Annotated in this window: 54 protein-coding genes and 1 tRNA gene (2 of these 55 only partly in view); 40 read left to right on the forward strand and 15 right to left on the reverse strand. The window is 59.5% G+C overall.

Annotation, left to right across the window (positions count from 1 at the left end):
- The 6 genes from DKK67_RS01440 to DKK67_RS01465 all read left to right on the forward strand — a co-directional run.
- Positions 1 to 92, forward strand: the 3' end of a protein-coding gene (locus DKK67_RS01440) for a ParD-like family protein (protein ID WP_111493692.1). Its footprint begins 175 nt before the window's first position; the window shows 92 of its 267 coding nt (coding positions 176-267); its start codon lies beyond the left edge, outside the window; its stop codon occupies positions 90 to 92.
- A complete protein-coding gene (gene map, locus DKK67_RS01445; protein ID WP_111493694.1) occupies positions 89 to 880 on the forward strand; it encodes a type I methionyl aminopeptidase in 792 nt (263 codons plus the stop codon). The genes DKK67_RS01440 and map overlap by 4 nt, the downstream gene beginning before the upstream one ends.
- Before the next feature lie 128 nt (positions 881 to 1,008).
- Positions 1,009 to 2,022 (forward strand): zinc-dependent alcohol dehydrogenase family protein, encoded by a 1,014-nt coding sequence (locus DKK67_RS01450; protein ID WP_111493696.1) that lies wholly within the window; start codon positions 1,009 to 1,011, stop codon positions 2,020 to 2,022.
- 214 nt (positions 2,023 to 2,236) lie between these two features.
- Positions 2,237 to 3,463 (forward strand): MFS transporter, encoded by a 1,227-nt coding sequence (locus DKK67_RS01455; protein WP_111493698.1) that lies wholly within the window; start codon positions 2,237 to 2,239, stop codon positions 3,461 to 3,463.
- A gap of 71 nt (positions 3,464 to 3,534) precedes the next feature.
- A complete protein-coding gene (locus DKK67_RS01460) occupies positions 3,535 to 4,704 on the forward strand; it encodes a type IV toxin-antitoxin system AbiEi family antitoxin (RefSeq protein ID WP_228160484.1) in 1,170 nt (389 codons plus the stop codon).
- On the forward strand, positions 4,670 to 5,494 hold the full coding sequence (locus DKK67_RS01465) for a nucleotidyl transferase AbiEii/AbiGii toxin family protein (protein WP_111493700.1): 825 nt from the start codon (positions 4,670 to 4,672) through the stop codon (positions 5,492 to 5,494). The genes DKK67_RS01460 and DKK67_RS01465 overlap by 35 nt, the downstream gene beginning before the upstream one ends.
- Before the next feature lie 455 nt (positions 5,495 to 5,949).
- Here DKK67_RS01465 and DKK67_RS01470 read toward each other — a convergent pair whose 3' ends face one another.
- Positions 5,950 to 6,855, reverse strand: a complete 906-nt coding sequence (locus DKK67_RS01470; RefSeq protein ID WP_111493702.1) for a LysR family transcriptional regulator — start codon at positions 6,853 to 6,855, stop codon at positions 5,950 to 5,952.
- Positions 6,856 to 7,017: 162 nt separating this feature from the next.
- Here DKK67_RS01470 and DKK67_RS01475 point away from each other — a divergent pair, with 162 nt between their 5' ends.
- Complete coding sequence (locus DKK67_RS01475; protein WP_111493704.1) at positions 7,018 to 7,461, forward strand: DoxX family protein; 444 nt, start codon at positions 7,018 to 7,020, stop codon at positions 7,459 to 7,461.
- Between the two features lie 95 nt (positions 7,462 to 7,556).
- Positions 7,557 to 8,372 carry a DODA-type extradiol aromatic ring-opening family dioxygenase gene (locus DKK67_RS01480; protein ID WP_111493706.1) on the forward strand — a complete coding sequence of 272 codons (816 nt, stop codon included), beginning with the start codon at positions 7,557 to 7,559 and terminating at the stop codon, positions 8,370 to 8,372.
- Positions 8,373 to 8,395: 23 nt separating this feature from the next.
- Here the strand turns inward: DKK67_RS01480 and DKK67_RS01485 are convergent, their stop codons facing one another.
- Positions 8,396 to 9,616, reverse strand: coding sequence for a GAK system CofD-like protein (locus DKK67_RS01485; RefSeq protein ID WP_204355702.1), 1,221 nt, complete (start codon positions 9,614 to 9,616; stop codon positions 8,396 to 8,398).
- Between the two features lie 230 nt (positions 9,617 to 9,846).
- On the opposite strand from DKK67_RS01485, the gene DKK67_RS01490 reads away from it, so the two are divergent.
- The 12 genes from DKK67_RS01490 (at position 9,847) to DKK67_RS01545 (ending at position 22,831) form a co-directional block, all read left to right on the forward strand.
- Positions 9,847 to 11,331 carry an aminoglycoside phosphotransferase family protein gene (locus DKK67_RS01490; RefSeq protein WP_111493708.1) on the forward strand — a complete coding sequence of 495 codons (1,485 nt, stop codon included), beginning with the start codon at positions 9,847 to 9,849 and terminating at the stop codon, positions 11,329 to 11,331.
- Positions 11,324 to 12,220 carry a GAK system ATP-grasp enzyme gene (locus DKK67_RS01495; protein ID WP_111493710.1) on the forward strand — a complete coding sequence of 299 codons (897 nt, stop codon included), beginning with the start codon at positions 11,324 to 11,326 and terminating at the stop codon, positions 12,218 to 12,220. The genes DKK67_RS01490 and DKK67_RS01495 overlap by 8 nt, the downstream gene beginning before the upstream one ends.
- Positions 12,217 to 13,302: an HprK-related kinase B gene (locus DKK67_RS01500; RefSeq protein ID WP_111493712.1), complete on the forward strand. Its 1,086-nt coding sequence runs from the start codon at positions 12,217 to 12,219 to the stop codon at positions 13,300 to 13,302. Before DKK67_RS01495 ends, DKK67_RS01500 begins: the two co-directional genes overlap by 4 nt.
- Positions 13,302 to 13,982 (forward strand): histidine phosphatase family protein, encoded by a 681-nt coding sequence (locus DKK67_RS01505; RefSeq protein WP_111493714.1) that lies wholly within the window; start codon positions 13,302 to 13,304, stop codon positions 13,980 to 13,982. The genes DKK67_RS01500 and DKK67_RS01505 overlap by 1 nt, the downstream gene beginning before the upstream one ends.
- Before the next feature lie 12 nt (positions 13,983 to 13,994).
- Positions 13,995 to 15,323, forward strand: a complete 1,329-nt coding sequence (locus tag DKK67_RS01510; protein WP_111493716.1) for a metallophosphoesterase family protein — start codon at positions 13,995 to 13,997, stop codon at positions 15,321 to 15,323.
- 3 nt (positions 15,324 to 15,326) lie between these two features.
- Positions 15,327 to 15,590: an amphi-Trp domain-containing protein gene (locus DKK67_RS01515; RefSeq protein ID WP_111493718.1), complete on the forward strand. Its 264-nt coding sequence runs from the start codon at positions 15,327 to 15,329 to the stop codon at positions 15,588 to 15,590.
- A gap of 450 nt (positions 15,591 to 16,040) precedes the next feature.
- Positions 16,041 to 16,406, forward strand: coding sequence for a cupin domain-containing protein (locus tag DKK67_RS01520; RefSeq protein ID WP_162628712.1), 366 nt, complete (start codon positions 16,041 to 16,043; stop codon positions 16,404 to 16,406).
- 45 nt (positions 16,407 to 16,451) lie between these two features.
- A complete protein-coding gene (locus DKK67_RS01525; RefSeq protein WP_162628713.1) occupies positions 16,452 to 17,861 on the forward strand; it encodes an NAD(P)/FAD-dependent oxidoreductase in 1,410 nt (469 codons plus the stop codon).
- Positions 17,862 to 18,026: 165 nt separating this feature from the next.
- Positions 18,027 to 19,517 carry a CoA-acylating methylmalonate-semialdehyde dehydrogenase gene (locus DKK67_RS01530; RefSeq protein ID WP_111493724.1) on the forward strand — a complete coding sequence of 497 codons (1,491 nt, stop codon included), beginning with the start codon at positions 18,027 to 18,029 and terminating at the stop codon, positions 19,515 to 19,517.
- Between the two features lie 379 nt (positions 19,518 to 19,896).
- On the forward strand, positions 19,897 to 20,913 hold the full coding sequence (gene dctP, locus DKK67_RS01535) for a TRAP transporter substrate-binding protein DctP (protein WP_204355703.1): 1,017 nt from the start codon (positions 19,897 to 19,899) through the stop codon (positions 20,911 to 20,913).
- Positions 20,914 to 20,980: 67 nt separating this feature from the next.
- Positions 20,981 to 21,484: a TRAP transporter small permease gene (locus tag DKK67_RS01540; RefSeq protein ID WP_111493728.1), complete on the forward strand. Its 504-nt coding sequence runs from the start codon at positions 20,981 to 20,983 to the stop codon at positions 21,482 to 21,484.
- A 48-nt stretch (positions 21,485 to 21,532) separates the two neighbouring features.
- Entirely contained in the window at positions 21,533 to 22,831 is a 1,299-nt protein-coding gene (locus DKK67_RS01545) for a TRAP transporter large permease (RefSeq protein WP_111493730.1), read from the forward strand.
- A 93-nt stretch (positions 22,832 to 22,924) separates the two neighbouring features.
- Here the strand turns inward: DKK67_RS01545 and DKK67_RS01550 are convergent, their stop codons facing one another.
- Positions 22,925 to 23,878 carry a LysR family transcriptional regulator gene (locus DKK67_RS01550; protein ID WP_162628714.1) on the reverse strand — a complete coding sequence of 318 codons (954 nt, stop codon included), beginning with the start codon at positions 23,876 to 23,878 and terminating at the stop codon, positions 22,925 to 22,927.
- A 100-nt stretch (positions 23,879 to 23,978) separates the two neighbouring features.
- Here DKK67_RS01550 and DKK67_RS01555 point away from each other — a divergent pair, with 100 nt between their 5' ends.
- The 6 genes from DKK67_RS01555 (at position 23,979) to DKK67_RS01580 (ending at position 30,846) form a co-directional block, all read left to right on the forward strand.
- A complete protein-coding gene (locus DKK67_RS01555) occupies positions 23,979 to 25,313 on the forward strand; it encodes an NAD(P)/FAD-dependent oxidoreductase (protein WP_204355704.1) in 1,335 nt (444 codons plus the stop codon).
- A 36-nt stretch (positions 25,314 to 25,349) separates the two neighbouring features.
- Positions 25,350 to 26,222: a dihydrodipicolinate synthase family protein gene (locus tag DKK67_RS01560; RefSeq protein WP_111493734.1), complete on the forward strand. Its 873-nt coding sequence runs from the start codon at positions 25,350 to 25,352 to the stop codon at positions 26,220 to 26,222.
- 155 nt (positions 26,223 to 26,377) lie between these two features.
- The gene (locus DKK67_RS01565; RefSeq protein WP_111493736.1) at positions 26,378 to 27,865 is read left to right on the forward strand and encodes an aldehyde dehydrogenase; all 1,488 of its coding nucleotides are present in this window, start codon (positions 26,378 to 26,380) and stop codon (positions 27,863 to 27,865) included.
- A 65-nt stretch (positions 27,866 to 27,930) separates the two neighbouring features.
- Positions 27,931 to 28,530 (forward strand): short chain dehydrogenase, encoded by a 600-nt coding sequence (locus DKK67_RS01570; RefSeq protein WP_111493738.1) that lies wholly within the window; start codon positions 27,931 to 27,933, stop codon positions 28,528 to 28,530.
- A gap of 230 nt (positions 28,531 to 28,760) precedes the next feature.
- Positions 28,761 to 29,702: a LysR family transcriptional regulator gene (locus DKK67_RS01575; RefSeq protein ID WP_111493740.1), complete on the forward strand. Its 942-nt coding sequence runs from the start codon at positions 28,761 to 28,763 to the stop codon at positions 29,700 to 29,702.
- A 247-nt stretch (positions 29,703 to 29,949) separates the two neighbouring features.
- Positions 29,950 to 30,846: a DMT family transporter gene (locus DKK67_RS01580; protein WP_111493742.1), complete on the forward strand. Its 897-nt coding sequence runs from the start codon at positions 29,950 to 29,952 to the stop codon at positions 30,844 to 30,846.
- Positions 30,847 to 31,498: 652 nt separating this feature from the next.
- On the opposite strand, the gene DKK67_RS01585 is transcribed toward DKK67_RS01580, so the two are convergent.
- Positions 31,499 to 31,575: transfer RNA gene (locus DKK67_RS01585), tRNA-Arg, on the reverse strand.
- Positions 31,576 to 31,808: 233 nt separating this feature from the next.
- On the opposite strand from DKK67_RS01585, the gene DKK67_RS01590 reads away from it, so the two are divergent.
- From DKK67_RS01590 to DKK67_RS01605, 4 genes are all read left to right on the forward strand, one after another.
- Positions 31,809 to 32,015, forward strand: a complete 207-nt coding sequence (locus tag DKK67_RS01590; RefSeq protein WP_111493744.1) for a bacterioferritin-associated ferredoxin — start codon at positions 31,809 to 31,811, stop codon at positions 32,013 to 32,015.
- A gap of 155 nt (positions 32,016 to 32,170) precedes the next feature.
- Positions 32,171 to 32,650 (forward strand): bacterioferritin, encoded by a 480-nt coding sequence (gene bfr, locus DKK67_RS01595; protein WP_111493746.1) that lies wholly within the window; start codon positions 32,171 to 32,173, stop codon positions 32,648 to 32,650.
- A gap of 353 nt (positions 32,651 to 33,003) precedes the next feature.
- A complete protein-coding gene (locus tag DKK67_RS01600; protein WP_111493748.1) occupies positions 33,004 to 34,461 on the forward strand; it encodes a mannose-1-phosphate guanylyltransferase/mannose-6-phosphate isomerase in 1,458 nt (485 codons plus the stop codon).
- A gap of 43 nt (positions 34,462 to 34,504) precedes the next feature.
- Positions 34,505 to 35,860: a phosphohexomutase domain-containing protein gene (locus DKK67_RS01605; protein WP_111493750.1), complete on the forward strand. Its 1,356-nt coding sequence runs from the start codon at positions 34,505 to 34,507 to the stop codon at positions 35,858 to 35,860.
- A 223-nt stretch (positions 35,861 to 36,083) separates the two neighbouring features.
- Here the strand turns inward: DKK67_RS01605 and DKK67_RS01610 are convergent, their stop codons facing one another.
- The gene (locus DKK67_RS01610) at positions 36,084 to 37,193 is read right to left on the reverse strand and encodes a phospholipase A (protein WP_111493752.1); all 1,110 of its coding nucleotides are present in this window, start codon (positions 37,191 to 37,193) and stop codon (positions 36,084 to 36,086) included.
- A gap of 36 nt (positions 37,194 to 37,229) precedes the next feature.
- Entirely contained in the window at positions 37,230 to 37,556 is a 327-nt protein-coding gene (locus DKK67_RS01615; RefSeq protein WP_111493754.1) for a hypothetical protein, read from the reverse strand.
- Between the two features lie 200 nt (positions 37,557 to 37,756).
- Here DKK67_RS01615 and DKK67_RS01620 point away from each other — a divergent pair, with 200 nt between their 5' ends.
- The gene (locus DKK67_RS01620; protein WP_111493756.1) at positions 37,757 to 38,182 is read left to right on the forward strand and encodes a c-type cytochrome; all 426 of its coding nucleotides are present in this window, start codon (positions 37,757 to 37,759) and stop codon (positions 38,180 to 38,182) included.
- Positions 38,183 to 38,263: 81 nt separating this feature from the next.
- Here DKK67_RS01620 and rep read toward each other — a convergent pair whose 3' ends face one another.
- Entirely contained in the window at positions 38,264 to 40,282 is a 2,019-nt protein-coding gene (rep, locus tag DKK67_RS01625; protein WP_111493758.1) for a DNA helicase Rep, read from the reverse strand.
- Positions 40,283 to 40,660: 378 nt separating this feature from the next.
- Here rep and DKK67_RS01630 point away from each other — a divergent pair, with 378 nt between their 5' ends.
- The 4 genes from DKK67_RS01630 to rmf all read left to right on the forward strand — a co-directional run bounded on the left by DKK67_RS01630 (position 40,661) and on the right by rmf (position 46,873).
- A complete protein-coding gene (locus DKK67_RS01630) occupies positions 40,661 to 42,409 on the forward strand; it encodes a putative bifunctional diguanylate cyclase/phosphodiesterase (protein WP_111493760.1) in 1,749 nt (582 codons plus the stop codon).
- A 209-nt stretch (positions 42,410 to 42,618) separates the two neighbouring features.
- Positions 42,619 to 44,952, forward strand: a complete 2,334-nt coding sequence (locus DKK67_RS01635; protein WP_111493762.1) for a Tex family protein — start codon at positions 42,619 to 42,621, stop codon at positions 44,950 to 44,952.
- 57 nt (positions 44,953 to 45,009) lie between these two features.
- A complete protein-coding gene (gshA, locus tag DKK67_RS01640) occupies positions 45,010 to 46,566 on the forward strand; it encodes a glutamate--cysteine ligase (RefSeq protein ID WP_111493764.1) in 1,557 nt (518 codons plus the stop codon).
- A 97-nt stretch (positions 46,567 to 46,663) separates the two neighbouring features.
- A complete protein-coding gene (gene rmf / locus DKK67_RS01645; protein ID WP_111493766.1) occupies positions 46,664 to 46,873 on the forward strand; it encodes a ribosome modulation factor in 210 nt (69 codons plus the stop codon).
- Here rmf and DKK67_RS01650 read toward each other — a convergent pair whose 3' ends face one another.
- Positions 46,874 to 47,320 (reverse strand): flagellar basal body-associated FliL family protein, encoded by a 447-nt coding sequence (locus DKK67_RS01650; RefSeq protein ID WP_111493768.1) that lies wholly within the window; start codon positions 47,318 to 47,320, stop codon positions 46,874 to 46,876.
- A 153-nt stretch (positions 47,321 to 47,473) separates the two neighbouring features.
- Here DKK67_RS01650 and DKK67_RS01655 point away from each other — a divergent pair, with 153 nt between their 5' ends.
- The gene (locus DKK67_RS01655; RefSeq protein WP_111493770.1) at positions 47,474 to 47,977 is read left to right on the forward strand and encodes a disulfide bond formation protein B; all 504 of its coding nucleotides are present in this window, start codon (positions 47,474 to 47,476) and stop codon (positions 47,975 to 47,977) included.
- A gap of 102 nt (positions 47,978 to 48,079) precedes the next feature.
- The gene (gene rsd, locus DKK67_RS01660; RefSeq protein WP_111493772.1) at positions 48,080 to 48,568 is read left to right on the forward strand and encodes a sigma D regulator; all 489 of its coding nucleotides are present in this window, start codon (positions 48,080 to 48,082) and stop codon (positions 48,566 to 48,568) included.
- An 83-nt stretch (positions 48,569 to 48,651) separates the two neighbouring features.
- Here rsd and DKK67_RS01665 read toward each other — a convergent pair whose 3' ends face one another.
- The 3 genes from DKK67_RS01665 to DKK67_RS01675 form a co-directional block, all read right to left on the reverse strand.
- Positions 48,652 to 49,371, reverse strand: a complete 720-nt coding sequence (locus tag DKK67_RS01665; RefSeq protein WP_111493774.1) for an FKBP-type peptidyl-prolyl cis-trans isomerase — start codon at positions 49,369 to 49,371, stop codon at positions 48,652 to 48,654.
- A 193-nt stretch (positions 49,372 to 49,564) separates the two neighbouring features.
- Complete coding sequence (locus tag DKK67_RS01670) at positions 49,565 to 49,963, reverse strand: DUF4124 domain-containing protein (protein ID WP_322873898.1); 399 nt, start codon at positions 49,961 to 49,963, stop codon at positions 49,565 to 49,567.
- A complete protein-coding gene (locus DKK67_RS01675; protein ID WP_162628715.1) occupies positions 49,960 to 50,514 on the reverse strand; it encodes a DUF2390 domain-containing protein in 555 nt (184 codons plus the stop codon). Before DKK67_RS01675 ends, DKK67_RS01670 begins: the two co-directional genes overlap by 4 nt.
- A 123-nt stretch (positions 50,515 to 50,637) precedes the next feature.
- Here DKK67_RS01675 and DKK67_RS01680 point away from each other — a divergent pair, with 123 nt between their 5' ends.
- Positions 50,638 to 52,569 carry an ATP-binding cassette domain-containing protein gene (locus DKK67_RS01680; RefSeq protein ID WP_111493778.1) on the forward strand — a complete coding sequence of 644 codons (1,932 nt, stop codon included), beginning with the start codon at positions 50,638 to 50,640 and terminating at the stop codon, positions 52,567 to 52,569.
- Positions 52,570 to 52,585: 16 nt separating this feature from the next.
- On the opposite strand, the gene ppx is transcribed toward DKK67_RS01680, so the two are convergent.
- Positions 52,586 to 54,112 (reverse strand): exopolyphosphatase, encoded by a 1,527-nt coding sequence (gene ppx, locus DKK67_RS01685; protein ID WP_407657824.1) that lies wholly within the window; start codon positions 54,110 to 54,112, stop codon positions 52,586 to 52,588.
- 404 nt (positions 54,113 to 54,516) lie between these two features.
- Between ppx and trxA the strand changes: the two genes are divergently transcribed.
- Both trxA and mobA read left to right on the forward strand, forming a co-directional pair.
- The gene (gene trxA, locus DKK67_RS01690; RefSeq protein WP_111493780.1) at positions 54,517 to 54,843 is read left to right on the forward strand and encodes a thioredoxin TrxA; all 327 of its coding nucleotides are present in this window, start codon (positions 54,517 to 54,519) and stop codon (positions 54,841 to 54,843) included.
- Between the two features lie 140 nt (positions 54,844 to 54,983).
- The gene (gene mobA / locus DKK67_RS01695) at positions 54,984 to 55,580 is read left to right on the forward strand and encodes a molybdenum cofactor guanylyltransferase MobA (RefSeq protein WP_111493782.1); all 597 of its coding nucleotides are present in this window, start codon (positions 54,984 to 54,986) and stop codon (positions 55,578 to 55,580) included.
- Between the two features lie 9 nt (positions 55,581 to 55,589).
- Here mobA and moaE read toward each other — a convergent pair whose 3' ends face one another.
- The 3 genes in view from moaE to DKK67_RS01710 are tightly spaced (at most 2 nt apart) and all read right to left on the reverse strand, a layout consistent with a single transcriptional unit that may run on beyond the window.
- Complete coding sequence (gene moaE, locus DKK67_RS01700) at positions 55,590 to 56,042, reverse strand: molybdopterin synthase catalytic subunit MoaE (RefSeq protein ID WP_111493784.1); 453 nt, start codon at positions 56,040 to 56,042, stop codon at positions 55,590 to 55,592.
- Between the two features lie 2 nt (positions 56,043 to 56,044).
- Complete coding sequence (moaD, locus tag DKK67_RS01705; protein ID WP_111493786.1) at positions 56,045 to 56,302, reverse strand: molybdopterin converting factor subunit 1; 258 nt, start codon at positions 56,300 to 56,302, stop codon at positions 56,045 to 56,047.
- A 2-nt stretch (positions 56,303 to 56,304) separates the two neighbouring features.
- Positions 56,305 to 56,400 carry the final stretch of a molybdopterin molybdotransferase MoeA gene (locus tag DKK67_RS01710; protein WP_111493788.1) on the reverse strand. The gene runs 1,119 nt beyond the window's last position, so 96 of the gene's 1,215 nt are visible here — the last part of the coding sequence; its start codon lies off the right edge, out of view — the gene reads right to left on this strand; it ends in the stop codon at positions 56,305 to 56,307.

Below are 56,400 nucleotides of genomic sequence, written 5' to 3' on the forward strand. Positions count from 1 at the left end.
GTGCGGGCGGGCTGGATATGGCGTCGCTGCTGGGTTCCGATACCGATTCATCCCAGCCGGAACCCATTGCGGCCGCAGGAGGCCAGTCATGACGTCGAACATCAAGATCCACTCGCCGGAAGACATCGAGAAGTCCCGGGCCGCCGCGCAACTGGCTGCGGAGGTCCTGGCCATGATCACGCCTTACGTGCAGCCGGGGGTGACCACCGACGAGCTGGATCGCATCTGCCACGATCACATCGTCAACGTACAGAAAGCCATCCCCGGCAACATCGGGTACCACGGCTTTCCCAAGACCGTCTGCGCCTCCGTTAACCATGTGGTGTGCCACGGCATTCCGTCGGATAAGCGCCTGAAGAAAGGCGACATCGTCAACATCGACATCGCGGTAGTGAAGGACGGCTGGTACGGCGACACCAGTCGCATGTATTTCGTCGGCGAGCCCAAGCCCCATGTACGGCGCCTGGTGGATGTTACCTACGAGGCCATGTGCGCGGGCATCCGCACCGTGCGCCCGGGCGCGACCCTGGGGGACATCGGTCACGCCATCCAGACGGTGGCGGAAGACGCCGGTTTCAGCATCGTGCGCGAGTACTGCGGCCACGGCGTGGGGCAGGTGTATCACGACGAGCCGCAGATCCTGCACTACGGCACCCCGGGCAAGGGCCTGGCGCTGAAGCCGGGGATGATCTTTACCATCGAACCCATGGTCAACCTGGGCCGTCGCCATGTGCGCACCCTGCGCGACGACTGGACCGTAGTCACCCGCGACCGCTCCCTGTCGGCCCAGTGGGAACACATGGTGGCGGTGACCGAGACCGGTTTCGACGTGCTGTCCCAGTGGCCGGACAACCCGGACCAGAGCCTGATCGCGGCCTGAAGCAGGCGCTGGCAACAAGAAGGCAGGAATGGGCAAGTTGCCCACCTTGATCCTGCCGGGCCGCGTCGCCAAGTCTGTGGCATCGACCGGATGGTTCGGTCGCACACGGCGAAGGAGGATTGCGAATCATGAAGAGCATGGTATTGAACGCCCCGGGCGGGCTGGATCGTATTGAACTGGCTGAATCCAACGATCCCGGCACACCAGGCCCGGGCGAGATCCGCGTCGCCATCAAGGCCAGCTCGCTCAACTTCCACGACCTGCTGGTGGCCCAGGGGAACATTCCCGCCGACGACAGGCGCGTGCTGATGTCCGACGGAGCAGGCGTGGTGGAAGACGTGGGTGAGGGCGTGACGGAATTCCGCGTGGGGGATCATGTCGTGTCCGGCTTCTTCCCACAATGGCCGGACGGCGCTCCCAATCCGCAGGTGGGTAACTTTGCCGGTACGCCGGGCGACGGGATCGACGGCTTTGCCTCCACCCACGTGGTGCGTGCGGCCACCGCGTTCACCCATGCGCCCGAGGGCTGGAGCCACGCTGAAGCCGCCACCATCACCACCGCGGGCCTGACGGCCTGGCGCGCCCTGGTGGTGGACGGCCAGCTCAAGGCCGGCGACACGGTGCTGACGCTGGGGACCGGCGGCGTGTCGATTGCCGCGTTGCAGATCGCCAAGGCGATGGGCGCCCGGGTGATCAGCACGTCGTCGTCCGATGACAAGCTGGCGCGCGTTCGCGAACTGGGTGCCGACGAGGTGATCAACTACCGCGACGAGCCCGAGTGGGGCCGGAAAGTCCTGGAGCTGACCTGTGGCCGCGGCGTGGATCACATCGTCGAAGTGGGCGGCCCCGGCACGCTGGCGCAGTCCTTCCAGGCGATTCGAGTGGGCGGTCACATCTCCCTGATAGGCGTCCTCACCGGTCGCCAGGGCGATATCCCCACCGGCCTGCTGATGGCCAAGCAGGCGCGCCTGCAGGGGCTGATCGTCGGCAGTCGGCGTGATCAGCAGGACTACGTGACGGCGCTCAACCAGACCGGCATCCGCCCGGTCATCGACCGGACCTTCCCGTTCGCGGAGCTGGCGGACGCCTTCCGTCACCAGGAAAGCGGCAGCCACTTCGGCAAGATTGCCGTCGAGTGGTAAGCCGGCTGGCGCCCCGTCCGGGGCGCCAGCCTCGAACCGGGTTTCGCACCGCCCTGTCCCGATGCCCTCCGGGTGATCGTCTGCGATAGTCGCCCAATCACGTAGATACACGAACGATCCGGCCCACTACAATGGCGTACTGCCATTCGCGCCCTCATCAGTAGTGTTCTACTGACAGGAGGCGCCAGTCACCCGCGCAAGGACCCCATTATCGATGACGACGGAAGCCACCCCCGCCCCGGACCACCCGGTTGCCCCGAACGCGTTGCGAAATCTGGTCGTGGTGAGCCTGTGCCTGACCGCAGCGATCCTGGCCAACACCATGCTGGTGCTGGCCGTGCCGTTCAAGGCGATCGAGCTGGGTGTGGGGCCGTCGCTGGTGGGGGTGATCATTTCCGCGCCGTATGTGCTGCCCATGCTGCTGGCCATCCCGATGGGCGGTCTGGTGTCGCGGATCGGCTGCCAGAAGATGATCATCGCCGGGGCGCTGGGCATGGCGGCGGGCCCGGGCGTTACGCTGCTGCTGCCGTCGGTGCCGAGTCTGTTCGCTACCCAGGCCATTGTTGGTCTGGCCAACATGGTACTGATCATCTCGGCGCAGACCGTGGTTTCCAGCCTGGCCAGCGGCAAGCGGCTGGAACAGTTCTTTGGCTGGTACACCACCTGCCTGTCCGGCGGGCAACTGCTGGGGCCGATCCTGTCCGGGTTCCTGATCGATCATTTCTCGGTGAACGCGTCCCTGACGGCCATCGTGTTCGTGCCCCTGATCTCCGCCGTCGGCGCGCTGTTCTTTTCCCGGGAGGTCCGCCGCAGCGGCAAGGCGGCGCGGTCGAAAGCCCGCTATCGCGACCAGTGGCGCCTGTTGCGCAGCAACCCCGGCATGCAGACGTCCATCATGCTGACCGTCACGGCGCTGTTTGTCCTGAGCATCCACTCCAGCTTCCTGCCGGTGTACCTGGAGTCCCTGTCCCTGGCGGCCAGCTCCATCGGCCTGCTGCTGAGCATCCGAGCGATTTCCTCCATGGCGGTGAGGCTGGCCATGTCCCGCATCATCGACCTGTGCGGCGGCCGCAATCGCGCCATTCTGATCTGCATCGTGCTCATCACCGGCTCGCTGACCGTGACCGGCCTGGCGGGCGAGCACTACGCGCTGCTGGTGGTGCTGGCCATGATCATCGGGGTTGCCGGCGGTATCTCTCAGCCGCTGTCCATGGTCATCCTCTCGGAAAGCGTCCAGCCCGAACAGCGCCCTGCTTCCATGGCCACCCGCCTGATGGGCAACCGCGGCGCCCAGATGCTGGGGCCGGTGCTGATCGGCTTCCTGGCGGACGTAGCGAACTTCACCGTGGCGTTTGCGGCGGTGGGGAGCGTGTTGCTGGTGGTGTTTATGGTTTGGGTGGTGCGGTCTGGGGTGTTTTCGCAGCGTGCGGCCGCACAATAATCTTCTCTAAAAAATCCAACTAGCGGCCAACTCTTCGGATATTCCGGAAGGTTGGCGTCTCAATTGAGTTGGTGGCTAATGGGCTGCTCCAGCGGGTGATTGCTCCAGGCTATTTTGTTCACTTTTTGTGGTTGTTCATTATTAATGAACAGTGCTATTTTGTGAACATTGATGACCGGGGGATGCTCATGGATAACTCAAAAATGGACGTTGAGTTGCTCAATCAGGCGCTCGAAGCATTTGAAAATGAGACAGGGCACGAGCTCAGGTTTCTCTCAAAGAATGCGAGGCCTTCAGTTGATGCCACTCTGGTCCTCGAACCTCAGGGTTCCAAGTACAGTGCTGAACTGAAACGATGGGCACCGCACGCGAATTTGGGTGCGATGATCGCGCAGCTCAATAAACTCCCAGCGCCTGCCTTGCTCGTTGCCGATTACATTAATCCGAATATGGCGGATCGCTTGCGAGAGGCTGGCGCTCAGTTCATCGATGCCGCGGGTAATGCTTATCTAAAAACGCCAACGCTGCATATTTATGTAAAAGGGAATCGACCGTCATCAGATTTCCAGCTTTCGAAAAAGACATCCCGGGCTTTCAGTGCGACTGGGCTGAAGCTTGTTTTCAGTCTTTTACTGGAACCACAGTTAGCCAGTGAGTCCTATCGCAAAATCGCCGATGCGGCTGATGTCTCTCTGGGAACCATTGGCTGGGTATTGGGCGATTTGAAAGAGCAGGGGTACCTGGTCGACAAGGGTAAGAACAAGAACCGGAAGCTGCGCCGAACCCACGAACTGTTTGACCGATGGGTGAGCGCCTATCCTGAAGCACTGTCTCCCCAACTTGATATCGGCGTGTTCGAATCAAACGAACAGGCGCCATGGAAGAGTATCAAGCTTTCTGCTCTTGAGGGATGCTGGAGTGGGGAGGTCGGAGCGTCGATCCTGGATAGGTATCTTTCTCCGTCGACGAGCCTGATCTATCTACCGAAAGACCGGTTGAAGGATCTCGTGATCCAGCACCGCCTGAAAAGAGCACCGGATCAAAATCGCAATGCGGCGGGAAGAATAAAGGTTCGAGAAAAGTTCTGGACTGACAAGTTTATAGTTGGTGGCTCTGGGAGCGGGGAAGCAGCACCCGACATCCTGGTTTATGCCGATTTGATTGCGAGCGGCGATCCCCGAAACCTGGAAGCAGCGGAGCGACTCTATGGCCGAATTGAAAATCGACTCAAGTTCGATTGATTCAATCCAGAGAAGAACATACGAAGTCATTACCCGAGTCGCCAACGACAAGCGGGTGCCCTTTATCATCGTTGGCGCGTCGGCTCGGGATCTTGTCATGCATCATGGATACGGTGCCGATATTCAGAGAGCCACTAGAGACATTGATCTGGCGGTCCAGGTTGAAGACTGGGATGCATTCCACGCCATAAAGTCCAGTTTGGTGGCCGAAGGTTATCGGGAGACAAAGGCGTCCCAGCGATCGATTGACGACCAGGATATTCCGCTGGATATCGTCCCATTCGGTCCGTTAGAAAATCCGGACGCCAAAATCAAGTGGCCGGATGGTACCAGTGAGATGGGCGTGATGGGGTTTAAGGAAGCCCTGGATCACGCCGATCGCGTCATCGTTGTCGGCGACCCATCGCTTGAACTGCCTGTTGCGAGTCCGGTAGGACTGGTCCTTCTCAAACTGGTGGCCTGGTCCGAGAGAGATCCACAGATTCGCAAAAAAGACGCAGCCGATATTCTGTACCTGCTCCATAACTATGAAAATATTCCCACTATGACGGACCGGCTCTATGACCAACACCTGGACGTTATGGAGAGCTACGACTGGGATAGCCGTCATGCAGGGGCGCACATACTGGGGCTCGATGTGGCTGGAATCGCGGAACCCAAAACGCTTTTGTTGCTGCGAGAAATACTCGATGACGAGTCCTTGGAGCGATTTTGCGAGGACGCCGGCGCGGATCCAGTAGGGGGCAATGAAACCATGGTTGAGGCTTTTTGCGCAGGCTTACTTGGTTAGCCGAGAATTCGGCACTATTGAACGCTCTCACCCAGACACAGGCTTAACATCTTGCCCATCGCTGTTTGAAGGGCAACAGCTGTAAAGACGTTTGTCATACTGCGACGCCCGCCCGACCAGAGACGCAGAGTATCCAAATCATCTTCTTTATCGTGCGTATGATGCGAGAGGCGGTGGAGCGGTTTAAGGACTATGGCGTTTGGGACTGTCTTGGCGACGAGAACCAGCAGCAATGGGGGCCGATGTGGTCTGAGCCGGGTACTGATGATCGTTGGACCTAACGGCGTTACCTTTGCAACAGGCGGCATTGACAGGCGATGTACTGCCTTCAAGCTGCATCTTAAGAAAGTGATAGAGATTGCTATGCTGCTTGAAGAGAAGACCGGTATTCGATTGGCTTTTCGGATGATTGATCCCTTGCCGGAATGCTAGAAGCACGATGAAGACGGAGCGATTTATCTAAACCGATCCCAATAAGGCGGCTCCCCAAAGAACCCGTCAATAAAGTCGATAAAACTGCGGACCTTGCTGGCCAGCAGCTGGCGGTGGGCATAAACGGCGTAGAGCCCCAGAGGTTCGGGTTCGTAGTCCGGCAGGATGATCCGCAGTTTTCCCGCCCTGATGGCCGCGCCCGAGATGAACGTCGGCTGCAGTGCGATGCCCGCGCCCGCGATCGCGGTTTCCACGAGGACGTCGCCGTTGTTGCTCACCATGGCCCGCTTCTCGTTGCTGATGGCCAGCAGCGATTTCTGTAGCGGCTGGACCGACTCCATATCCATGTAGCTGTAGTGAAGGTAGTGATGATAGAGGAGGTCTTCCGGGTGTTTCGGGGTGCCGTGTTGTTCGAGGTAGTCCGGTGACGCGCAGAGTACCAGGCGGACGGGCGCGATGCGTTTGGCGATCAGCGACGAGCTTTTCAGGTGGCCGATGCGCAGGGCGATGTCGAAGCCTTCCTCGACGATGTCGACCTTCCGGTCATTCAGCTGCAGATCAATATCCACCGCCGGATGCGCCTGCTTGAAGGCACTCAGCAGGGGCGGCAGGTGGTGCATGGCAAACGACACCGGGGCGCTGATGCGCAGCACGCCCTGGGCCTCGGTGTGCAGATCCCCGAGCTGGCTTTCCACATCGTCGAGATCGGACAGAACCTGCAGCGCCCCCTGGTGGTAACGGCGGCCCGCTTCCGTGAGATGGATCCGGCGAGTGGTACGGTTCAGCAGGCGCGCGCCCAGGCGCTGTTCCAGATGGGACACGTACTTGCTGACCAGCTGCGGTGAGGTATCCAGCCGCTCGGCCGCACGCGTGAAACTCCCTTCCTGCACGACGTGGACAAAGGCGCGCATGGTGTCGATGCGATCCATGGAGGTTCTCCGGTGTGCTGTCGGTCAATAATCAACAGTATATTTATAATTAAGCAACGAAAGACATCTTAGTGCTGCTTTTCGGTGATAGTAAAGTGTTCACATCACCTGGGGCGAGCGCCTCGGGATTCATCGATCATAGAATCATTCGAGGTGTCCGCTATGAACAACGCATTTGTTAAAGCCCTGTTTCACTCCAATGCCGGTTTCGCCGCTCTGATCCTGCGGGTGCCCGTGGGTCTGACCCTGGCGGCCCACGGGGCCCAGAAACTGTTCGGCTGGTTTGGCGGCTACGGCCTGGAAGGCACCGGTCAGTGGATGGCGAGCATCGGTCTGGAGCCGGGCTACCTGATGGCGCTGATGTCCGGCAGTGCCGAATTCTTCGGCGGTCTGGCGCTGTTCCTGGGGCTGCTGACACGCCCCGCGGCGCTGGTGACGGCCTTCACCATGCTGGTCGCCATCTTTGCGGTCCACATCGGAAACGGCCTGTTCATGGCCAACAACGGCTACGAATACGCCCTGGCGCTGTTCGCCGTCACCGTATCACTGACTCTTCAGGGTGGTGGCCGGTTCGCACTGGATAACCTGATCCACAAGGCGCTCTGAGGCCGGTTGGCGAACGAAACCCGGAGAGCGAGCTGGTGCCGGTGGCCGGGCCAGCTCGTATCGCCGGTCTAGAATAGGTTTAAAGGAGCATGACGATGAGCACGCAAACCGATGTCCTGTTTATTTCCCACGGGGGCGGGCCCATGCCGCTGCTGGGTGATCCCGGTCACCGCGAGATGGTGGACACGCTGACGCAGATCGCGGGCAAGCTGCGCAAGCCTTCGGCGATCCTGGTGATCAGCGCGCACTGGGAAGAGTCGGTGCCGACTATCACGGCGGGTGGACACCCCTCGCTGATCTACGACTACTACGGCTTTCCGCCGGAATCCTACGAGATCCGGTACCCGAGCCCGGGCGAGCCGGCGTTGGCCGGTCAGATCGCAGCGGCGCTGGAACGGGCGGGGCTGCCGGCCCGTCTGGACCGTGAGCGGGGCTTTGATCACGGGCTGTTTGTGCCGCTCAAGCTGATGTACCCGGATGCGGACATTCCCTGTGTGCAACTGTCCCTGGTCAACACGCTGGACGCCGAGACCCATCTGGCCATGGGCCGCGCGTTGCAGGCGCTGGATTATGAAAACCTTCTCGTGATTGGATCGGGATTTTCGTTCCACAACATGCGCGCCTTTTATTCGGCGGTTTCATCGGACGACGAGGCCCGCAACCAGGCGTTCGAAGCCTGGCTGGAAGAGACCTGCAGCGATCCCGCCATGCCGGAATCGCAACGGGAAGATCGGCTGGCCCATTGGGATCAGGCGCCCCACGCCCGATTCTGCCATCCCCGTGAAGAGCACCTGATGCCGCTGCACGTGTGTTACGGGCTGGCCGGCAAGGCCAGCGATGAGCACCTATCGGCACAGATTCTTGGGAAGATGTCGGGGATGTATTACTGGCAGGTGGGCGGCCGGAACTGATGGCCAGTGGCGAGGGCGCCGGCTCAGGTCAGTCCGAGCAGCGCCTCGGCCAGCTTCACGTCATCGTAGCGGTGTGACTCCGGATCGTCCGTCGCCAGATCAACGTCGATGACCTGCACGCCCATCTCACGTGTGATCTTCTCAAGCTGTTCGTCCGACACGGTCAGCAGCTGCGAGTCGAACAGCAGGAAATCGACCCCCGGGCGAGCTGACGCGTCCGCGGGGGCTTTGCTCGACAGGTGTTCACCGAGCACCCGGACCTGGTCGACCAGGGTCATGCCCAGGGTTTCGAGATCCGTGCCCAGGCTGGGCACATAGACGCGGGGCGCCGGGTTCCTGTTCACGGCCTTGGAGACGCCCTTGGGCAGCAGGTTGGCGATGACGCTGCTGTAGAAACTGCCGGGCGGGAAGACGATGAGTTCGGCGGCGTCGATCAGTTTGCGGGTTTCCTTGCCGACCCGCGACACGCCCTCGGTATCAACGTCGTCCGCCTCGCCGGAAAGCTGGATGGAGCGGATGGGCGAGTCGATCTCCGCGGTTTCCTTGCCGGTGAACCGGTGTTGGCCGTTGAGTGTGCGTCCGTTCTCCAGCGTCACCTTGAGTTGCAGGTCCGCGTCCGTCGTCGTGCGCACGGTTCCACGGGTCTTGATCAACTGGCCGAACAGGAAGGCAATCGGGTCCAGGGAGCGGTTGTGGATCAGGTACCCGCCGGTGAGGATCAGATTGCCGACGCTGGCCCCTGCCAGGTCGAAGCTCTCCGGCATGTGGTCGTGGAAGGCGGCAATGTAGCTCTGGATCAGCGAACGCATGGGGTCGGCAATGGCCTTGAGCAGCGGGTGCTTGCCGCAGGCCAGGGCCTCCAGGCTCTGTTGCAGGGCCGCCGGGCTCCGGCTTTTGCCCAGTCGGTGCGAGAACAGGGCGGCGATCTCGGGATGACCGGTGACCGAGTCGTCCGCCAGGGACAGCAGTCGGGCCCGCAGGTCGCCCACGGCGGGCATGGCGAAGGCTTTGCGCAGTTCGGCGGAACTACCACCTGAATCGAAAGGTGTGACAAGATGAATCGAGTTATGGGTGTAGCGCGCCAGCACTTCGGAAAAGCTGCGTAGCGCCGTGCCGCCGCTGAAGAAAAGAAGCCTGGGGCCTAGCTCTGGTGCCTTGCGGTAGCGGGCCAGACGCAGGTCGTTACCTTTGGCCAGTCCCCGGGGCACGTTCAGGCGGGTGCATGAAGAACGCTGTTTTGCCATACGTCTCTTTTTTGAAGTTGCCGTATTTGACGTTGTAAGAAAGGTGTCACCCAAAAGGCGGCGCGATTGCCTATAGTGTGCGCTTTCCGGTCGGTCAGTTGAGGGTGAAGCGGCTTATCAACGCATCAATTCTTGAGCATCTGTATTTTCTTCGATTCGAAGTGGAAAATCATTGCGAGCTGGTTGAAGTCTATGTAACTCGCCCGAGTGAGGCCACCGCGCACCGGCTCGTGAATCGCAAGGGTTACAGAAAAACCCTGCAGGAGAAAGTCGAGCTGTCGGTGGCGATGGATGTGCGCCGCCGCAAAGTCGACGGCCCGGGCTTCCAGCAGGCCAAGTCCCTCGAGCGCCTGGCCCGCTTGCTCGACCAGCTCGGTCAGGCCTGTCTCGATTTCACCGACATCCGGGCGCTGCGCGCCGCCCCGGACAAGCATTTCAAACCCTACGCCAAGCTGATTCGCCGCATTCGCAAATCCCTCGCGCTGGTTCTCATCAACCCGGAGGATGCCAATACCCGTCAGGGGCTCAAGCTCGGGCGCCGCGTGGCCAAGTTGACGGCCAGTCTGGATGAGGTTTCCGGCCCGGCGGACAGTGACCCCGGCCAGGTCCTGCATTTCCAGATCCATCGCATGATCCATCTGCTGAGCGAGATAGCCGACGCCCTGCTGGCGGCCAATTTCGGGCCGGCGGTGCGGCTGCAGAACTACAAGCAACTCAGGAACGCGGCCCATGCCTTTGCCGATGAGAGCGACAGTTTCGGCGTCGAGCGGCTGGCGCTGACCCGCAGTGGCAGCACCATCGCCGCCTTGCGGGCCGAGCACGAAGCGTCCAGCGAGGTCATGGCGGTCTACAAGGAAGGGCAGGCCAGCAAGGTCCTGGAAGAGATTTCCGGGGTGGACCAGTGGAAAAAGGTCTACCCGAAAGTTGCGCCCTCGGTCATTTCCCACAACGTCGAGCACGAGGACGAGTTGGGCTCCATGGTGATCGAACACCTGCCCGGCCGGACTCTGGAATCGCTCTTGCTCAACAGTCAGTGGGACCTGGCGGGCATCCTGGTGAACAAGCTCGGCAAGACGCTGCGGAAAATCTGGAAAAGCTCGTCGACCCGCGAGCATGCAGAGCCCGGCTACATGCAGCAGCTGCGCAAACGCCTGCCGGAAACCCGGCAAACCCATCCGGACCTGTTCAGCGAGGCGCAGACGATCTGCGGCCTGGTGCGCCCCGATTTCAACCAGTTGGTGGACCGCGCCGAGAACCTGGAGAATCGGGTCCGGGCGCCGTTTTCCGTGCTGATTCATGGCGACTTCAACGTCGACAACCTGATCTACGACGAACTCAAGGACCGCATCTATTTCATCGACCTACACCGCGCGTCCTATTCCGATTACGTGCAGGACCTGTCGGTGTTGATGGTCTCCATCTATCGCCTGCCCCTTCTGGACGAGTCAGCGCGTACCGAGATGAGGGCGCTGGTCAGCCAGCTCTACCGGTTTGCGCGCCGGTTCGCCAAAAGCCGGGATGACGCCAGTTTCGATACCCGTCTGGCGGTTGCCCTGGCGCGCTCGTTCGCCACGTCCACCCGATTCATCTACGACAAACGCTTCGCCCGGCGGCTGGCCTTGCGGGCGAGTTTCCTGCTGGAAAGCGTGACGCGACTGAATCCCGATAAACTTGAAACATACCGGCTCCCCCTGGAGGACATTTTCAGTGACTAACACGCGCATTGCGGTCATCGGAACACCCGGCAAATGGTCGACCGAGGTGCTGGCCGATCACCTGGAACAACGCACCGGGTTCCGCTGCGTCGTCGATATGGCCGACGTGGTCCTGGAGCTGGAAACGGGGCGGCTGCGCTACCGGGACACTGTGCTCAACGATCTCGACGGCGTCATCATCAAGAAGATCAGTGAGGTCTATTCCCCGGCGGCGGACGACCGTATCCGCATGCTCGCCAGCCTGGAGGCCGATGGCGTGCGTTGTTTCAGCCGCCCGGAGCAGGTTGGGCGACTGATCAATCGCCTGGAAGGCACGGCGGCGCTGGCGGCCGGCGGGGTGGCCCTGCCCACCACCCGGGTGACCGAAAACGTGGCCGAGGCCCTGGACGTGATCGACTCGTTCGGCAAGGCGATTCTCAAACCGCTCTATTCCACCAAGGCCCGGGGCATGGTGGTGCTGGAGACGGCCGACGGTGAGGCCGTGAACACGCAGAAGCTGGACGCGTTCAAGACCGAGCACGGCCTGTTCTACCTGCAGCAGTTCGTCAACCTGGGCGGCCAGGACCTGGGGATGGTGTTTCTGGGCGGTAAGTACCTGTGCACCTATGCCCGTGTCGGCGATGCCGGCGCCTGGAACACCACGATCCACAGCGGCGGCAATTACCAGGCCTACGAGCCCGGCCCGGAGTTGATCGAGCTTGGTCACAGGGCCCAGGCGTGTTTTGACCTGAGCTTTACCACCGTGGATATCGCGCTGACCGACGCCGGCCCGGTGGTGTTCGAGGTGTCCGCATTCGGCGGCTTCAGTGGCGCGCAGAAGGGTTGCGGCATCGATGCGGCCGGGAAGCTGTGTGACCACGTCCTGGCCGAACTGGGGGCGGGGGCATGATCAATCTGCTGGACGATAGCGCCATCGCCCGCGCCAGGTCCGGGTGCACGTCGGCGCTGTGTTTGACCTTCAATGGCCTCAAGGTTCGGCTGCTGACCAACAACCCGTCGATACTCGACTACCTGGTCGGCTATTTTTCCGGCCTGACCGACAGCCAGGCCGTCCAGAAAGAACTGCGGGTCTTCCTGATCGACGGCGAGCCGGATACGGGCGCGGTCGACTGGACGCCGGTCCAGCGCAGCAAGGTGAGCCGGCTAGGGCTGAAGGAGGCCTATGTGGATACGCACGACGGCCGCTGGATCCACAAGGTGCGCACGGGCCTGGTGATGTTCCAGTCGTTGGTCGACCCCGTCGTCATGGGTGATCTGCTGGCCAACCGCTCGCAGGTGGTCAACTTCATCAACAACCAGTTCCTCAACCACTACCAGCGACAGGGTTACCTGCTGGGGCACGCGTCGGCGTTCGACATCGAGGGCCGTACGACGGCCATCGCCGCCAGCTCCGGCGGCGGCAAGTCCACGCTGATGCTCAAGGCCCTGGAGACGCCGGGGGCCCGATTCCTGTCCAACGACCGGATCCTGTTCAAAGCGGAGGGCGGCGCCGTGCGGGTGCTGGGGGTGGCCAAGCACCCACGGGTCAATCCCGGCACCCTGATGCACTCGGAGCGGTTGCGGTCGATCCTGCCGGCGGCGGAACAGAAGCGGTTTGCGGGCATGCCCACCGGTGAGCTGTGGGCGATTGAGCAGAAGTACGACGTGCTGATTCCCGCGGCCTATGGTGACGGCAAGACCGCGCTGTCCGGAACGCTCAGAAATCTGGTGCTGCTGGACTGGTCCCTGGACGATCCGGCGCCCACGGAGCTGGGTCCTGTCGACATCGAACAGTCGCCACATGCGCTGGACGGCCTGCGCAAAAGCCCCGGGCCCTTCTTCCAGAATGCGGAGGGTGTGTTTCCGCCGGAACAGAGCCCGGCGGCGGACGTTTACGCCGATCGTCTGCCCGGCGTGCAGGTGCTGCAGCTGACCGGCCGGGTCGACTTTGATCGGGCCGTTGAATTGCTCCACCAGTGGGGGCTGCTCTGATGGCCGCCATGGCCCTGATTCGACACGGCGCGTACGAACAGCTCGCCGGCACGCCCAGCGCGCTTCAGCCGTACCCGTTGACCGACGCGGGGATTGAAGAGGTGCGGGCGCAGGCGCGCCAGTTCGGCGACTGGCTCGCCGGATCGGGCTATCGTCTGGCACCGGAAATCCACTGCTCAACCCTTCTGCGAGCCTGGCAGACCGCTGAAATCTATCGAGAAGAGCTGGCGGCGTTCTTTGCCGGGCCGGCGGTGACGTGCAGCTTTGCCGCGCTCTGCGAACGCAGCGTCGGCGCCGTGGCCAACCTGAGCGTCGCCGAGATTGAGCGCATTGTCGCGCTCGATCCGCGTCTGGAACCGCTGCCTGAGGGCTGGAAGTCCACCAGTGATTTCCGGCTGCCGTTCGATGGCGCGGAATCCCTGCTGGAAGCCGGTGCCCGGGTGGCCGATCACTTGAGATCCCTGCCCATTACAGACGCCGAGCAGCGCATCCAACTGGTCGTGGGCCACGGGGCATCGATCCGCCACGGGGTCTATCATTTAAATGTAATAAAGTTCAGCGACGTTAAACGATTCAGCATGTTCTACGGTCATCCGGTCGTTTTCGAGGCGCAGGCGCAAGGCTGGACGCGTATATACGGACACTGGAAGAACCGACGCACATCCGAACCAATCGACTAGACGACAGACGCGATGGCATCCCCCGATTTCATTCCCAAGGTCAGCGACCACCGATTTCACAGCGCCGTCCTGAGCCGCCTGCCTACGGAATGGGAACCCTGGCCCGACGATCAGACGTCCGTGAATCACGACGACGCGCTCAACACGTTCATCAAACGCTCCCGCAAGAAAACCTTCGCCTGGCCCAAAAAGCCGGTGGTGTTCGTTTCCGACCCCCACGCCGACGCCGAAGCGTTCGAAGCCTCACTGATCGCCGCGGGGGTGATCGATCGGGACGGCGCCAACCTGTGTGAATACCAACTGACCAGGTTTGGTCGCAAGGCGGAAATCATCGTGGGCGGCGACTGTCTGGACAAGGGGCCCAGCAACCTCGCGCTGCTGCGCAGCCTGGCCCATTTGTACCGGCTCAAGGCGGATGTGACCCTGCTGGCCGGCAACCACGATCTGCGTCTGCTCATGGGGCTGCTGGTGCTGGAGCGGGAAAAGGACGCCGGCAGCCAGCACCTGTTTGTGCGCATGGGGCGCAAAGTGGTTCCCCTGTTCCGGGAGGTGTTTGACCAGTACCTCGTCAATACGAACTGGAGCCGCGGGATGCCGTCGGAGGCGGAGTGTCGGCAGGCGCTGTTCCCGGATGAGGACTGGTTTGAGAACTTCCCGTACTTTGCCGCCGGCTTCCTGACCGCTGAGGGCATCGACCGGGAGATCGGAAAAATGGCGGTCAAGAGTCGGGAGTTCGAAGCGCATTGCACGGACGCTGGACTTTCCCTGCAGCAGGTCTACGCGGCGGCCATGAAGTGCCGCTCGCTGTTTCTCAAGGACTCCGGGGAGTTCCACTGGTTTTTCCGCAAGATGAGGCTGGTCAAACAGCGCGGGTCGTTCCTCTTCCTCCACGCAGGGCTGGACGATCATATGGCCGAGCTTCTGGCCAAGCGGGGCGTCAAACACGCGAACCGGGCCTTCAAGAAAAACCTGATGACACAGCACCTGTTCAGTTTCTACTATGGCTCGCTGGCCAACACCTTCCGCACCAAATACCGTGCGGTGGACCTGCCGCTGACCGAGCGCGGGTCCAAGGCCGCCAGGCAGGCCGGGATCCAGGTCCTGGTGCATGGCCATGTCAACCACCACGCCGGCCAGCGCATATCGCTGCAGCAGGGGCTGGTGCACATCGAGGCCGATATTACGCTGGACGCCCATTCCCGGGAACGTGAAGGCCTGGACGGTCTCGGGGTCGGGGTAACGCTGATCGACCGCAAGCGCGGGGTGGTGGGCCTAAGCGGTGACTACCCGCGCGCCAAGGTCTTCAAGCCCGGCCGCAAGGGACGACTGAAGGGAGCCTGATCATTGAAGTCGAAAACCAAGTTCAGCCACGACTCACTGCTGGATCGCCAGTCCGCCAAGGACCTGTTGGTGGCGCTGGGCAATGCGGTGAAGAAGGGTCAACTCGAGTTCGAAGAGAGCGAGGGCGATCTGGTGTTGTCTCCGAACAAACTGCTGCAGGTCTCCGTGCGTGCCAGCGACGAGGGCGACAAGCAGGAAGTGGAGGTCAAGCTGAAGTGGCGGACCAGGGCCAAAGAGGTTTCGGATACGGCGCCTAAGATCAAGTGAGGGCTGGGGCTGTGTTTTAGGCGGGTTTGGAATCGCCTGAAAGATAGGATGGACTCGCAACGCTCTGTGCGCGTTGCTCGGGGCTTGGCCCCGTCGTCGCGACTTTCCGACGTTCGATCCGTCTGCGTCGCAGACTTCGAGTCGAACCGTAGGTTCTTCATCGGCCATCAAGCAAACCAATATTCCACAAAAAGCCCCGCCACGTGCGGGGCTTTTTTATGGAATATTGTCCCGTCCTGACCTGACCCCCTCTGGCTTAACCGTTCCTCGCTTAGTGGCGTTCATCCATTGAATGGTTTTGCCATAAAGCACGACTTATCGCTTGGGTGATCCTTCCCATCGCAGCCGATACGCAAGTAGCCGCTTAAGTAAGGACAAGATCGTTGATATTTAACGTCTGTTTCCGAGCGAATACGTTCAAGGCTCGATAACTAAAACAGGAGTCTGATCGTGAGTATTCAATGTGTTCAAAAGCTGCAGCTCTCTTCCCTCGCCGAAGGCACCAAAGCTGAAACGCCGGCGGAAGCCTTGCTATCCGGTCATGGAGACGTAACGACTTACTTTGGTTTTGCCTCGGAGAACGGCAAGACAGTGAGTGGCATCTGGTCATCCGAAGCATTTAGCAAAAAGAAGTCCCACCCGGATGAAATGGAGTTTTGTTACCTGATTGAGGGCACGGTGAAGCTCACCGATTCCGAAGGCAACAGTCAGGAGTTTTCCGCTGGCGAGGCTCTGGTAGTAACTCCGGGATTCGACGGTATCTGGGAATCAGTCACGCACGTCAAGAAGTACTTCGTGATCACCAAGTGCTCGTAGGTGTAGATCGCCTCAAATCGGCGGGGCGCAATGAGGTTTGCAGCGATGATTTCAAATTACTCAACAGCCAGTTTTTGGCTAAGCCAGCTAGACCCACAGGGCGCGAGAGATCCGCTCGACGGTGATCGCGACGTCGATGTGGTCATTGTTGGCGCAGGCTATACGGGGCTTTGGACCGCGTACTACCTGAAAAAGAATGCACCCGAATTAAACGTCGCGGTCGTCGAAGCCAACATCGCCGGGTACGGCGCCTCTGGACGAAACGGTGGCTGGGTCGTTGGTTACGTTGCCGGCCTCGAAAAATACGTGTCTAGCCTGCCAAGCGCAGAGAAGCGAGATATCTGCAACGTCCTCTTCGACAACGTGGATGCCATCGGTGACGTGCTTCGGGACGAGGGCATAGAGGCCAACTTCCACAAGGGCGGCGTCATCTATGGAGCCGCTCGGTTCCCGGGACAGGTAGCCAGGCAAAAGGCGTTTCTCGACGGTCTCTATGAGGCGGGGCATACCGAAGAGGATTGCTGGTGGCTGAGCGCCGACGAGATGAGCGCCAAGGTCCGGTTGCGCAATGGCTACGGTGGAGTATTCAAGAAACACGCCGCTGTTGTGCACCCGGCAAAAATGGTTCGGGGGTTGGCTGACGCTGTAGAAAAGCTTGGGGTAGCCATCTACGAGCAGACTCCAGCCATTTCCGTGAAGCCAGGCGAAGTGGTGACCAAGAATGGCGTCGTGCGTGCGCCCGTTGTGGTCCCGGCGCTTGAAGGCTACTCCACAACCGTGACTGGGTTGGGTACCCGAATCATACCGGTTCAGAGTTTGATCATTGCCACCGAGCCTCTGTCTGAAAGCTTGTGGGACGAGATCGGTCTGAAAAATCGAGAAGCATTCTGCGATGGCGGTCGAATGATCAGCTATGGCCAACGATCAGCGGATGACCGAATGATTTTTGGTGCAAGGGGCGGGTACGTATATGGAGCGAAACCGCGCAGCGAGTTTTCACTGTCCGACCCGGAGTTCAGGCCACGGGAAGGCTTGATGCATGACCTGTTTCCCATGTTGAAAGGTGTCGAAGTGACCCATGGTTGGGGCGGTTCGTTGGGGGTTCCCAGGGCATTCGCGCCGCACGCGGTCTTCGACAAACGATCCGGTCTCGCCACCGCTGGCGGTTATGTGGGGCAAGGAGTCGGCCCTTCCCACTTATTCGGACGAACCCTTGCGGATTTGATTCTGGAAAGAGATTCCGAATTTACCCGTATGCCGTGGGTTTTCGGTGACAGACCCATAGGGCGGGCGTTGCGGAGGTGGGAGCCCGAGCCCTTCCGGTGGCTCACCTCAAGACTGATTCTTTCGATGTACGAATGGGAAGAAAAACTCTGTCAAGAAAATGCCAGCGCCTCATGGGGCAAGGTCATCGCGAATGCCATCAACAACAACTTGGGAAAGCTCATGCGCTAGCACCAGGTCGTTGGATTGCACCGAAACAGTAAATAAGTTCAGACATTAGCGTTTTCCGGCGGTTTGCAGTTCTTAAATTCGCGGAGCGCATCGTGTGCCAGAGCCATTTCTCATGCTTGTTGGGAATGGGCACATCAAACCGAAATAACAAGAGGAGCGGGTCAAGTGGAAACTGTTTGTCATCATATTAACGGTAAAGAAGTAACGGGAAGTGGCACTACGATCGAGATCACCAATCCGTCAACGGGAATGGTGGTTCGAAGCGTTGCCAATGCAGATACCGCGTTGGTACAAGCGGCGATTGAGGCAGCAAAAGAAGCCTTCCCTGCCTGGCGCGACACACCGCCGGCCAAGCGTGCGCAGGTGATGTATCGGTTCAAGCAGCTGCTGGAAGAGAACGCTGATCGCATCGTGCATCTGATCAGTGAAGAGCATGGAAAAACGCTTGAGGATGCCATGGGCGAGGTGAAGCGTGGCATTGAAAACGTGGAATACGCCTGTGGTGTGCCTGAGCTGCTGAAGGGTGACTATTCCCACAACGCCGGGCCGTCGATTGATGCCTGGTCGAACCATCAGCCGCTGGGCGTGGTGGCTGGTATTACGCCGTTCAACTTCCCGGCGATGGTGCCACTGTGGATGTATCCGATGGCGATTGCCTGTGGCAACGCCTTTATCCTGAAGCCGTCCGAAAAAGATCCGACCGCGTCTCTGGAAATTGCCAAATTGCTGGAGGAAGCCGGGCTGCCGAAGGGCATCATCAACGTGGTCCATGGCGGCCGTGAAGCTGTGGAAGCCCTGCTTGATGCTCCGGACGTGAAAGCCATTTCTTTCGTTGGTTCAACCCCCGTTGCTGAAAGCCTTTACGCTCGGGCCTGTGCGAATGGCAAGCGGGTTCAGGCACTCGGAGGCGCGAAGAATCACGCGGTGGTTCTGCCTGACGCCGACATCGAAAACGCGGCCAATGCCCTGATGGGGGCGGCCTACGGCAGTGCCGGGGAACGCTGTATGGCGATTTCGGTCGCGGTATGTGTTGGCGATGAAACCGCCGATCGCCTCGTCGCCTCAATGAAGCAGAAGATCTCCGGGCTGAAGATCGGTCCGGGCACCGAGCCCGGTCTCGACATGGGCGCACTGATTACGAAAGAGCACCGCGACAAAGTCATTGGTTACATTGAAGATGGTGTGGCCGTGGGGGCAGAGCTTGTGGCTGACGGGCGAAACCTGAAAGTGCCAGGGCACGAGGATGGCTTCTTTGTTGGTGGTTGTTTGTTCGATCACGTGACCGCTGACATGAGAATCTACAAGGAGGAGATCTTCGGTCCGGTGCTGTGCGTCGTTCGCGTGAAGACCTTGGACGATGCCATCGCCCTGACCAACGCCCATGAGTATGGCAATGGCACTTGCCTGTTCACCAAGGATGGTGAAGCTGCCAGGCGCTTCTCTGACCAAATTGAAGTGGGCATGGTTGGCATCAATGTTCCACTGCCTGTGCCGGTTGCGTACCACAGTTTCGGCGGTTGGAAGCGCTCTCTGTTTGGCGATCTTCATGCCTACGGCCCGGATTCTGTTCGATTCTATACGCGGCGTAAGGCCGTGTCTCTGCGCTGGCCCTCGAAGTTCGAAGCAGCTCGCGCCGAGTTCTCCTTCCCCTCATAACCCGCCGTAAGGTGAGTCCTGGCGTTCGGATAGTAAGTCTGCCGCTCCTTGCGTTGTGTGCGTTTTGAATACATCGCATGGAGCGCGGCTTTGATGAGGGCCCGTGTATCTATGCCCGTTAGTTTAGATCGAAAAAGATCTGGGCGGTATTGATACCAAAAGTCATGCAAAAACAGAAAATATGGTTGCTTGTCGGGTGCGCTAGCCTCCCATAGCCTCATAAATAGAGCTGTTCTTTACGCCGGCGCACGGATATGAACCGGAAAAATGGTCATCACTTGGGCCTGAATACGAAGTCGAAATATTGCCGAGGCGATGATAGGGAACAACCTAAGTCCATGACGGTTAGTTACATTAAAACAATATAGGAGTACTCGTCGTGTTAGCACATAAAATTACCAAGTTGTTTATGTCATTGGTTGCTGCTTCATCTTTGACTGTATCTGCTATAGCTATGGCCAGCGATGAAAGCTATCGATTTAAAATGGTCAATTCGGATGATGCGGCAGACTCGCCGGTAGGGCGATCTGTACAGCTTTGGGCCGACCTCATCGAGGAAAAGTCCGATGGTCGAATGCAGGTCCAGGTCTTCCACCAGGGCGCCCTGGGTAACGTAGGCGAAGTGTTTGACCACCTGCTGGCCGGCAATGTTGATATGGCCATTTCACTTCCCCAAACCTCTTACGATAACCGCGTCGCTATAATGTCCCTCCCGTACCTTTTCCTGGGCTGGGATGAGGCATATGAAGCCTATGGTGCCGATGGCTGGATGAAGGAGATCGTTGAGCCAATTTTTACGGATCTTGGGCTCAAGAGTTTCGGAGTGTACCCCTACGGTTTTGCAGGCATTGCAACCCGAGGTGATTATGCTGCGAGCCTTGAGGAAGCCCAGGACAAAAATCTAAAAGTGCGAGCCATTCCGGCCTTCCCGGTTCCGCAGACATTGCAAGCCATGGGCTTTCACTCCGTACCCCTGGATTGGAACGAAGTTTATACCTCCATTCAAACAGGCGTCGTCGATGGCGATGCAGGGAATACCATCTACTGGGACTATCAGTACTTCGGCGACCTCCTGGATTATTACGTGCACACGCGACACCTTTTTTCCTACTCGATCCTGATGATGAATAAGGGGACCTGGGATCAGATGGACGATGAGGATCGGGAAATCGTTAGATCTGCGGCGAATGAAGTCATTAGAAAGCAGTTTACGGATGCGCGAGAAGAAGACGAGAAGTGGATAGCAAAAGCCGAAAAGGACGGCATGGAGTACTTCGAGCCGACCGACCTGCAACTTGAGGAGTGGGCTGCTGTTGTCCGGGATGAGATCTGGACCCTCGCGGAAAAGGAGTTTGGTAAAGAGTTGGTGCAAAAAGTTATGGATCACGCTCAATAGATGAGTGGAACGAAAAGCGGGGCTGACCGTCGGTCCCGCCCCCCCCGAATCTATAGAGAGATTTATAATGAAACTTTTTAATCTTTTCGATTGCGCGTTAGATAGAGTCATTGCCCCCCTTGTCGCAATTACTGGGCTCGCTATCGCTCTTTCCTTTGTGATTGGTGTCGTTGCTCGATCGTTCATCGGTGTTGCCATGTTTGGCCTAGAGGAACTGATCCTTATAGGTGTTGTATGGTTCTATATGATGGGGGCTGTTTTAGCATCGAAAGAGCGCTCCCATCTCCATGCTGATTTTGTTTCTGTAATTTTCAAAAGTGAAAAAGCAGTTCTGATATCTCGCATCGTCTCTACACTCCTTTCGATCGTTATGGCGGTCTTCTTTGTTATGTGGAGTTACTCGTTGTTTCAGTGGGGGGTTGATCGAGGAGAGAAAACGCCCATCTTCGCCATCCCCGTATTCATTAGTCAGGCCAGTGTGTTTGTTGCTGCGATCCTTATGACTTTATATCTCCTGAGAGATTTAATTTCAGATATAGGAAATTTGGCTCTTCATAGTAGTAAAAGCTGAATTGATCCAGTGCTGACTGAATACATATAACATGCTGAGGTTTGAGTTATGGGTGCTTTAATATCGATTGGTGCTGTGATCGTATTGATGTTGTTGGGGGTGCCGGTCGTCTTTTCTTTTGCGGCTATGGTTGCTTCTCTTGCGTTCTTTTATGACGTCAATGTGGCCTTCCTGGCAACAACCGGGTTTTCCTCAATTAACTCCATCATATTGGTGGCCCTTCCGCTTTTCGTAATGACAGGTTACCTGATGCAGGAAGGCGGCATAGCGGCACGGCTTGTGCGCTTTGTTGAGGCATTGACTGGCCACTCCAGGGCCGGTATGGGGTCGTCGATGGTCGTTGCCTGTGGAATATTTGGCGCCATATCGGGCACCGCCTCTGCTGCGGTGGCGTCCGTGGGATCGATCATGGTGGGGCCAATGCAGAAACATGGTTATAACCGTGCTTATGTCAGTGGGCTTTTGGGAATATCGTCGCTGCTTGGTTTGCTGATTCCGCCCAGTATTACCATGATTTTGTATGCGGTGGTAACACGCCAATCTGTAGCTGCCTGCTTCCTAGCCACAATTGGTCCTGGCATCCTTTTGATGTTCTTTCTCTGCATCTACAACTACTTGACCACACAGCTAAATCCCGCCGAAGCGGGGAAAGCAAGAGTCATTGGTAACAGACTGAGAGAAATTGGTGACACAGGCTGGAAGGCAGTACCTGCTTTAATGCTCCCTGTAATCATCCTCGGTGGGATCTACGGGGGGGTATTCACTCCCACTGAGGCGGCTGCCGTAGCCGTGGCTTACGCGATTCCTGTTGGTTTGTTTGTCTATAAGGGGCTGGATTATAAAAAAATCCTGAAGTGCCTTGTCTGCGCAGCCACCACTTCTGGTGTCATCGTCATTATTCTGTTTTTTTCATTCATTGTAAGTCGAATCTTGACGTTCGAGGCGATTCCTCAGCAGCTTACTTCTTTTCTATTAGAGACGCTTGAGAATAAGGTTGTTATCCTGCTGATGGTAAACGTCTTCCTTATTCTCCTTGGCATGATAATGGACGACATCAGCGTGATTGCCATCGCCAGTCCGCTCCTCGTTCCTGTGATGGCGGAGCTTGGCATCGATCCGATACACTTTGCGGCGATCATTGGTACCAGTGTGGTGATTGGCTGTAACAGTCCACCCATGGCACCAATTCTATTCATGTCCTGCCGGGTGGCTGACGTTAGTGTTGCAAAAGCCTTACGCCCAGCGCTAGCTCTTATGCTCTTTACCGCTTTGCCAGTAATGCTGATTGTGACGTTCTGGTCTCCACTCGCGCTTACCCTGCCGGGTGTCATGGGATATTTGGACTGAGGCCGCTGGAAGATTGAGTGGGAAACCACACATTGTTTTATTGGTTTTCCGCTCAATTTCTGAAACCCTTGATCGTATCTCTTTCTGTTATTTCTATAGATTGCTCAGAAGCCAATTCTTGATTTTTAGTATGGCCTCTTGCTTGTCATTATTCTTCCGATGAATGAAGTAATGCACTGCATTTCCCAACTCAACGAATTGGCTTACTGGCCTGACCAATTTGCCTTCTTGCAATAAGCTCTCTACCAAGTGATGCCAGCCGAGAGCCACTCCCTGATGGTTTCGGACCAGTTTTATAAGGAGCTCGTAATTACTGGCGGTAAATGTGCCCTCGTCAATCTTTTCCGCTGGGTCTGCTCCCTGGAGAGTAAAATCGAACCATTGCCTCCAGCCAAACCCTTGATGTGCCATTGAGCCCTTTAGATGCAGTAGGTCCGCTTTGTGGAGATTCTCGACCTCGCTGATATATGGATGGCGTTCAAGATATTCTTGGCTGCAAACTGGGTAAACCTTTTCGCTAAACAGAGCGGTGGATACAAAGTTGTTATCTTGAGATGGGGTCAAGTTAATGTAGCAATCAATGTTTTGGTTGTGGTCAATGAGGTTGATGTCGTCCGTTGCATAAATTGACAGGTCTATGTCTGGGAACAGCGATCTCAGATCCCCAATTTTATTGGCCATCCAAAATATAGAAAACGCATGAGTCATAGCTATGCGAAGGTGTATTTTGGGGTTTGACGTTGTAGCTGGTGAAGGTGTTATTTCTTTTACTGTCTGAGCAATATGAGAAAAACAAACATAAGACGTCTCGTAAAGTCTTTGGCCGCTGTCGGTTAGCTCTATCGTCCGCCTTTCCCTCTTAAATAATGGGGTTCCCAGTTGATCTTCAAGTTCCCTCACTTGTCGGCTGACGGCTGATTGAGTCAGGCATAACGCTTTCGCCGCATCTGTAAAGCTTTTGTATCGTGCTGATGCAACAAAAGCCTTTAGGGCGGTTAGGGAAACCATCTTCGTAAAAAACGCGTCCGGTTGTATTTCCTCTTTCATGATTTTTAGTCCTGAATTTGTATGAGATTTTGTCGCTGGCGTTGTAAGAAGGACTAACTGTACGCTGAACCTTATCATGAACCGTGGTGGAGTTATATAAGTGGCAAAACAACAAAAGATTTCTGTGCTGCCTAAAGAGTCATCCGATAGTGGATGGTTTGCAACGCTTAGTGAGGTATCAGAAGCCAAAACACTCGCCGGGAATGTCGATACGGATTGGGTAGTCATTGGTGGCGGTTGGTTTGGTACGAGTGCCGCGCGGAGGCTTGCGGAGCTGAATCCTAACGACAGCGTTACGTTGGTTGATGCTGGAAGAATTGGAAATAATGCGGCTGGCCGCAGCGCGGGATTTGCAATTGATCTGGCTCACAATCCTCGATCTAAAAATTTTGCTGATAATGAGCAAGGTAATATTAACGAGTCTTTTGTGAATCGAGCTGGTATCGATTACTTAAGAGAAGTCGTTGAAAGTCATAGTATTTCTTGTGACTGGAGTCCGCAGGGAAAAATTCACTCCGCAGCAACGCTCCGAGGCGCGAAATGCCTGAGGACTTTCGCTGAGGCTCTCTCGAGAATCGGAGAGGAATACCATTGGTATAACGCGGAGGAAATGCGGGAGATAACTGGTAGTAGTCATTACCACCTGGGTCTGTTTTGTCCAGGCACAGTATTGATTCAACCTGCCGCTCTTTTGCGCGGACTGGTCGATAATATGCCGGATAACGTCACTGTTTATGAAAATACGCCCATCAATGAAGTGATTGATCACGGTGCGTATAAAACTCTGAATACCTCTGAAGGGACTATTAAAGCCAAGAAAATTATCTTGGCAAACAATGGCCTTATTTCGAGTTTTGGGTTTTATAAGAATGCGGCTGTTCCTATCTACACATACGCCAGCATGACACGTCAGCTTTCTGACAATGAATTGGAGCGGTTGGGAGGTAAGGGACCATTTGGCCTGATCCCCGCGGATCCGTTTGGGACCACGGTACGTCGGACAGCCGATAACCGCATATTCATTCGGAACGTTTATCGCTACGAGCCGAAATTTACCAGCCCTCTTGATGCGGTTGATGCGGCAAGGAGGATCCACCAGCAGTCCTTTGCAGCAAGGTTCCCGCAAGTTGCAGATATGGGTTTTGAGCACTCTTGGGGCGGGGCCTTATGTCTCTCCCAGAACAATGGTGGAACGGTTTTCGGAGAGTTGGCCAACGGTGTTTTTGGAGCCGGTTTCTGCAACGGAACTGGTATTGCGAAAGGGGCGATATTTGGAAAGGCCGTTGCGGAACTCGCCTCGGGCAAGACTTCTCGGGTCATCAATATCTTGTCGTCACGGCCGAGGCCGACTTCGTGGGCTCCGAAGTCGATTTTTGGATTGGCTGTTAAGGCTAATGCCGCTTATCGCTTGCGCAAAGCGGGAAAAGAAGTGTGAGTTTAAAACAATACAACCGATCAGGAGGTTAGTGATATGGCAGATTTGCATGGTGTTAGTTTGGCAATGCAGACGCCTTTTAAGGATGACGGAAGTATCGACTACGATCGTTTCTGCGATCTTATCGATCGATACATTGACGCGGGCGTTCATGGCGTCGTCATCAGTTCCGGTTCCGGTCAGCATCCATATTTGACAGAGGAAGAGTGTAATAAGTTGCTCTCTGTTGGCGTTGAGCGGATCGCTGGTAGAGCTTCGGTTATTATGCAAACTTCAGCTCTTAATATGTCCGAAGTTCTGCGTAGATCCATCGCTGCAGAGGGTTTGGGTGCGGATGCCATCATGGTGCTTCCTCCTTTTTTTGAAGGCCCGGTAACTGATGACGGTATCTTCAAGTTTTATGAGGAAGTGAACAAAGTCGTGGGTATCGATATTGTTGGTTACAATATTCCCGCGGCAACGCAAGTTGAAATTACTCCGGAGCTTTATCGTCGTCTTCTCGAGCTTGAAAACTTTAATTATATTAAAGATAGCTCCGGGGACATGATTAAAACGCAGATGCTGATTAACGAAGGCGGCAAGGTGCTCAATGGTGCGGATCCCATCGCCCCTTATGCCTTCATGGCGGGTGCTTATGGCGCTATTTGGGGGTCTGCCAACTTTATGCCGGAGGAATGTGTTGAGCTGTATAACCTGGTTAATAAAGGCCAGTACAATGAAGCGCTTGCACTGTGGGCCAAAATGTTCCCCTCCTCAACGTACCTCTGGTACAACAATTATATCCCGGCTGTTAAAGCTGCAGCCCGATATATGGGCTTCGATGCGGGTACTGTGCGCACACCATTGGCTGAAATTTCTGAGGAATCGGTCAAGCAGTTGATTAAGAGCCTGGAGCCGCTTAAGAGCTAACAACAGAATTCTAAATCTTGATTGTCGGGGCATGCCAGGACCTATGCATGTCCCAACTTCACGCCTTACGTAGCTAGCCTGACAATCTCAACGAACGAGGTGTGGTGGTATTTGCTTTCAATAAGACTATTGAGTTTCTGTGAAATGGTGTCCAAATGAATAATAAAAGTCTCTATCAAAGCATTTTTAATAACATGGATTTCCCCCAGGGAAATTTTATCAATGGTGGGTTTGTCGACGCTCACTCCGGTAAAAAACTGGAAACCATTAACCCGGCGACCGAAGAAAAATTGTGTGATATCGCCTCCAGTGGCGAGGCTGACGTTGAAACAGCGATTGCCAATGCTCGCGCTGTGTTCGACAGCGGAATCTGGTCCCGGTGTCACCCCTCCGAAAGAAAAGAAATCCTTGTCCGGTTCGCAGCCTTGATCCGTGCGCACCAGGACGAACTGGCGGTTCTGGAGAGCGTTGATAGCGGCAAGCCGATCAGTGATTGTCTCGAGGTGGATGTTCCCGAAACCGCGGATTGCATTGCCTGGCACGCTGAAGCGCAGGATAAGTTGTACGACCAAATTTCTCCGTCAGGGAACGACGCGCTCGGACTGATTGTCAGGGAGCCCATCGGTGTCGTTGGCGCTGTATTACCCTGGAATTTTCCTCTGTTAATGGCGGCATGGAAAATCGGTCCAGCACTGGCGACCGGGAACTCAGTCATTGTGAAGCCTTCTGAGTTGACCAGTCTTTCGATGCTTCGGCTGGCGGAACTCGCCGTGAAGGCAGGTCTGCCGAAGGGCGTGCTCAATGTCGTGACCGGCACCGGCCCGAACGTCGGGCAGGTCCTCGGATTACACCCGGACGTGGATGCAATCACCTTTACCGGATCGACCGCTACCGGACGCCGTTTCCTTGAGTATTCAGCCCAAAGCAATATGAAACGGGTGGTCCTGGAGACGGGGGGCAAGAGTCCCTGTGTGGTGCTGGAGGATGCAGATTTAGATCGGGTGGCCAAACACGTCGTTCTCAGTTTCGTTAGCAATATGGGGCAGGTGTGCACGGCGAATACCCGATTGATTGTTCCCGCGTCGTGCAAGGACGCCTTGTTGACGAGAATAAGTGACGAGATCAAAGCGTGGACGATCGGTGACCCCCTGGACCCAGAATCCCGCCTTGGGCCCTTGGTCAGCAAAGAGCACTATTCCAAGGTTGTGGGCATGATCGACAAGGGCGTCAGGGAAGGGGCCACTAAGCTCGGTGGCGAGCAAGCATTTGAGGGCCCAGGGTACTATTTGGCTCCCGTCGTGTTTGATGATGTCGACAACGCCATGGCTATCGCCCGGGAGGAAATCTTTGGCCCGGTGCTTTCTGTCATCACCTACGAAAACACTGAGCAAGCCGTTGAAATTGCTAATGATAGTGATTTTGGACTGGCGGCTTCGATCTTCACCAAGGACCTGACCAGTGCCCATCGACTTGCGCGCCGTTTACGTGCCGGAACGGTATCCGTGAACAGCTACAGCGAGGGCGACGCCTCAACCCCGTTCGGCGGTTACAAGCTGTCTGGCTTCGGTGGGAAAGATAACGGTGTCCAAGCTCACGACCAGTACACGGAGCAGAAGACAATCTGGGTCGATCTGTCGGAGTGAATCCGGTCAGTTCGAGTGGTTTCTCTGTGTTCCATAAAGCGATTTAAGTTATTTCAGGTGTAGTTATGAAGATTGTCCTTGTTGGAGTAAATGGTGCGATTGGCCAGGCTGTGCAGCGGCACCTTGGAGAGCGTCACACGATAATCGGCGCCTCGCGGACCAACGCAGAGCTAAAAATCGACATGACAGATAGCCAGAGCATCCGGTCGGCGTTCGAGAGCGTTGGCAATTTTGATGCCCTGATCGTTGCCGCCGGAGCCGTGGCGTTCAACACGTTTCCGGCCATGACAGACGATGAGTGGCAATTAGGGCTTGATAGCAAGCTCATGGGCCAAGTAAAGCTGGCTCAAATCGCGCTGGATTACCTGAATCCCCATGGCTCGATCACGCTTACGAGTGGGGTGACCAGTAAGGAATCGATAGCCATGGGTGCCTCCTCGAGCATGGCAAATTCCGCTTTGGAAAGTTTTGTGAGAGCCGCCTCTACGGAGCTTCCCAATCATTTGAGAATGAACATTGTCAATCCAACGGTGCTTGAGGAATCCGTGGGCCAGTATGGCGAATATTTCTTGGGCTTCGAACCAGTGTCCTCTACCTCTGTCGGGTACGCGTATCAGCGTTCTGTGGAAGGTGTTGAGAACGGTCGAACGTATGAAGTTTTTTGATTGCTGAACGCTGAAACCTCTGGGTTTCGGGCTTTGGAGAGGGCTATTCATTCCGTGTTTGTGTTGCATGCTCGTTATCGTTAGCTCTCTCCTTTTTTCGTAATCGAAGATCTTCGGTCAACGGAAGTTCCCACTGAACCGTTTAAAGCCGCCTGTGGTGAAGCTTCCTGGGCGAGGCGAAGCTAAATCTCGCTTTGCCGGTTTTCGGTGACTGGAACGTGAGTGCCGGTATGGTAAAGAAATTTGGAAACCCGTCTACGTTGGGTCAGATCGGTGATTCAGACCTGAGGCAGCTGAAAATTTTCAAGGTTGTTGTCGATTGTGCGGGGTTTACCCAGGCGGCAGCCGAGTTAAACGTCACCCGCTCGGCAATCAGCAGCAGCATGGCAGATCTGGAAGCAAGGCTGGGGCTCAAACTTTGTAATCGGGGGCGCTCAGGGTTTTCGCTCACTGATTCCGGTAGAAAAATCTACAAATACACTAACGACTTGCTGGCCTGCGTTAATGAGTTCAGGTTAAAGGTCAATCTCATTCACTCCTCATTAACCGGCGAGCTTAATGTTGGGGTCGTTAACAATCTCATTTCATGTCCCAAGATGCGTATCGTGAACTCCCTTCGGAAGTTTAAAAACGAAGCGCCGATGGTAAAAATAAACTTTGTGACCATGCCGCCAAATGAAGTGGAGCGAAGGGTGCTGGGAGGCGAGCTGGATATTGGGATCGTTCCACAGCGCAAGGAGATATCGGGTCTTCATCTACATAAATTGTATGGAGAAAAAGTCGGCCTGTTTTGTGGCGAACTGCACCCCCTTTACGCCCTGAATGATTCCGACATTACCGATTCGATGCTCCTAGAGTACGACATGGTGGCTCCCAACTATTCCACCGTAAAGTCTGCCGAGAATCTCTATAGGGATTTTAAGGTGACGGCAGAAGTGAGTGATGGTGAAAGCATTGCATTCCTGCTGATGACTGGCTGTTTTATCGGGTTTCTCCCCATAAACTATGCCCGTCAGTGGGTTGATAAAGGCCAGTTCAGGCAGGTATTGGCCAACAAATATGAACATAAAAAAACGTATGTGGCCCTCTCTGGCGCCGGCCAGAGCAGAGACCCTGTGGTTGAACTCTATCTGGAGTGCCTCACAACGGATGCAGAGAGAGTTGGGGCGTAACCCTCGCGGTGACCTGTTTCTGGGGTTAACGTCTTCCGCGCTTTCTTGAAGCAGATAACCAGTGCATTTCGGCAAGGCCGATGCTGGAATTGACAGTACCCGCTACAACCCCCGTATAATTACCGCAGGTGAAGGCATCTGTACTGGTTCGCTCCAACGTTAGAGAAGAAATTGGGAGCGACACCGGGCCTTCTTGCGGCCTCCGCATACTCTAACCATTCTGAAACTCCAACGAATGGTTAGATGCATGCAAAAAAAACACCTGTTTTTCCTCCTACTTATACTCGGAACCGCATTCTGGGGCGTCTCGTTTGCCTACGTAAAAGCCGGCGTGGCAGACGGCTCTCCTTTCGTTTTCCTCACCTATAAGTTCGCTCTCGCCGCATTAGCTCTAGCGGTACTGTTCGCGAAGCGGTTTCGCCGTCTCGACTGGAATACTATCTTCGCCGGTACCCTGATTGGACTTCCGTTGCTGTTCGGTAACGTGTTCCAGACCATAGGGTTACAACATACCAGCGTCACCAACACTGCCTTTATTACCGGCTTGGATGTTCTTTTGATTCCCTTCTTTAAATGGAGCTTCTTCAGAAAGCCCGTAAAAGGCCGTATATGGGTCTCTTGCTCGGTGGCGCTACTTGGACTTTATCTGATAGTGGCGAAACACGGGTTAAACCTGAATGCTGGCGACATTTGGGTTATGGCTTGTGCTGTTTTCTTTGCTAGCTACGTTATGACGGTAGGGTGTTTTGCGCATCGGTTCGATGCAATGCTAACAGTAATAGTTGCGATGACAGTATGCAGTCTCGGCAGTGGGCTTGGGGCTATATTTGATGAGCAGGCAATATGGATTCCTTCAGAAATGCAATTTTGGAAAGGGGTTCTTATTACAGGCCTGCTCGGTACTGCTTACATGTATGGAATACAAAGTTCGGCTCAGAAGTACATAGAAGAAGAGAAGGTGGCCTTAACCTACCTTTGTGAGCCCATTTTTGCGGCTGTTGCCGGCGTGATCATGCTTGGAGAATCGCTCAATGCCCGCACTATTTTCGGTGGCTTATTAATTTTGGTCGCATTGTTGATTGCAGAGTTGGACCTAAAGTGCCTTCGGCCACGAGAGCCGAAGCGGGGTGGGGCCTCTCTTTGAAGCCTGCTAATGTCGACTGTGCAAGGAATGGATCATTACCCATGATAGCCGTGGATGGCCGCTAACCTTTTCGTATCACGTTGGCTCCTCGGTGAGATGGGACACTAGTCCGTGGGTTGGGAACATGGAAAGGAGCGGATGAGTAGAAATCGGAAGGTGGCAGCTGTCGAATGGGGCAAAGGTCGAGGTTGGTGACAATAATGTTTAAGGTTCAAGACGTTGGGAATGTCTAGAGATAATCGAGGCACAGAAGGCAAAAAAGGTCTGAGTTCCCAATCGGGTCTTTGAAATCATCGCCCGCCCGATAGGGTGAGCCACGACCGTTTGTCCGGTGGACAAACGCAGCGTAGCGAACGGCAACCAGGAGCAGAGCGACAAAAAAACGGGTGACTGGAAATCCGAGGAAGGGGTGTCGTCCGACTCTGAGTCGTAATATGAACTTGTGCACTGCCTGAACGGATAGGATGGACTCGCAACGCTCTGTGCGCGTTGCTCGGGGCTTCGCCCCTTCGGGGCCGTCGTCACGACGTTCCGACGTTCTCTCCGTCTGCGTCGCAGACTCCGAGTCGAACCGTAGGTTCTTCATCGGCCATCGAGCAAACCAAAGTTCCACAAAAAAGCCCCACACGAGGCGGGGCTTTTTTGTGGAATATGGCCCGCCCGATAGGATTCGAACCTATGACCTTCGCCTCCGGAGGGCGACGCTCTATCCAGCTGAGCTACGGGCGGATGCTATGAACCGTTTTGACGGTCCAAAGCTCACGAAACCAGCGCCAAGCGCCAATTTCGAGTGCGCAATCTTACGTGTGGCCGGGCCTTGTGTCCAGCCCCGCGTGGTGGCGAGTTCTTTTGAGACGTTGTGGCGAATTGTTACACAAAAATCATGCCCCAGGGGTTGCGTTCTCAATCGCTAATAACAATAATTATCAACAACATTTACAGCGCCTATTGAGACTCTCTCTATGTACGTTTGCCTGTGTTACGGGGTGACGGATCGCCAAATTCGAGAGGCCGCCGAGGATGGATGTCGGTCTATGCGCCAGCTGGGTAAAGACCTCGGGGTCGGTCGCCAGTGCGGGCGCTGTGCCACGATGGCTCGCGAGATCCTGCGCGAGTGTCAGTCTGAAGACTATATGAATCTCGCCGCGATGCTGGCCCAGCCGGCCTGACGGTCGGCGCCGGCGTCAGCAAAACCTGCCCTTTCCTTCCCGCCGCGTGTGGCGCGGCTTCCCGGGTACTGCGAATCATTTCCCGCTGCGATTTTTTATCGCGGGCATTCCATCTATCCTGTTGATCTCACACATCAGGAAAGGAGTTCGCAGCCATGAAGGGTGATAAGAAAGTCATCCAGTACCTCAATAAGGTGCTCGCCAATGAACTGACGGCGATCAACCAGTATTTCCTTCATTCACGCATGTACAAGGACTGGGGCATCACTCATCTGGCGGCCAAGGAATACGAAGAGTCCATCGATGAGATGAAGCACGCCGATCAGCTGATCGAGCGCATCCTGTTTCTGGAAGGGCTGCCCAACCTGCAGGACCTGAACAAACTGCTGATTGGCGAGGATGTCCAGGAGATGATTGAGTGCGATCTCAAGCTGGAGCATGCCGCGCACAAGGACCTCAAGGAAGCCATCGGCTACTGTGAGGACATCAAGGACTACACCAGCCGACAGCTGTTCCGGTGGATCCTCGACAGCGAGGAAGAGCACATCGACTGGCTGGAAACCCAGCTCGACATGATCAAGAAGATGGGTATCCAGAATTACGTGCAGCTGCAAAGCGGTCACGCCGACGGCTGAATGATTACAGGGTGCCGGTCCTTTGGCCGGCGCTCTGCCCATCGTATCCTGGTAACCGACCCGGAAAACCGGGCGTTTTTAGGGCTGTTGCCCTGCCTTTGTGCCCGTTCATCCAGTGGGCCTCCCAACCCCTCCGTATTGCCCCGTCTTTATCACTTTTTAATGTTCGGTCAGCCCGTTGAATTCCTGTGTATTATCGGTATTCCACCGGATGTCCGGGGCCATGTCTGGCGCCCGAGGCACGGAAATTGAATCGCGTTAAGCAGGCCGGTGCATGAGACTGTCATGTCCATCCGGCAGCATGAAATCCCTCGCGGCAGTAAGGAGGCGAGGGCCATCAGGGAGGGTTACCGATGATTCCAGTCATTCTTTCCGGCGGCACGGGCTCCCGGCTCTGGCCGCTGTCTCGCGAAGCGTTTCCCAAACAGTTCCTGCAGCTGGCCGGGGAGGAAAGCCTGCTGCAGCAGACCCTGTCGCGGCTGCCGGAGGATCGGGTGTCAGATCCGCTGATCGTGGCGAGCAACCAGCACCGCTTTATCCTCAGCGAGCAACTCGAAGCCATTGGCTGCCAGCCGCGCTCCATCCTGCTCGAGCCCTTTGCCCGCAACACCGCGCCGGCGGTGGCCATGGCGGCGCTGGCGATTGCCGACGAGAACCCGGAGGCGTTGATGCTGGTGCTGCCGGCGGACCATAACGTTCGTGACGAGGCGGCCTTTCGCGCCGCTCTGGCGCAGGGCGAATCCGCTGCCGCCACCGGCTCACTGGTGCTGTTCGGGGTCTTGCCCAGTGGGCCGGAGACGGATTACGGCTATATCGGCGCCGAGCCGGCGCCGGACCTGGACGATGGCCTGCTGCGGGCCAACCAGTTCCTGGAGAAACCGGATCGTGCCACGGCCGAGCGCATGCTCGCCAAGGTCGGCCATTTCTGGAACAGCGGCATCCTGCTGTGCCGGGCGGACCGTTACCTCGAGGAACTGCGCCGGCTCAGCCCGGACATCTACGACACCTGCCGGTTGGCGGCTGGCCACGTCTGGGCCGATCTCGAGTTCTCACGGATCCCGTCGGAAATCTACGAGCATTGCCCCGAGGATTCCGTGGACCGGGCGGTTCTGGAGAAGACCGACAGCGCCGTGGTGGTCCCGCTGGATGCCGGTTGGCGCGACATGGGCTCGTGGTCGGCGTACTGGGAGTCTAGCGAGCAGGACGAGCAGCAGAACGTGGTGGTCGGCGATGCACTGATGGAGGACGCCCACGGCTGCCTGGTGCATGCCGGGGGCCGGCTGGTCACGATGCTGGGCGTTAACGATCTGGTGGTCGTCGACACCCGCGATGCGCTGCTGGTGGCGCGCCGCCACCGGGTGCAGGAGGTCAAGGAGCTGGTCGAGAAGATGCGCGCGGAGGAGCGCCCGCAGGTGGACGCTCACCGCGAGGTCTATCGGCCCTGGGGCAGCTACGACAGCGTCGATGCCGGGCATCGTTTCCAGGTGAAACGCATTTCCGTGAAGCCTGGTGAGCAGCTGTCCCTGCAGAAACACCACCACCGGGCGGAGCACTGGATCGTGGTCAGCGGCACCGCCGAGGTGACCCGCAACGACGAGACCTACCTGCTGACCGAGAACGAATCCACCTACATTCCCATCGGCGCCGTGCATCGCCTGGCGAACCCGGGCAAGATCCCGCTCGAGCTGATCGAGGTGCAGTCCGGCGCCTATCTGGGCGAGGACGATATCGAACGCCTGCAGGACAACTACGGCCGAACCGAGCAGGCCGGTGACGAGACAACGGCCCCGGCGTCGGCCGAACGGGCCTGAGCCGGCGCCGCGTGCTTACCAATGCCACTCAAAGGAGACATTGATGGCTTACTCATGCTTTAAGGCATACGACATTCGGGGTCGCATTCCCGACCAGTTGAACCCGGACCTGGCCGAGCGCATCGGACGCGCTTTCGTGGCCGTGACCGGCGCTAAAAAGGTGGTGGTGGGTTACGACATCCGCCTCTCCAGCCCGGAAATGGCCGAGGCCCTGAGCAAAGGCCTGATGGCCGCGGGCGCCGACGTATACGACATCGGCCTGTGCGGCACCGAGCAGGTGTACTTTGCCACCAGCCACTACGAGATGGACGGCGGCATCATGGTCACCGCCAGTCACAACCCGAAGGACTATAACGGGATGAAGCTGGTGCGTGAGGACTCCAAGCCGATCAGTAACGACACCGGCCTGCGCGACATTCATGATCGTCTCGACGAGGCGTTCGAGGACGCCCCCACGCCGGGAAGCTACCAGACGCTGGAAGACGCCGAGGATGCCTACATCGAGCACCTGTTGGGCTACGTTGACATGAGCAGCCTCAAGCCGCTGGCGATTACGGCCAATGCCGGTAACGGCGGCGCCGGCCGGGTCATCGACAAGCTGGAAAAGCGCCTGCCGTTCAACTTCATCAAGCTGCAGAACGAGCCGGATGGTCACTTCCCCAATGGTGTGCCCAACCCGATCCTGCCGGAGAACCGCACCGTCACCGAGGCGGCGGTGAAAGCCAACCGCGCGGATATGGGCATCGCCTGGGATGGCGACTACGACCGTTGTTTCTTCTGGGACGAGAACGGCCGTTTCATCGAGGGGTATTACATCGTCGGGCTGCTGGCGGACCAGTTCCTGAGCAAACAGGGCGGTGGCGCAGTCATCCACGACCCGCGTCTGATCTGGAACACCCAGGATCTGGTGGAAAAAGCCGGCGGTCGCGCGGTGGAGAGCAAGACCGGCCACGCCTTCATCAAGGAACGCATGCGCGCCGAGGACGCCGTCTACGGCGGTGAGATGAGCGCCCACCACTATTTCCGCGATTTCGCCTATTGCGACAGCGGCATGATTCCCTGGCTGCTGCTGGCGGAGCGCCTGTGCCAGTCCGGCCAGACCCTGTCGTCGCTGATCGACGAGCGCATCGAGGCCTACCCGGCCAGCGGCGAGATCAACCGCACCATTCAGGATCCGGCCAAGGTCATCCAGGCGATGGAGGAAAAATACGGAGCGGACGCCGAGTCGGTCAGCCATGTGGATGGTCTGAGCGTGGCCTTCAAGGACTGGCGCTTCAACCTGCGCATGTCCAATACCGAGCCGGTCGTCCGCCTGAACGTGGAGTCCCGCGGCGACAAGGCGCTGATGGAGGCGAAAACCGAAGAGCTGCTGGCGGAGATGGAGCGGCTCAACGGCTGATTTGTTGCCTGTTAGCCTCTGCGAAAACGCCCCGGCATGACCGGGGCGTTTTCGTTTCTGGGGGCGTTTCGCGTCTGCCGTTGTCTGGTATCGGCCGCCCGTCGCGCGGCTCGGAAGCTGAAGCTTCCGCTACATTACTTCGGGAGTGATCGTCTTTTACGGCAAAAACGTCAGTGCCTGTGACGCCGCCAGGCATCCGCAACTATCCCGATGTCTCGCAGCCTCACAGCCAGTCGTTCAGCATGATGCCGATCCCGATCCGCTGGACGCGTTCGTTGTAGTCGATCAGGCTCTCGCCGTAGCCGTTGAAGTACTGCACGAAGCCCTTGACCGTATCGCCGATCGGGAAGCTGTAGCCGAGGGTGACCGACGTCTTGTTGTCGTCCGTGCGCAGGTTGTTGCGCAGTTTCAGCGAGAAGGTGCGATCACTGTCGACTTTGTAAACCGCCCAGTAGTCGGCGTAGCCCAGATACTTCTCGATGTCGGGGTTGTCGTCCTCGGATTTGGATTCGGGAATCCGGTACCAGGGCTGGACCATGAACATCCAGCGGTCCCAGGTGTACACCGCGCCACCCATGATGCGGTTCCAGCTGCGTGAGCGTGGATCCGACTGGCCGTTGGACTGGTGGTTGAGGCCGAGGGACAGCGCCTCCAGCCGGCCCGGGCCCAGATCCCACTGGGCCGCGTAGCGCGCGAACAGCTCCGGCTCGTAGTTGGTCTCGCGGAAGGGTTTGGAGGCGTCGCTGTTGAAGACCTGCCAGAAAGACACCTGAGTGTAGCCGAACCACAAGGTGGTGCGGTCGTCGAACATGCCCGTCAGCAGGGGCACCTTGAAGCTGATCTGGTACTTGGCTTCGTCGTAGTCCAGCGGTTTGTCGTAGTCGGTAAACCCCTGGGTGGGGCTGTACGGCCGATCATTGGGGTCGTGCACGTAAGTGTACGGCAGGATGTACGTCGGACGGTGGGAGACGAAGCTACCGGAAAACGAAAAAAGAGCCTTTTCGGTGGCGAAGTAGCGATCCACCGCAGAGTCTGCGGTATCGCCTTCGCGTTCCTCAACGCCACTCTCGCCGTCGGTTACAGCGTTGTTCTCCGGCGTCAGCTGCAGTCGCTCGGTCGCCTCGTCGGCCCGTTCAATGCGCTCATCGCTGGCCCGTTCCCGGGCCTCCTGTGGATCGGTGATGGCATCGTAGCAGGCCAGCCGCTGCACGCCGTTTTCGATCAGGGCGCAGTCGTCGGCGGCGAAGCCCTGGAAATCCGGTGTGGTGGCGTCGTCCTGTGCGGCGGCCAGCGGCGCGGTCAGGGCCAGGCAAAGGGCGGGTAATGCTCGCATAACGTCGGTCCGTCCGTGTCAGTGAATCCCGTGGGCTCAGAGGCTTTGCCAGGTCTGGGCGATGGAGTAGGCCCAGACACCGAGCAGCGTCACGGCGAGCAGGCCAAAGATGAGTTTGTGTTTGAATGCACTTTCCGCTTCCACGTTGGCCACCCAGCGCAGATACATCAGGCCGATGAAGCTGAGAAACACCGCCAGGCTGGACAGGGCCGGAATCAGCAACCACATTGGATTGAGTTGGCCGTCGGGGCCGGCCATCCGACCGAGCAGCATCATCGAGCCGACCAGGATAGCCAGGGCCGTGAATTCCGTGATCAGCAGCGGTCGGCGCCAGGGGTGCGCCTTGGGAAATTGTTTCGGCATTCGGAACTCCTTGGTTTGCGGCCCATGATACCCATTACGTTGCGAACGGGTCAGGTGATTAACTGAATTTTAAGGAAGTTTCTTTGCCGCTGGTATTGGCGGACGGGCCGGATCCGACGGTCGTTGGGCTTGTTTTTTTTAGCGGCTATAATGCGTGACCATAATATAAACAGAAACGGGTGGGGGTACTCACTGTGACGATGATGAGAGTTCTGGTGGCCGTTCTGCTGGTGTTGGGGCTGCAGGGCGGCAGCGCGACGGCTGCCGTGGAGGATCAGATCAAGGCACGCATTGCGCCGATCGGTACCGTGTGTGTGGACGGTGAGGACTGCGGGGATATCCTGACCTCCGCTGCGCCGGCCTCCGCATCGGCCTCCTCCGGGCCTCGCTCCGGGGAGGAGGTCTACCAGTCCGTCTGCGCCGCCTGCCACAACGCCGGTGTGGCCGGCGCGCCGGTGACGGGCGATGCCCCGGCGTGGTCGCCCCGCCTGGAAAAGGGGCTGGACACTCTGGTCACCCATGCCATCGAGGGTTTCAACGCCATGCCCGCCAAGGGCGGCTGCGCCAACTGCCCGGACGAGGAAATCCAGGCGGCGGTGGAGCACATGGTGGAAGCGGTCGAATAACGGCGCGTCCTGACGCTGAACGTCGTTCAACCGGAAGCCGGGCAATGCCCGGCTTCGTTGTGTTTGGCCCCGGGGCGGTGGTCAGGCGCCCAGGTCCCCCAGCAGAGCGCTCAACGTGGCCTTGCCCTTGCGCTGGTTGGCCGCCTCATCGGTGTCGCCGGTGCCTTCCCAGAGCACATCCTCTTCCGGCAATTCATCCAGGAAGCGGCTGGGAATGGTCTCGATCTTCTCGCCGTACTGTTTGCGCTGGGCGGCGTAGGTCAGCGCCAGGGTCTCCCGCGCGCGGGTGATGCCCACGTACATAAGCCGGCGCTCCTCCTCGATGTTGTCCTCCTCGATACTGGAGCGGTGCGGCAGGATTTCCTCTTCCAGCCCCATGATGAACACGTGGGGAAACTCCAGACCCTTGGAAGCGTGCAGGGTGAGCAGCTGGACTTTGTCGCTGTCGTCCTCTTCCTCGCGCTGCTCCATCATGTCGCGCAGGATCAGCCGGCTGATGGCGTCCTCGATGCCCAGCTCGTCCGCCGTGCCCTTGCCGTCGTCCAGCATGCGCTGGATCGAGTCGACCAGGTACCAGATGTTGTCCATGCGCCGCTCCGCCTGCTTGGGCGTGCCGGCGTGCTGGTGCAGCCACTCCTCGTACTCGATGTCGGTGAACAGCTGCTTGATCACCGGAATCGGATCTTCCCGGAACAGGCGCTGGCTGGTGCGGTCGGTCCAGTGGGCGAAACGCCGCAGCTTGTCCAGGCCGCGCTCCGAGACGTGCTCCTCGGCGCCCAGGTCGTGCAGCGCCTTGAACATGCTGACGTTGCGCCCGCGCGAATAGTGGCCCAGTTGCTCCAGCGTGGCCGGGCCGATCTCCCGGCGCGGGACGTTGACCACGCGCAGGAACGCCGCGTCGTCGTCCGGGTTGATCATCAGCCGCAGGTAACTCATGGCGTCCTTGATCTCGTTGCGCGAGAAGAACGACTGGCCGCCGGAGATGCGGTAGGGAATCTGGTAGGCCTGAAGCTTCATTTCCAGCAGGCGGGACTGGTGATTGCCCCGGTAAAGCACGGCAAAATCCCGGAAGTCGATGCCTTTTTTCAGCTTCTGGTCGAGAATCTCGGTGGCGATGCGTTCGGCCTCGGCGTCCTCGTTGCGACAGCGCACGATGCGGATCTCGTCGCCGATGGTGTGGTCGCTCCACAGTGCTTTCTCGAACACGTGCGGGTTGTTGGCGATGACCGTGTTGGCGCACCGCAGGATGCGCGAGGTGGAGCGGTAGTTCTGCTCCAGCTTGACGATCTTGAGGCTGGGGAAGTCGTCCTTCAGGGTGGCCAGGTTTTCCGGTCGCGCGCCGCGCCAGGCGTAGATCGACTGGTCGTCGTCGCCCACCACCGTGAAGGCGGCGCGGTTGGCCACCAGCAGTTTGACGAGCTCATACTGGCACAGGTTGGTGTCCTGGTACTCGTCCACCAGCATATAGCGGATCTTGCGGCGCCACTTCTCCAGCACGTCCGGGTGGGTCTGGAAGAGCTGCACCGGCAGCAGGATCAGGTCGTCGAAGTCCACGGCGTTGTAGGCTTTCAGGTATTCCTGGTAACGCTTGTAGATCAGGGCGATGCGCTGCTCGCGCTCGTCCTCGGCCCGGCTCAGGGCGTGGCCCGGCGCCCACATGGCGTTCTTCCAGTTGGAGATGGTCATCTGGATGTCGGACAGCTCGTCGCCGGCGTCGGCGCTGTCCTCGCGCAGCATCAGGTCCTGCAGCAGGGCCTTGGCGTCCTCGGCGTCGAAAATGGAGAAGCCCGGGTGGTAGCCCAGGTGGGCGTGCTCCTCCTTGATCATGTTCAGGCCAAGGTTGTGGAAGGTGGACACGGTCAGGCCGCGGGTCAGCTTGCGATCGACCAGGCGTGTCACCCGCTCCTTCATTTCCCGGGCCGCCTTGTTGGTAAAGGTCAGGGCGGCGATATGTCGCCCGGGGATGCCTACGTTCTCGATCAGGTAGGCCATCTTGCGGGTGATCACGCTGGTCTTGCCGCTGCCCGCGCCGGCCAGGACCAGCAGGGGGCCATCGACATAGTGAACCGCTTCACGTTGACGGGGGTTAAGCTGTGCCACGGGTGTCCTGCCTGAAAAATTCGTTTACCCTTGGAGCCGCTGCGGCGCGCCGGGAACGAGATCGCCGGTTGGGGGCAAAAAAGAGGCCTCATTCTACACCAGTCGGCGCAGTGGGTTTACCATTGTCTGGCGGACTGTCGGGATCTACCGATGGGACGCCGGATCCGGCTGGAGTCGGGGGCAAAAAGGCGCTGCATCGCCTGACGCCGTCGTCTATGCTGTTCATGCACGCTATGGAAAGGGCGGAATCAGAAAACATGCTCGAGTTGTTGTACCCGGCACCTGCAGGGGAATTCGGCATCGTCAGTGCGGTTCGACGCGTCGGGGCGGAAGCGTCCGCTGGCGCCGCACGACAGACAAGGGAGTTAGCCGCTGCGGATGATTGACCTGGACGACCCGTGGAGTACCACCACAATCCGTCTGCTGATCCTGACACCGGAACTGCAGGACTACCTGTGGTACGCCCACCTGCTACGCCAGAATCCCGAGTTGCGGGTGGAACTGACCTGGTGCCCGGAACTGGCCGACTGTGAAGACCTGATCAGCCACACCCAGTTCGATGTGGTGCTGTGGGACAGCGTCATGTTCGTCACCTCGCAGACGGTGTTTCTGCAGTACCTCGCCGTGGCTGGCGACGAGCGTCCGGTGGTGGCCCTGGGGGCCGAGCCGGAGGCGATCGGCCTGCCGCCGGCGCGGGTCAACGGCGCCACCGACTACCTCTGCAAGGGCCGGCTGGATCCCTGGAACCTGGGGCGGGCCCTGATGTGCGCCCTGTACCGGCATCGGGCCATGGCGGTCACCCACGGCGAGCTGGGGCGCGAGGTGGCCAGCGGCTTCATCAATCGCGACCTGTTCTTCGATCGCATGCAACAGGCCATCCTGCGCGCCGAGCGCCATGACCACCGCCTGGCCCTGCTGCACGTCAACCTGGACGAGTTCCGGTCGGTCAACGACAGCCTGGGCTTTCAGGCCGGCGACCAGCTGATTCTCAAGCTGGCCGAACGGTTGCGCCGGGTGCTGCGTCGGGTGGATTCGCTGATGCGCATCGGCGGCGACGAGTTCGCCATCATCATTGAGCGGGTGGAGAACTCCCTCGATGTCACCCAGGTGATCCGCAAGCTGGTGTCCGCCCTCAACGAGCCGGTGGTGGTGGACGGCAAGAGCGTGATGCTCAGCGCCAGCGTCGGCATCGCCACCTACCCGGAAGCCGGCAACACGCCGGAGATACTGCTGCGCCAGGCCAATCGCGCGATGTTCGAGGCCAAGCGCGACGCCGGTACCAGCTACCGCTTCTACAACCAGCAACTGCACATCACCGTCGGGCGCCAGTTGACCCTGGAAGCGGACCTGCGCAATGCCTTGCGCGGCAAACAGTTGGAACTCTATTACCAGCCGCGCATCGACCTGATCACCGAGGAAGTGCGCGGCGTTGAGTGCCTGTTGCGTTGGAATCATCCCGAGCGGGGCCTGGTCGGCCCGGACGAATTCATCCCCGCCGCCGAGCGCAGCGGGCTGATTGTCCCCATCGGCTACTGGGTGCTGGAGCAGGCCTGCGAGCGCCTGCGCGAGGCTTCGTCGCTGGGGTATCCGGGCATGGTGTTCGCGGTGAACCTGTCGTTCCGGCAGTTCCACGACCGCAAGATGACCGAGACCATCTTCCGCATCATCTACAACGCCAGCATCGACACCAGCCTGCTGGAGCTGGAACTGACCGAAAGCGCCATGATGCACGATCCGGACTACGCCCAGCGCTGCCTGCGCGAGCTCAACCAGCTGGGCATCAGCTTCGCGCTGGACGACTTCGGCACCGGCTTCTCCTCGCTGAGCAATCTGCAGCACCTGCCCATCTCCCTGGTCAAGATCGACAAGTCCTTCGTCCAGCGCCTGGGGGAGAGCGGCGACGCCGAACACATCATCCGCGCCATCATCAGCCTGGCCCACAGCCTGCAGATGAGCGTGGTGGCCGAGGGCGTGGAAACCGCCGGCCAGCTCGACTTCCTGCGCCAGCAACACTGCGATGAGGTGCAGGGCTACTACTACGCGCGCCCCATGCCCTGGTCGGACCTGGTGACCTTCCTGGAATCCCGCAACCGCCGCATTGGGGGCGACGTGGGCAGCGACGCCTGACGCGGTTCCCGGCCGCGCCGCCGCACCTGTCCGGGCCATTGGCTTGTCCACGGCCCCCGCGCCCTGTACCTTTCGCTCCATATTCCTGAAACCCGACGGACGCGGCCGGCCGCGTCCTGTCCTGAATCATCCGGGGATCGCCGACAGCACCGCCATGGCGCTATAATCCGCGGTTTCCTCCGGTAGCCAAGCAACGCAAGTGAGGTGGCATGAACAGTATTTTCCAGCGGATCGCCGATGAACTGGGCGTTCGACAACAACAGGTCAGTGCAACGGTCGGACTGCTCGACGAAGGCGCCACGGTGCCGTTCATCGCCCGGTATCGGAAAGAAGTGACCGGCTCGCTCGACGACAGCCAGTTGCGGACCCTGGAAGAGCGCCTGCGCTACCTGCGTGAGCTGGAAGACCGTCGCGCCACCATCCTGTCCAGCATCGACGAGCAGGGCAAACTCACCGACGAGCTGCGCGAGGCCGTCGAGTCCGCCGATACCAAGAACCGCCTGGAAGACCTCTACCTGCCGTACAAGCCCAAACGCCGCACCAAGGCCCAGATTGCCCGGGAAGCGGGGCTGGAGCCGCTGGCCGACGCGCTTTATGACGATCCGACCCAGGACCCGGACACCCTGGCCGCGGACTACCTCAATGCCGAGGCGGGTATCGAGGACGCCAAGGCGGCGCTCGACGGCGCCAAATACATCCTCATGGAGCGCTTCGCCGAGGACGCCGAACTGCTGGGCCGTCTGCGCGATTTCCTGTGGGAGCAGGGCACCTTGAAGGTCAGCGTGGTGGCCGGCAAGGAAAACGAGGGCGCCAAGTTCCGGGATTATTTCGAGCACAGCGAGCCGCTGAAGAAGGTGCCGTCGCACCGGGCCCTGGCCATCCTGCGCGGCCGCAACGAGGGTATCCTCAACTACAGCATCGTGATCGGTGACGACGAGGACGACCGCACCAAGGCCTCCCCGGCCGAGCAGACCATCGCCGGTCACTGGAAGATTCGAGACCAGGGCCGCCCGGCGGATCGCTGGCTCAACGAGGTGGTGCGCTGGACCTGGCGGGTCAAACTGTCCACCCACCTGGAAACCGAGCTGGTGGCCCAGGTGCGTGAGTCGGCCGAGGCCGAGGCCATCCAGGTGTTCGCCGCCAACATCAAGGATCTGTTGCTGCTGGCACCGGCCGGCCCGCGTCCGACGCTGGGCCTGGACCCGGGCCTGCGCACCGGCGTCAAGGTGGCTGTGATCGACGGCACCGGTCAGGTCACCGATCACGGCGCGATTTTCCCCCACGCACCGCAGAACAAGTGGGATGCGTCCATCGAGCAGATGGCCAAGTGGTGCCGTCAGCACAAGATCGAGCTGATCGCCATCGGTAACGGCACCGCGTCGCGCGAAACCGAGAAGCTGGCGTCCGACCTGATCAAACGCTATCCGGAGCTCAACCTGGCACGCATCGTGGTCAACGAATCCGGCGCGTCCATCTACTCCGCGTCCGAATTCGCCGCCCGCGAGCTGCCGGACCTGGACGTGACCATCCGCGGCGCCGTGTCCATCGCCCGTCGGCTGCAGGATCCGCTGGCGGAGCTGGTCAAGATCGAGCCCAAGTCGATCGGCGTGGGGCAGTACCAGCATGACGTGTCCCAGGTGCAGCTGGCGCGCAGCCTGGACGCGGTGGTCGAGGACTGTGTCAACGGCGTCGGCGTCGACCTGAATACCGCGTCCGTGCCATTGCTGGCACGGGTGGCCGGTCTCAACCAGGTGACCGCCCAGAACATCATCGAATTCCGTAACCAGAACGGCACGTTCCATAACCGCAAGCAGCTGCTGGACGTACCGCGCCTGGGCGCCAAGACTTACGAGCAGGCGGCCGGCTTCCTGCGCATCGCCGGGGGTGAAAACCCGCTGGATCGCTCTTCGGTACACCCGGAGGCCTATGGCGTTGTCGAGGCCATCGCAAAGGACAGTGGCCGGTCCGTGGGTGAGCTCATCGGCGACAGCGCCTTCCTGCGCAGTCTCGATCCACAGCGTTTCGTGACCGACAAGTTCGGCTTGCCCACGATCAAGGACATCATCGCCGAGCTTGAAAAACCGGGCCGCGACCCCAGACCTGAATTCCGGTTCGCCACGTTTGAGGAAGGGGTGGAAACCCTGAAGGACCTCAAGCCGGGCATGGTGCTGGAAGGCAGCGTGACCAACGTGACCAATTTCGGCGCGTTCGTGGACATCGGCGTTCACCAGGACGGCCTGGTCCACATTTCGGCGCTGTCGCACCAGTTCGTCAAGGACCCGCGGGAAGTGGTCAAGGCCGGCGACATCGTCAAGGTGAAGGTCATGGAAGTGGACGTGCCCCGTAAACGGATCGGCCTGTCCATGCGTATGGATGACCAGCCGGGCGAAGGCAAGGCCGAGCGCAACGAGCGCAGCCGCGGTGGTGAGCGCCGCCAGGGCCGCGGCAACAAGGCGGGCCGGGACAACCAGAAGGCGCCCCAGGGCGCCATGGCCGGGGCGTTGGCGCAGGCATTGGCCTCCGCCAACAAGAAAGGCCGCTGATACACTGAACAGAGACCATCGGCGTTTCCGGGCGCCGATGGACCCAAGGAGTCTGACATGGGCGATTCCCGCAAGGGGCTATTCCGGCAGTTCTCGGCGCAGGACTGGCATGGGTTCCGCAAGGGCCTTGAGAAAGAAGGGTTGCGGGTGGATCCGGACGGGTTTATCGCCCAGACGCCGCATCCGGAGGGGCTGGGTTCCACACTGACCCACTCCCGCATTACCACCGACTATTCCGAGGCCCTGCTGGAGCTGATCACTCCGGTCTGCCAGGACACCCGCTCGCTGCTGCAATCCCTGCGCGACACCCATCGCTTCGTGCAGTCCAAGCTGGGCGACGAAGTGCTGTGGTCCGCCAGCATGCCCTGTCGCCTGGATGGCGACCCGAGCATCCCGATCGCTGTCTACGGCAGCTCCAACAGCGGCCAGCTGCGCCACGTCTACCGTAAAGGGCTGGCGGTGCGTTACGGCCGCATGATGCAGAGCATCGCCGGGGTGCACTACAACTTCTCCCTGCCGGACCGCTTCTGGGAGCGCTGGCAGCAGGCCCTGGATGACAGGCGCAGCCTGCAGGATTTCAAGTCGGACCAGTACTTCTGGCTGATCCGCAACTTCCGGCGCCGCAGCTGGCTGCTGATGCTGCTTTTCGGGGCATCACCGGCCCTGGACGCCAGCTTCGTGGACGGCGTCTCCCACCACCTGGACCGCTTCTCCGACGATACCTGGGTGGGCGAACCGGCCACGTCCCTGCGCATGGGGGATCTGGGGTACCACAACAATGCCCAGGCCTCGCTGGACATCTGCTTCAACGAGCTGAAGACCTATACCGACACGCTGTACCGGGCGATCCATACGCCGTGGCCGGCTTACGAGAAGATCGGTGTGCAAGATGCGCAGGGTCGTTACCAGCAGATCAACACCAACGTGCTGCAGATCGAGAACGAGTACTACAGCGCGGTTCGTCCCAAACGGTCGACCGAACGCGGCGAGAAGCCGATCCAGGCCCTGCGCAGCCGCGGCGTGGAGTACGTGGAAGTGCGCTGTCTCGATCTGGACCCGTTCGAGCCGCTGGGCATCGGCGCCAGCCAGATCGATTTCCTCGACCTGTTCCTGTTCGATTGCCTGCTCAGCGACAGCGACGTGATCGGCGACGCCGAATGCGACCGTCTCGACGGCAGCTACAAGGATGTGGTGGCCAACGGCCGGCGCGAAGACCTGAGTATCTGCTTCGACGGTCAGCAGACGCCGGTACTGGAGGCCGCTTCCGGTCTGCTGGAGCGACTGCAGGGGCTGGCCGAACAGCTGGACGCGTTCAATGGCGATTCGGTGTATCGTGATGCCCTGGAGGCTCAACGACAGGTCATCCAGAACCCGCAACAACTGCGCTCACAGCGCGTGCTCGACGCGATGCGCGAAGCCGGTGAAGGGCACCTGGCCTGGAGTCTCCGGCAGTCGCGCGCCCACCAGGCGGCGCTGCGGGCGCACCCACTGGATACCGGCACCCAGGCTCTTTACGAGCGCATGGCGGCGGATTCCATCGCCACACAGAAAGAGCTGGAAGCCGATACGTCGCAGACGTTTGAGGAATACCGCAAGGCTTACCTGGCAGACTGATCACAACCCCGGTGTCGTCCGGCATCAGGGGTGTGGCAGGTGTTGTCTAAAAACTGATCACCTGTTAGCTTGCGCTAAGGCGATCAGGGAGACGGCAATGGCCAGGGACGTGGAACAGGGCTGGAAAGCGGCATCGTTGAACAAGGCGTACCGGCAGGGCTATCTGTCGGCGGTGATGGGGCTGCCCCGCGAGCGATGCCCCTACCGGGGCCAGGTGGCCGTCGCGGCCTGGGAGTCCGGTTGGGAGGACGGCGTCGCCGGTCTGGAGGCTGGTGCATCAGCCATCGCCGGCGATCAGGGTGCCTGACTAGCGTTGAACGACGAACGACGTGAACAGCACGTCCTTGATGGTGGCGCCGGTCTGCTCGTCTTCCAGCACCTGGTTGAACGTGTCCAGGGCCTGTTGCCGCAGGGCTTCCTGTCCCTGAGTGGAGGACAACGCCTCACGGTCCTCCCTGGCCAGCAGCATCACCATCTCATGGCGCAGGCGGGGTTCGTGAGCGGTAACTGCCGTCTCCGCCGTGGAATCCACCCGTAGCGTCACCTCCGCTTTTACATAGCTCAGGCGTCCCGTCGACTGGCCGATGTTGGTGATGAACGGCGGGTCCATTTCGACGTAGACGGACGGCGTTGCGGCTTCCGCCTGCTCTTCGCTGTTTTCGTCCGGTGTGTCTTCTTCGGCGTGGAGGGGGAGGCTGTTCGCCAGGCAGAACAGGGCCAGTCCGCCTGCCATAAACAGGCCACGTAATGTCATGGGCTTGCAGTTCTCCTTGATATGCTGTTTGATCGCGTCAGGCCATCGTATCCTGTGGATAACGCCGCCTTTTTCCAACGTGCGTCCAGAATAGCAGGCTGAATCCGCTCAGCCCAGTCGCACTCCGTTCCACGCTGAACTACAGAGGATGTCATGCCCGGCCGACGTCTGGTTTTCCTGTTGATTTTTCTGGTGTGCGCGGCCCTTCTGGGGACCGCGTTCTACATGGAATACGTCATGTACCTCGAGCCCTGTCCGCTGTGCTGGCTGCAGCGTATGGCGCTGATGGCGGTCGGCGCGCTGTCGCTGTTGGCGGCCCTGCACAACCCGGCCGGTTGGGGCGGCCGCATCTACGGCGGCCTGTTGGCCCTGTTTGCCGGCGCCGGCGGTGCCCTGGCGGCGCGCCAGCTGTGGCTGCAAAGTCTGCCGGCCGATCAGGTGCCGGCGTGTGGCCCGTCGGTGGATTACCTGCTGGATATCATGCCTCTGGCCGAAGTGCTCAGCATTGCGCTGCAGGGAACCGGCGACTGTGCCGAGGTGGTCTGGCGCTTCCTGGGGCTCAGCATCCCGGGCTGGACCGCGGTCTTTTTCACCCTGTTGTTTGTTATCGGTGTGGCCATCCTGCTGGGAGCGTTCCGGTCGTCCCGCCGGGGATAGGACGCCGCCCGCGACAGTCGTGATGAAACGCTTGCCCGGGTCGGTGAGCTTGGGGTAACGTCCTTACGATAATCAGAAGAAAGTCCGGAGCAGGGGGAGTTCATGCTGGATAATGTGGAGAGTGCCAAAGAGCGATGGGGTGGCGTCAGCGAGCTGATCGACCGCTGGCTGCGTGAGCGCCAGCAGTTGATCGTCCAGTACTGCGATGTGAGCGGTACCACGGATTTCAGCGACGTGGAAAAGACACGCGCCCAGTTCGTTCGCCTCTGCGAAATCCTGGTGGATTACGTTTCGGCCGGACACTTCGAGGTCTATGAGCAGTTGATTCGCGAGGCCAAGGAGTTCGACGATGGCGGCATGGAACTGGTCGCCAAGGTCTATCCCAAGCTGGAGGAGAACACGGAGATCGCCCTGTCGTTCAATGATCGTCTGGACGGCGAGTCGCTGTCGGCGGAACAGCTGGAAGACCTGATGGAGCCCCTGTCCAGTCTGGGGGAGCAGCTTGAGACGCGGTTCGAGCTGGAGGATTTCCTGATTGAGCACCTGCACAACGTGCACGCGGACAAGGTGATGTCCTCGTCGTCTGCCTGACCGGTTTGTACTTCCGGTCAATCACCGATTTCGAAACAAAAAGAGCCGGCATCAAGCCGGCTCTTTTTTGGCGCTGTAGCGGTTTACTCGGAGTCTTCTTCCGGGTTCACCTTCAGCAGCTCCACGTCGAAGACCAGGGTCTCATTGGGGCCGATGGCGCGATTGCCACCCGGGCCGTAGGCCAGGTCGGACGGGATGTAGAGCTTGTAGCGGCTGCCTTCGTTCATCAGCTGCAGGCCTTCGGTCCAGCCCGGGATAACCTGGGACAGCTGGAAGGTAACCGGCTCACCGCGTTCGCGTGAGCTGTCGAATACCTCGCCGTTGATCAACTCACCGGTGTAGTGAACCTTGACCGTGTCGGAGGCTTTCGGCGTGGGACCGTCACCTTCTTCGACGACTTCGTACTGCAGGCCGGAGTCGGTGGTCTGAACGCCATCACGCTCTGCGTTCTCGGCGAGGAAGGATTCCCCCTTCTCCTTGTTTTTCTTGGCCTGCTCCTGCACCTTGGCCATTTGCTCCTGCTGCATCTGCTGCTGGTAAGCCTGCAGTGCCGCCTGGATTTCCTCGCGGCTCATACGGGGCGCGTCGCCGCCGGCCTGGCCGTCGCGGATGCCCTGTACGAACTGGTCCAGTTGCAGGTTGGGCAGGTCGTTCTTCATCCGCTCGCCCAGCACGACACCCATGCCGTAGCTGACCTTCTGGTCCTGGTTGTCCAGCGCCGGTTCCGCGGATGCGTTCATCACGCCGAAGGCCGTGGCGGCTACCGTGCCTGCCAGTGCGATCGAAATCAGGGATTTTTTCATTGAGAATCCTTTGCTATTGCGAAGTCCCGGTCCGGTTCTGAGCGCTTTGGCGGGCGCGTTGAAACCATGCAAACGGTTGACTCCAGATGCATTTAAATCATGGAAGGGCAAAGGTAACGCTTTTGACGACAGTGTGCCAATGACTGATGGTTAAGGAAGTTAACCCGTGCGCTGAATGCGTGGGGCGAAGCCCCTACGGGGTGGCCGCATTCTGTCGCTGGCGGATATTGTCGGCGCTGAGGGAGAAGGGGGCCGCGTAGGGCGATTGCCAGTCCGGCTCGGTCATGACCTCCGGTTCGCCGTTGACGCCGGTGCTGGCGGGATCCACCGCCAGGGCATTCCAGTTGCGGTCCGTGGGCGGTTTGTCGGCGTAATGCCAGCTTCCGTCCGTGTCCTGCCACTTGAATACGATGTCGGGGCCGTCGTCGGGCACCGGGTTGGGCACCACGCCTTCGAAGGAGGGCGCGGTTTCCGGTTCCTCGGTGGTCGAGGCGGTTTGCGGGGCCGGTTCCTTGATGCCGAAGAACATCAGGACGATAAGCAGACCCAGAGCCGGGAAGGCCAGCCTGAAAGCCCAGCGACGCATCATCATTGGGATGTCCCCTGGTTTGGAGTGGCGCGGGTGGCGTGGATCGTGATCGCCAGAGCCTGTGTCAGTCGGTTCATACCGGTTTCCAGTGCTTGAGAATCATCCCCGGTTGGGGCTGCCGCGCGCAGGTTACGGATTAACAGCGCTTCATTATAGACCGAATTTGCGGACATATCGGGACGAGCTGTATCCGAATCATTACGGATGGCCTCAAGGTCATGGTGGATCCAGGCCAGTTCAATCCGTTCCGCCGCCAACTCGGCGCGCTTGATCTGCTCGCGCAGGACATCCGTTGGAAAGGCCTTGGCCAGCGCCTGCCGTTGTTGCCGGAGGGGCGTCGTATGCTGTGAGCGCCAGCGTTGTACGCCCTCGCTTTCCCAGCCGTCCCAGTCGCGACCTTCAATGGCCAGCCAGGCGGCGGTCAGCAAACGGGACACCGAACAACCGCAGGCCTGAAGCATCAGGCTGGCCTCGGCGACGTCCGGATCGGACCAGAGCGACAAGGCGGTCTGCCACAACGGGTTCTCCAGTGACAGGTCGGCGGGTGGCTGCATAGACATCGGGGGACCGTTTCGGTCGCTGGCGCCGGTTCTGCATTCCGGCCGTGAATCCTGACAAGCTGCGACGGTATCCAGAGGTTATCCCCGGGAATGTGTCATCCCTGATAGAATGCGCGCATGCTGACATTAACAGAGCTTAGTCTACAACGGGGCGGGCAGTGGTTGCTAGAGCGTGTATCGGCGACGATTCAGCCCGGCCAGAGGGTGGCCATCGTCGGTGCCAACGGCGCCGGCAAGTCCAGTCTGTTCAAACTCATTCTCGGGCAGTTGCAGCCGGAAGCGGGAGAGGTGTCGCTGCCCGGCGGCTGCCGGCTGGCGCATATGGCCCAGGAAGTGGAAGCGACCGATCGCAGTGCCCGGGATTTTGTGCTGGACGGCGACGTGGAACTGCGCCGGCTGGAGGAGGCCCTGGCGGACGCCGAGAGCCGGGGGGACGACCATGCCCAGGCCCGCATCCACGGCGAGCTGGACCTGCACGAGGCCTGGTCGGCACCACGCCGGGTGGAGACCCTGTTGCGCGGCCTGGGCTTCGTCGACGCCGATGTCGAGCGGCCGGTGGCGTCTTTCTCCGGCGGCTGGCGTATCCGGCTGAACCTGGCCCAGGCACTGATGCGCCCGTCCGACCTGCTGCTGCTCGACGAGCCCACCAACCACCTGGACCTGGACGCCTGCCTGTGGCTTGAGAACTGGCTCAGCCGCTACCCGGGCACCCTGCTATTCATCTCCCACGACCGCGATTTCATGGACCGTGTGGCCACCCACATCCTGCACTTCGACAATCGCGCGCTGGTCACTTACACAGGCAACTACTCGGCCTTCGAGACCCAGCGCAGCGAACGGCTGGCCCAGCAGCAGGCCGGCTACGAACGCCAGCAGGCGCGGATCGCAGAGATTGAGGATTTCATCCGCCGCTTCAAGGCCAAGGCCACCAAGGCCCGTCAGGCCCAGAGCCGGATCAAGTCGCTGGAGCGGATGGAGCGCATCGCCCCGGCCCATGTGGATTCGCCGTTCCAGTTCAGTTTTCCGGAAGCGGACAAGATCAGCAATCCGCTGCTGTCGATCCGCCAGGGCGAGGCCGGCCATGATGGCCGTACCATCTTGCGCGGCATTAATGTGAGCCTGTTGCCGGGCTCCCGGATCGGGCTGCTTGGCCCCAATGGCGCGGGCAAGTCCACGCTCATCAGCGCCCTGTACGACAGCGGCACGTTGACGGCCGGGGAGCGCACCTCCGGTGAGCACCTGGCCATCGGCTACTTCGCGCAGCACCAGCTGGAGTCCCTGGATCTGGACGCCAGCCCCTTCCTGCACCTGCAGCGGGAGGCACCGAAAGCGTCGGAGCAGTCGATCCGCAATTTCCTGGGCGGTTTCGGCTTTCACGGCGACGATGCGCTGGAGCGGATCCGCACCTTTTCCGGTGGCGAGAAAGCCCGGGTGGCCCTGGCGCTGATCGCCTGGGCCAAGCCCAACCTGCTGCTGCTCGACGAGCCCACCAACCACCTGGACCTGGAGATGCGCCAGGCCCTGACCGAGGCGCTGCAGCGTTTCGAAGGGGCCGTGGTGGTGGTGTCCCACGACCGTCACCTGCTGCGCAACACCGTGGACGATTTCCTGATGGTCAACGACGGCGCCGTGACGTCGTACGACGGGGATCTGGAGGATTACGAGCGCTGGCTCGCCGAGCGCCGGACTGAAGACGTGCGGACCCCTTCACCGGGGGCGGACGACCGTGCCGCCAAATCCCCCGAAGTGGGAGAGAGCGCCGATGATCGCAAGGCCCGCAAGCGCGCCGAGGCGGCCCTGCGCCAGAAAATGAGCCCCTATCGCAAGCGCCAGGAAACTCTGGAAAAGAGGATGGGCGACGTGCAGATCCGCCTCAATGAGCTGGAAGAGACCCTGGCGGACGCGGGCCTTTACGAGCCTGAGCGCAAGAACGACCTGAAAGCGGCGCTGGGCGCCCAGTCCGAGGCCCGGGCCGAGCTGGAAACGGTTGAAATGGAGTGGCTTGAGGTGTCGGAGACCCTGGAGGAAATGGCCGGCGAGCAGTCCTGAAGCCCGCCGGCCCGCCTCAGGGCATGATGGTCAGCTTGATGTTCTGGCGCGCCAGGAATTCCTGCTCGTTTTCCAGATCGGCGCGGGTCAGCGGGCGTTCCTCCAGCCAGTTGTCGGCGAAGCCGACCGCCAGGCTGTCCGCGCCGTTGGCCTCCACTTTGAATCCCGCCGGCTGATCCATGTTGCGGGGGTGCTGGATCAGCACCGCCAGTCTCAGCAACACGCAGAGGTATTGCAGGCGTGGGATATCGTCCTCGTCGGCGTCCTCGAATACGGCGTTGGAGAACTTGCGCCGATGGCCGCGCACCAGCGTGGCCAGATTGCGCTGGGCCTGCTGGGTGAACCCGGACAGGTCCGAGTAGCGCAGCAGATAGGCGCCGTGCTTGTGGTACTGGCTGTGGGAAATGGCCAGGCCGATCTCGTGCAGGCGGCAGCCCCAGCGCAGCAGCTCCTCGTCGTACTCTGTGTTGATGCCCCAGGCTTCGGCCACCTGACGAAACGCCGCGATGGCGGTGGTTTCGACCGCGGCCGCGTGGGCCGAGTCGATGTCATAGCGGCCCTGCAGCGCCTGGATGGAGCGCTCGCGCACGTCTTCGTGCTGGATGCGGCCGACGATGTCGTACAGCAGCCCTTCACGCAGCGCGCCGTCGGAATAGGTCAGGCTTTCGATCTCCAGTGACTCGAACGCGGCCAGCAGGATCGCCAGCCCCGCCGGAAAGATGCTCTGGCGGTCACTGCGCACGCCCAGTTCGCCCAGGCGCTCGACGTTGCCCATGTCCACCAGCCGCTGACGCAGTTCACGCAGGGCTTCCAGGGTGATGGTGCCGTTGGTCAGCTTGAGGTTGCTCAGGACCGACGCGATCGCCTTGATCGAACCGGACGAACCGACGGTGCTCTGCCAGCCGAGATCGCGGAAGCGATGGCGGATGTTGAGCAGTTCCTGGGCGGCGTGGGTCAGGGCCTTGTCCATCTGCTTGCGCTGGATCTTGCCGTCCGGGAAGTAGCGGTTGCGGAACGAGACGCAGCCCATGTGCAGGCTTTCCAGGGCCTGGGGCTCGAAGCGTTCGCCGATAATGAACTCGGTGCTGCCGCCGCCGATGTCGATCACCAGGCGTCGGCCGGTGTCGTCGGACAGGCTGTGGGACACGCCCAGGTAGATCAGGCGGGCTTCCTCGCGACCGGCGATGATCTCCACCGGAAAGCCGAGCACTTCCTCGGCCCGCTCCATGAATTCAGGTGCGTTGCGGGCGACGCGCAGGGCGTTGGTGCCGACGATCTGCACCATCGATGGCGGCATGCCCTGCAGGCGCTGGGCGAAACGGCGCAGACAGTCGAGGGCGCGTTCCTGGGCGGCTTCGGTCAGGCGGTTGCTGGCGTCGAGACCGGCACCGAGTTGGACTTTTTCCCCCATCTTCTCGAGGGTGCGAATCTCGCCGTGGATCAGGCGGGCAATCACCATATGGAAACTGTTGGAGCCCATATCGATGGCAGCCAGCAGGTCCCGGTCGGTGGCGCTGTTGGGGGCCGTCACGTGTCTTGAAATCCTCTTGCCGGGCTTGGCCTCTGAATCATGTCTATTGGCAAATCCGCGCCTGGAACTCGGTGCGGCCCGGCGCGGTCGTGCTGAACCGGCGTGCCTTGATTCCGGCGTGCCGGGTGAGCCAGAATCGCCAATAGACTTAACCAGAGGTTCCTTTTATTGTGTGGGCTCCTCATGGTGAACCGACACTGCGGGTAACTATAAGCCATACCCCGCCAACCTGTCAGTAGCGTGCGCTACCCCCGGTTGTTCATGCTCATGGTCCGTATCCGGCGTGGGACTTTCCTCGCGGACGGGCTTTCGCGTAAAGTGGATCGGTAGATTCGAAGTGGCCGGTCGGCGGACGGGCCGTAAACGTCTAGGCGCAGTGATCCGGCAATGGGCGCTGCCAAAAGCAGGAAACAGTAATGAGCGGAAATATCGTAAACGTAACCGACGCCTCCTTCGAAGAGGATGTGCTGAAGGCCGATACCCCGGTCCTGGTGGATTACTGGGCGGAATGGTGTGGCCCGTGCAAGATGATTGCGCCGGTTCTGGAGGAGATTGCCGAGGAGTACGACGGCAAGCTGAAGATCTGCAAACTCAACATCGACGAGAACGAGCAGACTCCGCCGAAGTTCAATATCCGCGGCATTCCGACCCTGATGCTGTTCAAGAACGGCAACGTGGACGCCACCAAGGTGGGCGCACTGTCCAAGTCCCAGCTGGCGGCGTTCCTCGACAGCAACCTGTAATCGGGTCGCGGTCGGGCCATGTGTCGCCACGCCCTCAGCGGCGTTGATGCGATGCGGGGCTCCGCAGTGAAGAAACCATCTTCCGGTCGTGCGGAAGGTGGTTTTTTTATGTCTCGGTATCCGCGAACAGGGAGTAAGTCATGACGGGTTCAGACCCATCGGGCGGATGCGCCGGCCTGATCCTGGCGGGTGGTCGCGCCCGCCGCATGGGCGGGCTGGAGAAGGGGCTCGCTCTCTGGCGCGGCCGGCCGCTGGTGGCTACCGCCTGCGAGGCATTGCGTCCGCATTGCCGGACCTTGCTGATCAGCGCCAATCGACAACTCGATGCCCATCGATCCTGGGCCGATGCGGTCGTGGCTGACGACCCGGCATTCGAAGACGCCGGGCCGCTGGCGGGGCTGCTGGCCGGGCTGGAGCGGGCGCGGGCGCAGGGCGCTGACGGCGTTCTGGTGATGCCGTGCGATACGCCGGCGGTGACAGCCGCCGTCATGGGGGTGTTGGCGGCGGACGCGCAGGCCAATCCGCAGCGCGTCGTTCTGGCGAAAGTGAGTGACCGCCTGCATCCGTTGCACGGCTATTATCCCGTGCCCCTGGCGGAAGCGCTGCGGGATTACCTGGCCCAGGGCGGGCGCAAGGTGATGGGCTTTGCGGCGTCTTACGAGCCGCTGTTTCCGGCGCTTCCGGCGGACGAAGACAGCTTTCGCAACCTCAACGCGCCGGAGGACTGGGCGGGCTGAGCCGCCGGATCAGCCCGCCTGCCAGTCGTCCGCTTTCCGGCGGTCGCTGTCTTTCTGCTCCACCCAGTGCGACGTGCCATCCGCGGTGATTTCCTTCTTCCAGAACGGGGCTGAGGTCTTGAGGGCGTCCATCAGGAACTCGCATGCTGCGAAGGCATCGCCGCGGTGGGCACTGGTCACGCCGACAAACACAATGCGCTCGCCCAGCGCCAGCTCCCCGACCCGGTGAATCACGCGGACGGCGTTGATGGACCAGCGTTCGGAGGCCTGGGCAATGAGATCCTCAATCACCGATTCGGTCATGCCGGGATAGTGTTCCAGGAACAGGGCGCGCACGTCCTGGCGATCGCCGCTGGCGCGCACCAGGCCTGTGAACGTGGCGATGGCGCCGGATTGACCGTCGTCGGCGAGCGCGTCGGTTTCCCGGCCGATCTCGAAGTCCTCGGTCTGGATGCGAATCATGGCTAGCCCCCGGTCACCGGCGGAAACAGGGCCACTTCGTCGCCGGCGCTGACCGGCTGCGACGGGCGGGCCATGGTCTGGTTGACGGCGATCATCACGCTGCGGTCGCCGTCCAGGGTATCCCAGGGCGATCCGCGGCTGGCCAGGGTGCGGATCAGATCGGCCACCGTGGTTCCGCTCTCTACCGGCAGGTCCAGGCTGTCGGTATCCAGGGTTTCGCGCAACCGCGCGAAGAACTTGATGGTGACGGTGTTGCTCATAGTCAGCCCAGCAGGTCGTTGAACGGGTAAAAGGCAAGGGTGTCGCCGGGCGCCACGCGAGTGTTCTCGGGAACCACGGCGAGACCGTCGGCCCAACA

It is taken from the genome of Marinobacter bohaiensis (assembly GCF_003258515.1).
GTDB classification, from domain to species: Bacteria; Pseudomonadota; Gammaproteobacteria; order Pseudomonadales; family Oleiphilaceae; genus Marinobacter_A; species Marinobacter_A bohaiensis.

Bases quoted from the DNA above. Each gene is read 5' to 3' on its own strand.
- moaD (WP_111493786.1), bottom strand. From the start codon at position 56,302: ATGAGCAACACCGTCACCATCAAGTTCTTCGCGCGGTTGCGCGAAACC.
- DKK67_RS01600 (WP_111493748.1), top strand. From the start codon at position 33,004: ATGATTCCAGTCATTCTTTCCGGCGGCACGGGCTCCCGGCTCTGGCCG.
- DKK67_RS01580 (WP_111493742.1), top strand. From the start codon at position 29,950: ATGCAAAAAAAACACCTGTTTTTCCTCCTACTTATACTCGGAACCGCA.
- rsd (WP_111493772.1), top strand. From the start codon at position 48,080: ATGCTGGATAATGTGGAGAGTGCCAAAGAGCGATGGGGTGGCGTCAGC.
- DKK67_RS01450 (WP_111493696.1), top strand. From the start codon at position 1,009: ATGAAGAGCATGGTATTGAACGCCCCGGGCGGGCTGGATCGTATTGAA.
- DKK67_RS01630 (WP_111493760.1), top strand. From the start codon at position 40,661: ATGATTGACCTGGACGACCCGTGGAGTACCACCACAATCCGTCTGCTG.
- mobA (WP_111493782.1), top strand. From the start codon at position 54,984: ATGACGGGTTCAGACCCATCGGGCGGATGCGCCGGCCTGATCCTGGCG.
- DKK67_RS01655 (WP_111493770.1), top strand. From the start codon at position 47,474: ATGCCCGGCCGACGTCTGGTTTTCCTGTTGATTTTTCTGGTGTGCGCG.
- DKK67_RS01455 (WP_111493698.1), top strand. From the start codon at position 2,237: ATGACGACGGAAGCCACCCCCGCCCCGGACCACCCGGTTGCCCCGAAC.
- trxA (WP_111493780.1), top strand. From the start codon at position 54,517: ATGAGCGGAAATATCGTAAACGTAACCGACGCCTCCTTCGAAGAGGAT.
- DKK67_RS01480 (WP_111493706.1), top strand. From the start codon at position 7,557: ATGAGCACGCAAACCGATGTCCTGTTTATTTCCCACGGGGGCGGGCCC.
- DKK67_RS01505 (WP_111493714.1), top strand. From the start codon at position 13,302: ATGGCCGCCATGGCCCTGATTCGACACGGCGCGTACGAACAGCTCGCC.
- DKK67_RS01665 (WP_111493774.1), bottom strand. From the start codon at position 49,371: ATGAAAAAATCCCTGATTTCGATCGCACTGGCAGGCACGGTAGCCGCC.
- DKK67_RS01575 (WP_111493740.1), top strand. From the start codon at position 28,761: ATGGTAAAGAAATTTGGAAACCCGTCTACGTTGGGTCAGATCGGTGAT.
- DKK67_RS01560 (WP_111493734.1), top strand. From the start codon at position 25,350: ATGGCAGATTTGCATGGTGTTAGTTTGGCAATGCAGACGCCTTTTAAG.
- DKK67_RS01650 (WP_111493768.1), bottom strand. From the start codon at position 47,320: ATGACATTACGTGGCCTGTTTATGGCAGGCGGACTGGCCCTGTTCTGC.
- DKK67_RS01635 (WP_111493762.1), top strand. From the start codon at position 42,619: ATGAACAGTATTTTCCAGCGGATCGCCGATGAACTGGGCGTTCGACAA.
- DKK67_RS01565 (WP_111493736.1), top strand. From the start codon at position 26,378: ATGAATAATAAAAGTCTCTATCAAAGCATTTTTAATAACATGGATTTC.
- DKK67_RS01590 (WP_111493744.1), top strand. From the start codon at position 31,809: ATGTACGTTTGCCTGTGTTACGGGGTGACGGATCGCCAAATTCGAGAG.
- DKK67_RS01620 (WP_111493756.1), top strand. From the start codon at position 37,757: ATGATGAGAGTTCTGGTGGCCGTTCTGCTGGTGTTGGGGCTGCAGGGC.
- DKK67_RS01545 (WP_111493730.1), top strand. From the start codon at position 21,533: ATGGGTGCTTTAATATCGATTGGTGCTGTGATCGTATTGATGTTGTTG.
- bfr (WP_111493746.1), top strand. From the start codon at position 32,171: ATGAAGGGTGATAAGAAAGTCATCCAGTACCTCAATAAGGTGCTCGCC.
- DKK67_RS01500 (WP_111493712.1), top strand. From the start codon at position 12,217: ATGATCAATCTGCTGGACGATAGCGCCATCGCCCGCGCCAGGTCCGGG.
- DKK67_RS01540 (WP_111493728.1), top strand. From the start codon at position 20,981: ATGAAACTTTTTAATCTTTTCGATTGCGCGTTAGATAGAGTCATTGCC.
- DKK67_RS01615 (WP_111493754.1), bottom strand. From the start codon at position 37,556: ATGCCGAAACAATTTCCCAAGGCGCACCCCTGGCGCCGACCGCTGCTG.
- DKK67_RS01510 (WP_111493716.1), top strand. From the start codon at position 13,995: ATGGCATCCCCCGATTTCATTCCCAAGGTCAGCGACCACCGATTTCAC.
- DKK67_RS01470 (WP_111493702.1), bottom strand. From the start codon at position 6,855: ATGGATCGCATCGACACCATGCGCGCCTTTGTCCACGTCGTGCAGGAA.
- DKK67_RS01610 (WP_111493752.1), bottom strand. From the start codon at position 37,193: ATGCGAGCATTACCCGCCCTTTGCCTGGCCCTGACCGCGCCGCTGGCC.
- moaE (WP_111493784.1), bottom strand. From the start codon at position 56,042: ATGATTCGCATCCAGACCGAGGACTTCGAGATCGGCCGGGAAACCGAC.
- DKK67_RS01605 (WP_111493750.1), top strand. From the start codon at position 34,505: ATGGCTTACTCATGCTTTAAGGCATACGACATTCGGGGTCGCATTCCC.
- DKK67_RS01680 (WP_111493778.1), top strand. From the start codon at position 50,638: ATGCTGACATTAACAGAGCTTAGTCTACAACGGGGCGGGCAGTGGTTG.
- rmf (WP_111493766.1), top strand. From the start codon at position 46,664: ATGGCCAGGGACGTGGAACAGGGCTGGAAAGCGGCATCGTTGAACAAG.
- map (WP_111493694.1), top strand. From the start codon at position 89: ATGACGTCGAACATCAAGATCCACTCGCCGGAAGACATCGAGAAGTCC.
- DKK67_RS01550 (WP_162628714.1), bottom strand. From the start codon at position 23,878: ATGAAAGAGGAAATACAACCGGACGCGTTTTTTACGAAGATGGTTTCC.
- DKK67_RS01465 (WP_111493700.1), top strand. From the start codon at position 4,670: ATGGCCGAATTGAAAATCGACTCAAGTTCGATTGATTCAATCCAGAGA.
- DKK67_RS01475 (WP_111493704.1), top strand. From the start codon at position 7,018: ATGAACAACGCATTTGTTAAAGCCCTGTTTCACTCCAATGCCGGTTTC.
- gshA (WP_111493764.1), top strand. From the start codon at position 45,010: ATGGGCGATTCCCGCAAGGGGCTATTCCGGCAGTTCTCGGCGCAGGAC.
- DKK67_RS01670 (WP_322873898.1), bottom strand. From the start codon at position 49,963: ATGATGATGCGTCGCTGGGCTTTCAGGCTGGCCTTCCCGGCTCTGGGT.
- DKK67_RS01525 (WP_162628713.1), top strand. From the start codon at position 16,452: ATGATTTCAAATTACTCAACAGCCAGTTTTTGGCTAAGCCAGCTAGAC.
- DKK67_RS01485 (WP_204355702.1), bottom strand. From the start codon at position 9,616: ATGGCAAAACAGCGTTCTTCATGCACCCGCCTGAACGTGCCCCGGGGA.
- DKK67_RS01675 (WP_162628715.1), bottom strand. From the start codon at position 50,514: ATGCAGCCACCCGCCGACCTGTCACTGGAGAACCCGTTGTGGCAGACC.
- DKK67_RS01570 (WP_111493738.1), top strand. From the start codon at position 27,931: ATGAAGATTGTCCTTGTTGGAGTAAATGGTGCGATTGGCCAGGCTGTG.